Origin of the sequence: Alkalihalobacillus sp. NPDC127517 (assembly GCF_050276055.1) — a bacterium.
Taxonomy (GTDB): domain Bacteria; phylum Bacillota; class Bacilli; order Bacillales; family Bacillaceae_D; genus Alkalicoccobacillus.
The window spans coordinates 1-56,283 of record NZ_JBNNQX010000006.1 but is presented as its reverse complement, the minus strand read 5'-3'; the positions used below and the strand labels follow the sequence as shown (position 1 = coordinate 56,283).

Annotated in this window: 63 protein-coding genes, 1 pseudogene, 1 riboswitch and 1 other annotated feature (1 of these 66 only partly in view); of the genes and pseudogenes, 50 read left to right on the top strand and 14 right to left on the bottom strand. The window is 40.1% G+C overall.

The window, feature by feature from the left end; genetic code table 11:
- Nucleotides 1-120 carry the end of a hypothetical protein gene (locus ACQKKO_RS09280; RefSeq protein WP_498646476.1) on the top strand. 144 nt of this gene lie to the left of the window's left edge, so only the last 120 of its 264 coding nucleotides appear in the window; the start codon falls outside the window, past its left edge; the stop codon is at nt 118-120.
- A 127-nt stretch (nt 121-247) separates the two neighbouring features.
- Here the strand turns inward: ACQKKO_RS09280 and ACQKKO_RS09275 are convergent, their stop codons facing one another.
- Entirely contained in the window at nt 248-430 is a 183-nt protein-coding gene (locus ACQKKO_RS09275; RefSeq protein WP_498646473.1) for a hypothetical protein, read from the bottom strand.
- 535 nt (nt 431-965) lie between these two features.
- Nucleotides 966-1,142 carry a hypothetical protein gene (locus ACQKKO_RS09270; RefSeq protein WP_498646471.1) on the bottom strand — a complete coding sequence of 59 codons (177 nt, stop codon included), beginning with the start codon at nt 1,140-1,142 and terminating at the stop codon, nt 966-968.
- A 489-nt stretch (nt 1,143-1,631) separates the two neighbouring features.
- On the opposite strand from ACQKKO_RS09270, the gene ACQKKO_RS09265 reads away from it, so the two are divergent.
- Nucleotides 1,632-1,823 carry a hypothetical protein gene (locus ACQKKO_RS09265; protein WP_498646469.1) on the top strand — a complete coding sequence of 64 codons (192 nt, stop codon included), beginning with the start codon at nt 1,632-1,634 and terminating at the stop codon, nt 1,821-1,823.
- 246 nt (nt 1,824-2,069) lie between these two features.
- Here ACQKKO_RS09265 and ACQKKO_RS09260 read toward each other — a convergent pair whose 3' ends face one another.
- Nucleotides 2,070-2,438, bottom strand: coding sequence for a YolD-like family protein (locus tag ACQKKO_RS09260; RefSeq protein ID WP_498646467.1), 369 nt, complete (start codon nt 2,436-2,438; stop codon nt 2,070-2,072).
- 298 nt (nt 2,439-2,736) lie between these two features.
- Between ACQKKO_RS09260 and ACQKKO_RS09255 the strand changes: the two genes are divergently transcribed.
- Together ACQKKO_RS09255 and ACQKKO_RS09250 are read left to right on the top strand one after the other, a co-directional pair.
- Nucleotides 2,737-3,153 carry a GNAT family N-acetyltransferase gene (locus ACQKKO_RS09255; RefSeq protein ID WP_498646465.1) on the top strand — a complete coding sequence of 139 codons (417 nt, stop codon included), beginning with the start codon at nt 2,737-2,739 and terminating at the stop codon, nt 3,151-3,153.
- Nucleotides 3,154-3,219: 66 nt separating this feature from the next.
- Complete coding sequence (locus tag ACQKKO_RS09250; protein WP_498646463.1) at nt 3,220-3,474, top strand: hypothetical protein; 255 nt, start codon at nt 3,220-3,222, stop codon at nt 3,472-3,474.
- Here ACQKKO_RS09250 and ACQKKO_RS09245 read toward each other — a convergent pair.
- Together ACQKKO_RS09245 and tlp are read right to left on the bottom strand one after the other, a co-directional pair.
- Complete coding sequence (locus ACQKKO_RS09245) at nt 3,471-3,647, bottom strand: hypothetical protein (protein WP_498646461.1); 177 nt, start codon at nt 3,645-3,647, stop codon at nt 3,471-3,473. The genes ACQKKO_RS09250 and ACQKKO_RS09245 overlap by 4 nt on opposite strands.
- Nucleotides 3,648-3,906: 259 nt before the next feature.
- Nucleotides 3,907-4,116 carry a small acid-soluble spore protein Tlp gene (gene tlp / locus ACQKKO_RS09240; protein ID WP_498646459.1) on the bottom strand — a complete coding sequence of 70 codons (210 nt, stop codon included), beginning with the start codon at nt 4,114-4,116 and terminating at the stop codon, nt 3,907-3,909.
- Nucleotides 4,117-4,266: 150 nt separating this feature from the next.
- Between tlp and ACQKKO_RS09235 the strand changes: the two genes are divergently transcribed.
- From ACQKKO_RS09235 to ribH, 10 genes are all read left to right on the top strand, one after another.
- Nucleotides 4,267-5,433, top strand: coding sequence for an amidase (locus ACQKKO_RS09235; RefSeq protein ID WP_498646457.1), 1,167 nt, complete (start codon nt 4,267-4,269; stop codon nt 5,431-5,433).
- A gap of 74 nt (nt 5,434-5,507) precedes the next feature.
- Nucleotides 5,508-5,789, top strand: coding sequence for a holin (locus ACQKKO_RS09230; RefSeq protein WP_498646455.1), 282 nt, complete (start codon nt 5,508-5,510; stop codon nt 5,787-5,789).
- A 45-nt stretch (nt 5,790-5,834) separates the two neighbouring features.
- Nucleotides 5,835-6,557, top strand: coding sequence for a class I SAM-dependent methyltransferase (locus ACQKKO_RS09225; RefSeq protein WP_498646453.1), 723 nt, complete (start codon nt 5,835-5,837; stop codon nt 6,555-6,557).
- A 145-nt stretch (nt 6,558-6,702) separates the two neighbouring features.
- On the top strand, nt 6,703-7,818 hold the full coding sequence (gene mmgD, locus ACQKKO_RS09220; protein WP_498646451.1) for a citrate synthase: 1,116 nt from the start codon (nt 6,703-6,705) through the stop codon (nt 7,816-7,818).
- A gap of 18 nt (nt 7,819-7,836) precedes the next feature.
- On the top strand, nt 7,837-9,276 hold the full coding sequence (locus ACQKKO_RS09215) for a bifunctional 2-methylcitrate dehydratase/aconitate hydratase (protein ID WP_498646449.1): 1,440 nt from the start codon (nt 7,837-7,839) through the stop codon (nt 9,274-9,276).
- A 17-nt stretch (nt 9,277-9,293) separates the two neighbouring features.
- Nucleotides 9,294-10,202 (top strand): methylisocitrate lyase, encoded by a 909-nt coding sequence (gene prpB / locus ACQKKO_RS09210; RefSeq protein ID WP_498646447.1) that lies wholly within the window; start codon nt 9,294-9,296, stop codon nt 10,200-10,202.
- 78 nt (nt 10,203-10,280) lie between these two features.
- Nucleotides 10,281-10,425, top strand: a riboswitch (FMN riboswitch).
- Nucleotides 10,426-10,604: 179 nt separating this feature from the next.
- Nucleotides 10,605-11,687, top strand: a complete 1,083-nt coding sequence (gene ribD / locus ACQKKO_RS09205; RefSeq protein WP_498646445.1) for a bifunctional diaminohydroxyphosphoribosylaminopyrimidine deaminase/5-amino-6-(5-phosphoribosylamino)uracil reductase RibD — start codon at nt 10,605-10,607, stop codon at nt 11,685-11,687.
- A 1-nt stretch (nt 11,688) separates the two neighbouring features.
- Nucleotides 11,689-12,330 (top strand): riboflavin synthase, encoded by a 642-nt coding sequence (ribE, locus tag ACQKKO_RS09200; RefSeq protein WP_498646444.1) that lies wholly within the window; start codon nt 11,689-11,691, stop codon nt 12,328-12,330.
- A 24-nt stretch (nt 12,331-12,354) separates the two neighbouring features.
- Nucleotides 12,355-13,560: a bifunctional 3,4-dihydroxy-2-butanone-4-phosphate synthase/GTP cyclohydrolase II gene (locus ACQKKO_RS09195; protein ID WP_498646442.1), complete on the top strand. Its 1,206-nt coding sequence runs from the start codon at nt 12,355-12,357 to the stop codon at nt 13,558-13,560.
- A 22-nt stretch (nt 13,561-13,582) separates the two neighbouring features.
- Nucleotides 13,583-14,053 (top strand): 6,7-dimethyl-8-ribityllumazine synthase, encoded by a 471-nt coding sequence (gene ribH / locus ACQKKO_RS09190; RefSeq protein ID WP_498646440.1) that lies wholly within the window; start codon nt 13,583-13,585, stop codon nt 14,051-14,053.
- 25 nt (nt 14,054-14,078) lie between these two features.
- On the opposite strand, the gene ACQKKO_RS09185 is transcribed toward ribH, so the two are convergent.
- Entirely contained in the window at nt 14,079-14,621 is a 543-nt protein-coding gene (locus ACQKKO_RS09185) for a DUF309 domain-containing protein (RefSeq protein ID WP_498646439.1), read from the bottom strand.
- A 132-nt stretch (nt 14,622-14,753) separates the two neighbouring features.
- On the opposite strand from ACQKKO_RS09185, the gene ACQKKO_RS09180 reads away from it, so the two are divergent.
- From ACQKKO_RS09180 to ACQKKO_RS09170, 3 genes are all read left to right on the top strand, one after another.
- Complete coding sequence (locus tag ACQKKO_RS09180) at nt 14,754-15,518, top strand: segregation/condensation protein A (RefSeq protein WP_498646437.1); 765 nt, start codon at nt 14,754-14,756, stop codon at nt 15,516-15,518.
- Nucleotides 15,515-16,099, top strand: coding sequence for an SMC-Scp complex subunit ScpB (gene scpB / locus ACQKKO_RS09175; RefSeq protein ID WP_498646435.1), 585 nt, complete (start codon nt 15,515-15,517; stop codon nt 16,097-16,099). Before ACQKKO_RS09180 ends, scpB begins: the two co-directional genes overlap by 4 nt.
- A 204-nt stretch (nt 16,100-16,303) precedes the next feature.
- Nucleotides 16,304-17,182, top strand: coding sequence for a superoxide dismutase (locus ACQKKO_RS09170; protein ID WP_498646433.1), 879 nt, complete (start codon nt 16,304-16,306; stop codon nt 17,180-17,182).
- 253 nt (nt 17,183-17,435) lie between these two features.
- Here the strand turns inward: ACQKKO_RS09170 and ACQKKO_RS09165 are convergent.
- Nucleotides 17,436-18,394: pseudogene (locus tag ACQKKO_RS09165) on the bottom strand (DMT family transporter).
- Between the two features lie 84 nt (nt 18,395-18,478).
- On the opposite strand from ACQKKO_RS09165, the gene ACQKKO_RS09160 reads away from it, so the two are divergent.
- Nucleotides 18,479-19,048: a helix-turn-helix domain-containing protein gene (locus ACQKKO_RS09160; RefSeq protein WP_498646431.1), complete on the top strand. Its 570-nt coding sequence runs from the start codon at nt 18,479-18,481 to the stop codon at nt 19,046-19,048.
- Between the two features lie 67 nt (nt 19,049-19,115).
- Here the strand turns inward: ACQKKO_RS09160 and cls are convergent, their stop codons facing one another.
- The 4 genes from cls to ACQKKO_RS09140 form a co-directional block, all read right to left on the bottom strand.
- Entirely contained in the window at nt 19,116-20,576 is a 1,461-nt protein-coding gene (gene cls, locus ACQKKO_RS09155; protein ID WP_498646429.1) for a cardiolipin synthase, read from the bottom strand.
- A 30-nt stretch (nt 20,577-20,606) separates the two neighbouring features.
- Nucleotides 20,607-22,268 (bottom strand): ABC1 kinase family protein, encoded by a 1,662-nt coding sequence (locus ACQKKO_RS09150; RefSeq protein ID WP_498646427.1) that lies wholly within the window; start codon nt 22,266-22,268, stop codon nt 20,607-20,609.
- A 99-nt stretch (nt 22,269-22,367) separates the two neighbouring features.
- A complete protein-coding gene (locus ACQKKO_RS09145) occupies nt 22,368-22,670 on the bottom strand; it encodes a phasin family protein (protein ID WP_498646425.1) in 303 nt (100 codons plus the stop codon).
- Between the two features lie 108 nt (nt 22,671-22,778).
- Entirely contained in the window at nt 22,779-23,477 is a 699-nt protein-coding gene (locus ACQKKO_RS09140; RefSeq protein WP_498646423.1) for a DUF421 domain-containing protein, read from the bottom strand.
- A gap of 154 nt (nt 23,478-23,631) precedes the next feature.
- On the opposite strand from ACQKKO_RS09140, the gene ACQKKO_RS09135 reads away from it, so the two are divergent.
- Genes ACQKKO_RS09135 through spoVAE form a run of 4 tightly spaced genes read left to right on the top strand, consistent with a single transcriptional unit; the run spans nt 23,632 to nt 25,902 of the window.
- Entirely contained in the window at nt 23,632-24,063 is a 432-nt protein-coding gene (locus tag ACQKKO_RS09135; RefSeq protein ID WP_498646421.1) for a hypothetical protein, read from the top strand.
- Between the two features lie 7 nt (nt 24,064-24,070).
- Nucleotides 24,071-24,538, top strand: coding sequence for a stage V sporulation protein AC (gene spoVAC / locus ACQKKO_RS09130; RefSeq protein WP_498646419.1), 468 nt, complete (start codon nt 24,071-24,073; stop codon nt 24,536-24,538).
- On the top strand, nt 24,539-25,555 hold the full coding sequence (gene spoVAD, locus ACQKKO_RS09125) for a stage V sporulation protein AD (protein WP_498646417.1): 1,017 nt from the start codon (nt 24,539-24,541) through the stop codon (nt 25,553-25,555).
- Nucleotides 25,552-25,902: a stage V sporulation protein AE gene (gene spoVAE / locus ACQKKO_RS09120; RefSeq protein WP_498646415.1), complete on the top strand. Its 351-nt coding sequence runs from the start codon at nt 25,552-25,554 to the stop codon at nt 25,900-25,902. The genes spoVAD and spoVAE overlap by 4 nt, the downstream gene beginning before the upstream one ends.
- On the opposite strand, the gene ACQKKO_RS09115 is transcribed toward spoVAE, so the two are convergent.
- Nucleotides 25,899-26,630, bottom strand: a complete 732-nt coding sequence (locus tag ACQKKO_RS09115; protein WP_498646413.1) for a DUF421 domain-containing protein — start codon at nt 26,628-26,630, stop codon at nt 25,899-25,901. The two genes, spoVAE and ACQKKO_RS09115, sit on opposite strands and share 4 nt — an antisense overlap.
- 140 nt (nt 26,631-26,770) lie before the next feature.
- On the opposite strand from ACQKKO_RS09115, the gene ACQKKO_RS09110 reads away from it, so the two are divergent.
- From ACQKKO_RS09110 to ACQKKO_RS09045, 14 genes are all read left to right on the top strand, one after another.
- Nucleotides 26,771-27,907 carry a D-alanyl-D-alanine carboxypeptidase family protein gene (locus ACQKKO_RS09110; RefSeq protein WP_498646411.1) on the top strand — a complete coding sequence of 379 codons (1,137 nt, stop codon included), beginning with the start codon at nt 26,771-26,773 and terminating at the stop codon, nt 27,905-27,907.
- Nucleotides 27,900-28,496, top strand: a complete 597-nt coding sequence (locus ACQKKO_RS09105; protein ID WP_498646409.1) for a nucleoside recognition domain-containing protein — start codon at nt 27,900-27,902, stop codon at nt 28,494-28,496. The genes ACQKKO_RS09110 and ACQKKO_RS09105 overlap by 8 nt, the downstream gene beginning before the upstream one ends.
- Entirely contained in the window at nt 28,493-29,029 is a 537-nt protein-coding gene (locus ACQKKO_RS09100) for a spore maturation protein (protein ID WP_498646407.1), read from the top strand. Before ACQKKO_RS09105 ends, ACQKKO_RS09100 begins: the two co-directional genes overlap by 4 nt.
- A gap of 327 nt (nt 29,030-29,356) precedes the next feature.
- Nucleotides 29,357-30,085 (top strand): pseudouridine synthase, encoded by a 729-nt coding sequence (locus tag ACQKKO_RS09095; RefSeq protein WP_498646405.1) that lies wholly within the window; start codon nt 29,357-29,359, stop codon nt 30,083-30,085.
- 119 nt (nt 30,086-30,204) lie between these two features.
- Nucleotides 30,205-30,732 carry a thiol-disulfide oxidoreductase ResA gene (gene resA / locus ACQKKO_RS09090; protein WP_498646403.1) on the top strand — a complete coding sequence of 176 codons (528 nt, stop codon included), beginning with the start codon at nt 30,205-30,207 and terminating at the stop codon, nt 30,730-30,732.
- A 14-nt stretch (nt 30,733-30,746) separates the two neighbouring features.
- Nucleotides 30,747-32,396, top strand: a complete 1,650-nt coding sequence (gene resB / locus ACQKKO_RS09085) for a cytochrome c biogenesis protein ResB (RefSeq protein ID WP_498646401.1) — start codon at nt 30,747-30,749, stop codon at nt 32,394-32,396.
- Nucleotides 32,396-33,583 carry a c-type cytochrome biogenesis protein CcsB gene (gene ccsB / locus ACQKKO_RS09080; protein ID WP_498646399.1) on the top strand — a complete coding sequence of 396 codons (1,188 nt, stop codon included), beginning with the start codon at nt 32,396-32,398 and terminating at the stop codon, nt 33,581-33,583. Before resB ends, ccsB begins: the two co-directional genes overlap by 1 nt.
- An 85-nt stretch (nt 33,584-33,668) precedes the next feature.
- Complete coding sequence (locus ACQKKO_RS09075) at nt 33,669-34,388, top strand: response regulator transcription factor (RefSeq protein WP_498646397.1); 720 nt, start codon at nt 33,669-33,671, stop codon at nt 34,386-34,388.
- Nucleotides 34,388-36,169 (top strand): ATP-binding protein, encoded by a 1,782-nt coding sequence (locus tag ACQKKO_RS09070; RefSeq protein WP_498646395.1) that lies wholly within the window; start codon nt 34,388-34,390, stop codon nt 36,167-36,169. The genes ACQKKO_RS09075 and ACQKKO_RS09070 overlap by 1 nt, the downstream gene beginning before the upstream one ends.
- Nucleotides 36,170-36,213: 44 nt before the next feature.
- Nucleotides 36,214-37,161, top strand: a complete 948-nt coding sequence (locus ACQKKO_RS09065) for an ABC transporter substrate-binding protein (protein WP_498646393.1) — start codon at nt 36,214-36,216, stop codon at nt 37,159-37,161.
- 67 nt (nt 37,162-37,228) lie between these two features.
- Nucleotides 37,229-37,804: a cob(I)yrinic acid a,c-diamide adenosyltransferase gene (locus ACQKKO_RS09060; protein WP_498646391.1), complete on the top strand. Its 576-nt coding sequence runs from the start codon at nt 37,229-37,231 to the stop codon at nt 37,802-37,804.
- Nucleotides 37,805-37,863: 59 nt separating this feature from the next.
- Nucleotides 37,864-38,793 carry a VanW family protein gene (locus tag ACQKKO_RS09055; protein WP_498646389.1) on the top strand — a complete coding sequence of 310 codons (930 nt, stop codon included), beginning with the start codon at nt 37,864-37,866 and terminating at the stop codon, nt 38,791-38,793.
- Between the two features lie 233 nt (nt 38,794-39,026).
- Nucleotides 39,027-39,413 carry a hypothetical protein gene (locus ACQKKO_RS09050; protein WP_498646387.1) on the top strand — a complete coding sequence of 129 codons (387 nt, stop codon included), beginning with the start codon at nt 39,027-39,029 and terminating at the stop codon, nt 39,411-39,413.
- 91 nt (nt 39,414-39,504) lie between these two features.
- Nucleotides 39,505-40,275: a TerC family protein gene (locus tag ACQKKO_RS09045; RefSeq protein WP_498646386.1), complete on the top strand. Its 771-nt coding sequence runs from the start codon at nt 39,505-39,507 to the stop codon at nt 40,273-40,275.
- 18 nt (nt 40,276-40,293) lie between these two features.
- On the opposite strand, the gene serA is transcribed toward ACQKKO_RS09045, so the two are convergent.
- Nucleotides 40,294-41,916, bottom strand: coding sequence for a phosphoglycerate dehydrogenase (serA, locus tag ACQKKO_RS09040; protein WP_498646384.1), 1,623 nt, complete (start codon nt 41,914-41,916; stop codon nt 40,294-40,296).
- A gap of 96 nt (nt 41,917-42,012) precedes the next feature.
- Nucleotides 42,013-42,234 (bottom strand) — a binding site (T-box leader).
- 117 nt (nt 42,235-42,351) lie between these two features.
- Here serA and ACQKKO_RS09035 point away from each other — a divergent pair.
- The gene (locus ACQKKO_RS09035) at nt 42,352-43,410 is read left to right on the top strand and encodes a M14 family metallopeptidase (protein WP_498646382.1); all 1,059 of its coding nucleotides are present in this window, start codon (nt 42,352-42,354) and stop codon (nt 43,408-43,410) included.
- A gap of 36 nt (nt 43,411-43,446) precedes the next feature.
- On the opposite strand, the gene ACQKKO_RS09030 is transcribed toward ACQKKO_RS09035, so the two are convergent.
- Complete coding sequence (locus ACQKKO_RS09030; RefSeq protein WP_498646380.1) at nt 43,447-43,695, bottom strand: ferredoxin; 249 nt, start codon at nt 43,693-43,695, stop codon at nt 43,447-43,449.
- 239 nt (nt 43,696-43,934) lie between these two features.
- On the opposite strand from ACQKKO_RS09030, the gene ACQKKO_RS09025 reads away from it, so the two are divergent.
- The 13 genes from ACQKKO_RS09025 (at nt 43,935) to ACQKKO_RS08965 (ending at nt 56,055) form a co-directional block, all read left to right on the top strand.
- Nucleotides 43,935-44,999, top strand: coding sequence for a YpbB family protein (locus tag ACQKKO_RS09025; protein WP_498646378.1), 1,065 nt, complete (start codon nt 43,935-43,937; stop codon nt 44,997-44,999).
- Nucleotides 44,974-46,491 (top strand): RecQ family ATP-dependent DNA helicase, encoded by a 1,518-nt coding sequence (locus ACQKKO_RS09020; protein WP_498646376.1) that lies wholly within the window; start codon nt 44,974-44,976, stop codon nt 46,489-46,491. The genes ACQKKO_RS09025 and ACQKKO_RS09020 overlap by 26 nt, the downstream gene beginning before the upstream one ends.
- Nucleotides 46,488-47,081 carry a CPBP family intramembrane glutamic endopeptidase gene (locus ACQKKO_RS09015; protein WP_498646374.1) on the top strand — a complete coding sequence of 198 codons (594 nt, stop codon included), beginning with the start codon at nt 46,488-46,490 and terminating at the stop codon, nt 47,079-47,081. Before ACQKKO_RS09020 ends, ACQKKO_RS09015 begins: the two co-directional genes overlap by 4 nt.
- Nucleotides 47,081-47,275, top strand: coding sequence for a hypothetical protein (locus ACQKKO_RS09010; RefSeq protein ID WP_498646372.1), 195 nt, complete (start codon nt 47,081-47,083; stop codon nt 47,273-47,275). Before ACQKKO_RS09015 ends, ACQKKO_RS09010 begins: the two co-directional genes overlap by 1 nt.
- A 53-nt stretch (nt 47,276-47,328) precedes the next feature.
- On the top strand, nt 47,329-47,757 hold the full coding sequence (locus tag ACQKKO_RS09005; RefSeq protein ID WP_498646370.1) for a DUF2663 family protein: 429 nt from the start codon (nt 47,329-47,331) through the stop codon (nt 47,755-47,757).
- Nucleotides 47,758-48,022: 265 nt separating this feature from the next.
- Complete coding sequence (locus tag ACQKKO_RS09000) at nt 48,023-49,192, top strand: M20 family metallopeptidase (RefSeq protein WP_498646368.1); 1,170 nt, start codon at nt 48,023-48,025, stop codon at nt 49,190-49,192.
- Nucleotides 49,193-49,267: 75 nt separating this feature from the next.
- The gene (locus ACQKKO_RS08995) at nt 49,268-50,068 is read left to right on the top strand and encodes a metallophosphoesterase (protein WP_498646366.1); all 801 of its coding nucleotides are present in this window, start codon (nt 49,268-49,270) and stop codon (nt 50,066-50,068) included.
- A 40-nt stretch (nt 50,069-50,108) separates the two neighbouring features.
- Nucleotides 50,109-51,005, top strand: coding sequence for a MerR family transcriptional regulator (locus tag ACQKKO_RS08990; RefSeq protein ID WP_498646364.1), 897 nt, complete (start codon nt 50,109-50,111; stop codon nt 51,003-51,005).
- Nucleotides 51,006-51,122: 117 nt separating this feature from the next.
- Entirely contained in the window at nt 51,123-51,722 is a 600-nt protein-coding gene (locus ACQKKO_RS08985; protein ID WP_498646362.1) for a genetic competence negative regulator, read from the top strand.
- 117 nt (nt 51,723-51,839) lie between these two features.
- Nucleotides 51,840-52,556 (top strand): response regulator transcription factor, encoded by a 717-nt coding sequence (locus ACQKKO_RS08980; RefSeq protein WP_498646360.1) that lies wholly within the window; start codon nt 51,840-51,842, stop codon nt 52,554-52,556.
- Nucleotides 52,540-53,997: a sensor histidine kinase gene (locus ACQKKO_RS08975; RefSeq protein WP_498646358.1), complete on the top strand. Its 1,458-nt coding sequence runs from the start codon at nt 52,540-52,542 to the stop codon at nt 53,995-53,997. Before ACQKKO_RS08980 ends, ACQKKO_RS08975 begins: the two co-directional genes overlap by 17 nt.
- Nucleotides 53,994-55,043, top strand: a complete 1,050-nt coding sequence (locus ACQKKO_RS08970) for a hypothetical protein (RefSeq protein WP_498646356.1) — start codon at nt 53,994-53,996, stop codon at nt 55,041-55,043. The genes ACQKKO_RS08975 and ACQKKO_RS08970 overlap by 4 nt, the downstream gene beginning before the upstream one ends.
- 91 nt (nt 55,044-55,134) lie before the next feature.
- Nucleotides 55,135-56,055 carry a D-alanine--D-alanine ligase gene (locus tag ACQKKO_RS08965; RefSeq protein WP_498646354.1) on the top strand — a complete coding sequence of 307 codons (921 nt, stop codon included), beginning with the start codon at nt 55,135-55,137 and terminating at the stop codon, nt 56,053-56,055.
- Nucleotides 56,056-56,283 lie beyond the last annotated feature (228 nt).

Below are 56,283 nucleotides of genomic sequence, written 5' to 3'. Positions count from 1 at the left end.
CAAGCAAAGCTCATTCAAGATGAGTTAGGAATAAGAACAAGATGGACGGTAGTACGCGGAGAGTATCTTGCAGTAGATGTGAATTTAATGATTAGAAAAGAAATTAAGAATCTAAAATAACATTGTTCGAAGTTCAATACATAAAAAGAGGGCTACCTACATGGCAGCTCTCATTTTGCATGTTGTCAAGATATGAAAGTAATGATGACTAGTGCAAAAGTTTCTATGAACAAAATGGACCTAGACATTAATCAGAGTAGCGATTATTTTCATTCATCTGCTTCTTTTTCTCTGCAGTTGCTTTACTCATGAAAGCGAGCCCGAGAAATATGTATACAGTTTTCAGTATTGAATCGGAGTCAGATAAGATCATGATTCCTCCAGTTAACAGAAATGCAGTGCCAGCAAGATAATATAAATTAGCTTTCATTAAGTTCACCTCTTTAATTTATACGCTGGAAATTGCAATGAGTTTCACTTAATTAATTAGAAAAAGCCTTCATAGAAGGCTTAACTATTTTCTAATTCAGTGATTCGATGATTTAAATCCTGGATAACCTTATTTCTTTTGATAAGGCTATTATAATTTAGTAAAGAAATACTAACTGCGCCTGTAGCAACAGAAAAAGCAAAGATTGCAAGAGTGTCGATATGTAGTCACCTCGATATGTAATAGATTTACAGGTCAACAGTAACACAATTTCAATTCCAATTAAAAAGTAAATATTCAAGCTGCCGTCTATATGGAGAATACTTTATGTCTATGAGGTAATTAGGGCAAGTTAGCTAAGTATATAATTCCTGAGATAACCTATTTACACATGCCTAGGTTGTAAATTTAGATTCAATACAGCTCACACTATGGATAATGAAAAGAGTGGCTACTTTGGCCCAAGTTGCGAGTCTAACAGAGAGCTTAGATAATTACGATTGATTTGAGCCTCTCCCGACTTAAATAGGGAATACTAGACACGGAATGCTTTAAATAAAATTATGCGCAAAATAAATATCCCTAAAAAGCCAGCGGTGAATAACTCTATATTCGGTTCAATTCCGAAAAGTGGAACGATGAAATATAAAGCGAGTCCACCAATAAAAGCTATGACTACAGCAAGAAGCCATCTGGCATTAAACATGTGCATGGATCGACCCTCCATTTTTTGATCTATAAGCTGTTAAAGGGGAATCTATAGATGGCTCCTCAATACAAGTTTAAATAATGTTGTAAACAACACAAATCCTATGGATGACTATTGGGAGAGTGTCGCGAAGGATAGAGATTAAATTACCCTCGCCGTCAAAAAGAAGCCTTAAGAGTACGCTTAAAAACCAAAAGGCTGTAACCGTAATTAAAGCGTCAATAAACAAATTCTTATGTAGCATAAAGACACTCTTGTTAGCATCCTGTACCCTGAGAGGATCTTACAAAACATTGCATGAGAAATGCTCTGTACACTAAGAAAATTAACGTGAGTACCAAGAACTGTCTTCATAGCAAGAAAAAAGAACCGGGTATCAAGAACATTTTAGAATTTAATAAGAAGAGAGGTACGTTTGCAAGAGGAAAAGGATCATAATCAAGCTCAGAGGATGTTCCATCAAGAGCGAGAGGCTGATAGCAAGGAGAAAAGATGAAATATCAAGATTGCGCAGCTGATAGTAAGGAGTTAGGAAGCAACATCAAGAGAGATTCGCCGCACATCAAGAACTATGACCTGACCACCAAGAAGGAGCTGCTTAGTAAGAGAAAAATGCCGCGAATCAAGGACTTCGCACATTTTAGTAAGAAGAACGAGGCGTTAGCAAGAAGAATGGAAGTTTAACCAAGCCCAGAGCGTGTTCCATTAAGAAGGAGGGGCTGATAGCCAGGGGAACGGAGGGAAAACCAAGAAGCAACCGCTGTTAGCAAGCAGTGTGGATCGCATAGCAAGAAGAATGCGGTGCGCAGCAAGTAGTTCAACACTTTTACCAAGAAAAATCCTCTCAACTAGAAGAATCGATCTTCACTATGAGGTTCAAACCTAAAAAGGAGTACATAACACGCATTACTTTAAATCAATTATTAGATTTTAAACCAACTCCACCGACCGCAAACAGTCCACTGCTATGTACATCAAGTCACCATTCTCAAGCTCCAGGTTTACTTGTTTCTGATCCTTACTCACCTGAGCAATAATACCTGTCACTTCATGATGAGCCCACTGCTCCCAATAGGTAACTTTAACCCACTTCGTATATTGTAAAGAATCCATGACTACCTGCCCAATTCGCTCAAGCTCATCTGGATCAAGCTCATGTTTCTCCACGCGATAGTCTCGTTCATTTGATTGTCGGATTCGTTCCTTATGTTCAGGAAGCATCATTCGACTGCCTTCCCACGTTAAGTTTCCTCGACGTAAAAATGTTTTATATTCCTCTAGCTCTTCGAAAGATGGCATGATACACACTCCCACATTGGTTCGCTGTTCTTATTATATGCGAATATATGTTCGGTATTCAATGAAAAATAAAAACCAATTTTATCCTCTGTTTTTCTTTTAATTTCCTTTGAAGTATTTACCTTTTTAGACTATTTCGTTTATAATAGAGTTGCATGGAATACATAGAAAGTGATCATATACATATCATTCATTTTTTTTAGTCAAACTAGGAGGGTATTTCTTGTTACTTTTTTATTGATTCGTCCACTGCCTATACGTCTAATAATTCATTAAAAATGACGAGGAGTGTTGATGAATGATTCAATTTATTTATGATACAAATGGAGTTACACCTAGCATGGTAGAAGGTTTTTTTGTGGATTGGCCAAGTCATCCAGGTTCGGCTGCGCACATTCAGCTTCTGCAGCAAAGCAGCCACATTGTTTTGGCAGTAGACGTGGATGCGAACCAGGTGGTAGGGTTTATTACAGCGATTAGTGATGGAGTTCTGTCTGCTTATATCCCGTTACTAGAGGTACTACCTGCTTATAAAAGCAGAGGTATCGGTAACGAATTAGTCGAGCGAATGAAAAAGCAGCTCAGTCATCTTTACATGGTTGATCTTGGCTGTGATGATGACCTCGTTCCTTATTATGAGAAGCACGGCATGATCAAAACAAATGCGATGGTCCTGCGTAATTACGGAGCTCAAGCAGGACATTTCACATCATAAAAAAGAAAGAGCGCTCAAGTCTACTTGTGCGCTCTTCCCTTTTAAAAGTAATATGGAGGGTTCAAATTGTTAAAGAAATTTGCACGATGGTGGCCGCTTTTTGCTGTCATCAGTTTAATTTTAATAATCATGCATTTTGCGATAGAAGTTCCATATGTAAGAGGGATTTCAAGAATCTTAATCGCATTTACGTACGGACTCATTCTTTTAAATACGTATTATACGAATGAAATTAAGTTTGCTCGCTGGCGCTACGTACTTGGCATTCTTTTCATTCTTGTATTATTTATCACTGGATTAATCAGCCTATTCTCCGATTAAGATTCTTTCTTTAACTCATCTCTCTCTTGTTTCCGATCTAGTATACCTGAAACGATAAAGCATAATGCCGCACCAAAAGTTGGAATAGAAAATAATGAATTAGAATCGGAGAAAACAGTGAACAAACCACTAATTATAAGTAAGGCAGATCCGATAACGTAAAAATAAATCATTTTATCCCTCCTTACGACCTTACATATTTTCTCAACGCTCTAATCGCCAAAAATCCACCATAGATGAGCGCAACCAAAAAAACAAAACCGAGAATCTGGAAAAAGATTGAGCCAAACGGGATATCAATTCTTGTATATTCCATCATCAGTCTCCTCATCAACAAATTATTAGTAAGATTATACCATATTTTTGTCTGATAAACGTATATTTTTACATTAAAACAAGCCCTCCGTAAAAGAAGGGCCTACGAGTTATCAGTTATGATTCGTCTTTAATTTCGTTACGCAAGCTTTCGATACTTGTTTCTCTGCGTCTGTTTTTGTTGATAATATCTTGTCGGTCATGCTCGTCTAATTGGTGATCATGAGCGGCCATGTAGTCTTCTGTATCATGAATTTTCTGTTCCGTATTGGTGATAATTTCTCCAATACGCTTTGCGTTATCTGCACGATTATCTGGGTTTGCCATGTGTCATTCCTCCTTTTTGAGTGTTTAGTATGCCTCAACCACTCAAAAAGTATGAGGATGTATGGTAGGTATTCTAACAAACACGAACATTCTCAACCGGCTTTCAGGTAACTTAGGCGATATAGATAAAAGGATATGGGGAGGATTTTCATGAGTAAAACGAATGCGTATGTTGATCCATCTGTTTGTGTTCAACCAACTTCAACGGGTCTATTAGATTCGTTCACATTTGCGGTAAAGGATGTTTTTTCCATTAAGGGTGTGACCTCTAGCGCTGGAAACCCTGATTGGCTCCGTACACATAAGCCGTCTACAAGTCATGCTCCTACAATTAAAAGACTTTTACAAGCTGGTGCTACGCTTTTGGGCACTACTCATACAGACGAGCTGATGTATAGTTTAAATGGGGAAAATGCTCATTATGGTACGCCGCTAAACCCACGTAAACCAGGTCATATTCCTGGAGGCTCATCAAGTGGTTCGGCATCTGCAGCGGCTGCAGGTGATGTTGATTTTGCGATTGGAACGGATACGGGAGGTTCTGTTCGGATTCCGTCTGCATACTGCGGGCTATATGGGTTCAGACCTACGCATGGCGCTGTTTCAATTGATGGCGTCATCCCGCTTGCTAAACGTTTTGATACGGTCGGGTGGATGGCTCAAGAGATTCAAACAATGGTGACAGTCGGGGACGTTCTGCTCCAAGAAAAAGGTGGAGCTTCAGAATCCTTTACTTCAATCCTGCTTCCAAATGAAGCGTGGGCTTTGGTTGAAGAAGAAAGTGTGGAAGCTTTGCAAGGTGCTCTGCACACGTTGAAAAAGAAACTAGAGCGCTCAGAGACGCGTTCCATTACAAAAAATGGCTTAAATGAGTGGAAGGAAACGTTTCGTATTGCTCAAGCCTATGAAGCGTGGCAGGCGCACGGTGAATGGATTACAGAAACAAATCCAGCATTTGGTCCAGGAATTTCTGAGAGATTTACGATGGCAAAATTAATCACAAATGAACAATTTGAAAAAGCGGTGCAAGAACAAGAAATCATAAAAAACCAAATGAATGCACTCATAAAACCAAACACGATACTCGCCATACCGACTGTGCCAGGTTCTGCACATTTGGTTAACCTTGCACCAGAACAGATTGAACAACGTCGGAACAGCACGCTGCAATTGAGCTGTATTGCAGGTTTAGCGGGATTACCCCAATTAACAATTCCCATTGAATCCAAAAATGGTCCGATTGGCTTGTCACTGATTGCAGGGGCCAATCAAGATTTGAAGCTACTTTCGTTCGGTCAAAGGTTCTTTCAAACATAATTAATGCCAGCCAATATAGAAGCCGTCTCCTTTCTCCTTTTTTCGCATGTACTGTTAAAAAGGAGGGTTTCCAAGTGGAGATTATTCTTATGCTGGCTACGATTATTAGTCCGATTGTGTTGGCTTTGATTGAACTCATTAAACGAACTGTTCAAATTCCAAAACGATTTATTCCATTACTAGCTGTGGCGGTTGGATTACTTGTCGGAGCATTGTCTTACCCTTTCTCGGATCTCGCACTTTCTATGAGATTGTGGGCAGGAACACTTGCAGGCTTGTCAGCCACAGGGTTATTTGAGATCAGTAAAAGTCGTGAAGGCTTATTACTCACAAAAAAAGATGAAAATAACGAGTAAACAACGAGATTTCTCTCGTTGTTTACTCTTAATAAAGGAGTACATATGATTCCACTTGTATATGATCAATTAAATCAAAGCACGCTTGATACGATGTTTTTTTGTACACTTTTAAAAAAAACGAATGCAAGAGTTATAGCAGATCTCGGTTGTGGAACAGGCCGGATCACAGAACAGTTTGTTAAAGAAGGGTATCACGTAACAGCCATTGATCCGAACCAGGAGGCACTGGATTTAGCGATCCAAAAAGAGATCCAAGGTAGTGTGGAATGGATTCTCGGAAGTAGTGCAGATCTTAAAGACAATACATATGATGCAGTCGTTATGACCGCAAACGTGGCACAAGTATTTTTAACGAGTGATAGTTGGAAGCAAATGCTCTCGGATGTCCATAGAGCATTAAAACCAGGAGGACATTTCATATTTGATGTAAGAAATCCGCTTGAAAAGGTTTGGAAGGAATGGCAGCAGGATTTCAGTTCGGACTATGCAAAACATCCAGAGACAGGTGAGGCGCTAGAAATTCTTACGGACTATGAAGGATTTGAAGGGGATGTGTTTACATTTTTTGAATCAGTAAAAAAAGTTTCTTCGGGTGAAATCTTGCAAAGAGAACGATTACAGCTACGATTTCAACCTAAAGAAGAGATGGATCTTTCATTAAGACAAACAGGATTTAATGAAGTCTTTACGTATGGAGATTGGCAGCTTGCCGCAGCCACTTCTCAGTCAAAAACATTTATCTATCTGTATGCAAAAAATAAATGAACAAACGAAGCGATTATTCAGTCGCTTCTTTTAGTATTGAGCTGACACCACACCTATGGTAAAGTATGGGTAGAAAGAAATGAAAGCGCTCTATAAAATGGATACGCACTAAATTCTGGGTTTTGACAACGTGAGGAGGAACATTATGCCGGCCGAACCATTGTTCAAAGCAGGACTGCAGGACGTAATTGCGCTTGATACAGCTATTTCTTATCTTGATACAGATCAAGAACAAATCTTAATTAAAGGCTTTGATTTAATTGAATTAACTCAACACATTGGCTATGTAGAGATGATTCATTTGCTTTTTGAACATCAGCTTCCAGATACCGATCAAGTTAAGACTTTAGAACAAAGGCTGAAGGAACAATGTAACATTCCAACTTCACTTTGGACCATCCTCCAAGAGCTACCTCAAGAAACCCATCCTATGGATGCACAACGTACGGCACTTTCCGTATTAGCCGGATTTGATCCATCGCTTCATGATTACTCGCCTCAAGCGAACACAAAACGTGCGTATCGACTTCTCGCCACACTTCCTATGATTACTGCAAACGCGTATCACCTGTTAAATGGAAAGTCAACAATCGTAACAGATTCAAGCTTATCGTACAGCGCTAACTTTTTATACTTACTCACCCGTCGCGTCCCTTCAAAGCTTGAGGCGCGTATATTTGACCTGTCCTTATTGCTTTACTCTGAGCATGAGCTGCCAAACTCGACTTTTACAGCAAGAGTCATCGCCTCAACATTGTCTGATATGTACGGTGCCTTAACAGGTGCTGTTGCTTCGTTAAAAGGTCCCTTACACGGGGGAGCGAATGAAGAGGTAATGAAGCTTTTACTAGAAGTGAACTCACCGGAGGCGTTTGAAGATTTACTGAAAGAAAAGCTTCGTCAAAAAGAAAAGATCATGGGGTTTGGACATCGAGTCTACGCTAAAAAGATGGACCCTCGTGCATTGATAATGAAGCGAGCACTGATTGATTTGAGTGATCAACGCGGGGATGATCGCTTTTTACGGATTTGTGAGGCGGGAGAGGAGCTTATGGAACGAGAAAAAGGGTTATACCCGAATTTAGACTATTATGCTGCTCCCGTTTATTACATGTTAGGTATCCCAATTGATTTATACACACCCATTTTTTTCTGCTCAAGAACGGTAGGTTTATGTGCCCATATTATCGAACAACATCAGAATAATCGTTTATTTAGACCTCGTGTGCAGTATAACGGCACACCGTATCAATCGATCTAACTCCAAGGAGGTTCTTGTATGACGATACTCAATCAGACAGAGCAAACCGATATACTTCTTGAGAAAATAGCTGAGTATGCGTGCTCCAAACGAACATTTAGTGAAGAAGCGTATACAACCGCACGATATGTATTAGCTGATACATTGGGCTGTGGCATTTTGGCATTGAGGTACCCTGAATGTGTGAAGCTCCTCGGACCGGTTGTTCCAGGGACCATTGTTCCAGGCGGTTCAAGAGTCCCAGGCACACCGTATGTGCTTGATCCTGTTCGGGCTGCATTTAATATCGGAACAATGATTAGGTGGCTTGATTATAACGATACATGGTTAGCTGCAGAATGGGGGCATCCTTCTGATAATGTAGGTGGCATTCTCGCAGTTAGTGACTACATAAGCCAGGCTTGTGTAGCAGAAGGGAAGAAGCCTTTGCGGGTAAAAGACTTGCTTGATTACATGATTAAAGCACATGAAATTCAGGGTGTACTTGCACTTGAGAATAGCTTAAACCGAGTTGGGTTAGATCATGTCTTGTTTGTAAAAGTGGCTACAACTGCTGTAACATGCGCTATGATGGGCGGAACAAAGCAAGAAGTCATTAACGCTGTCTCACATGCGTGGATTGATAATTCAAGTCTCAGAACATACCGTCATACGCCGAACACGGGATCTAGGAAATCTTGGGCAGCAGGTGATGCAACGAGCAGAGGGGTCTTTCTTGCGATGACTGCTCTAAAAGGGGAAATGGGTTATCAAACAGCTCTAAGTGCACCAGGTTGGGGGTTTCAAGATGTACTTTTTAAAGGCAAAGAGCTAGTACTTACAAGAGAGCTTGATGACTATGTGATGAAGAATATATTATTCAAAGTGTCGTTCCCTGCGGAATTTCACGCGCAAACAGCAGCTGAATGTGCGATTGAATTGCACCCTGATGTAGTCGGTCGATTTGATGAGATTGATACCATTACGATTCAGACACACGAGTCAGCCATACGAATTATTGATAAAAAAGGACCACTGACTAATCCGGCTGACAGGGATCATTGCTTGCAGTACATTACGGCCATAGCCTTATTAAAAGGATCAATCACTGCAGACGATTATGAACAAAGGCAAGCTGATGATAAGAGGGTAGACGAACTTAGAAGCAGGATGCATGTTGTTGAAAGTAAGGATTATACATTGGATTATTTAAATCCCGACAAACGTTCTATCGCGAATGCCGTGCAAGTAATTTTTAAGGATGGAACTGAAACTGAACAAGTTGAACGAGAATATCCTCTTGGTCATCGCTTTCGGAGAGAGGAAGCGATTCCACATATTGAACGAAAATTTGAACAGAATCTTCAGGTGCACTTTGCTCCAAAGCAATATGAGGGCATTCTAGAGGCGTTCTCCACGCAATCAAATGTGGAAAAATTAACGGTTCCGTCTCTTATACAACTGTTTATACCGTCTTAACGAGAGGAATGTGACATATGGCTTGGATTGTTGATCAACCGCGTACACAAAAAGAACTAGCTGAAGAGTTTGCGAGTCTTGTTACAGCAAATTCGATTCTTCAAATTCCAGGTGCACACGATCCGATGGCAGGACTCATGGCAAAGGAATCTGGTTTTCATTCTTTATACTTATCTGGCGCTGCCTACACAGCAAGCCGCGGATTACCTGATCTTGGGTTCATTACGTCAAATGAGGTTGCAGAGCGGGCTCGAGATATTATACGTGCAACGAATCTGCCATTGCTTGTGGACATTGACACTGGATTTGGAGGCGTGTTAAACGTTGCTAGAACAGCAGCAGAAATGGTTGAAGCAAAAGTAGCAGCTGTGCAAATTGAAGATCAACAGCTGCCTAAGAAATGCGGGCATCTTAATGGGAAGCGACTCGTTTCAACGGAAGAAATGGTTCAAAAGATTAGAGCCATTAAGAAAGTCGCGCCGACTCTTTACGTTGTAGCTAGAACGGATGCTAGGGGTGTAGAAGGAAAGCAAGAGGCAAGGGAGCGAAGTCTCGCGTATATGGAAGCTGGGGCAGATGCCATTTTTCCAGAAGCATTAGAAGGGGCTGAAGAATTTAAGTGGTTCGCAAAGCAACTGAATGCTCCGCTACTCGCGAATATGACTGAGTTTGGAAAAACTCCTTATTATACAGCAGATGAATTTAGCATATGGGGATTTAATATGGTGATCTATCCAGTAACTTCAATGCGTGTGGCTGCAAAAGCATATGAAGTGGTGTTCTCCGAGATCAAAAAACAAGGCACACAAAAAGAAAGTCTTGAGCATATGCAAAAACGAAGTGAGTTATACGCGACCATTTCTTATGACCAATTTGAAGAGCTTGATCAGCAAATTGCAAAAACAATTCTTTCAAAAGATCAGTAGAATGACATATCATTAATCTTGAGTGGTTTACTTGCATTTTTAGAATGCTAGTGCTATTATTCAAAACAACTTCATATCTTTTTGCTTCGGGGCCGGGTGAAAATCCCGACCGGCGGTGATGAGGCGTTAGTCTCTTAGTCCGTGACCCGTTACACCTAGTGTAACGGTGGATCTGGTGAAACTCCAGAGCCGACAGTGAAAGTCTGGATGGGAGAAGGAAAAAGCAAACGAGCGGATTTTTGAACACAAAAAAGTGTGGAGAAACCGCTTGTTCGAGCAGCACATTTTTAACAAACATCGTTAAATATGTTTATTTGCTGTACGATTCTATGCTTATTCATTCAAACCTTGAAGCGATGCCTTCAAGGTTTTTTCTTATTTTATGAACGAGGTGTTATGTAGATGGATCAAGAATTTATGAAACTTGCTTTAACCTTAGCCGAATCGGCCAAAGGGCAGACTTCGCCCAATCCAATGGTTGGTGCAGTCGTGGTAGCAGATGGACGAATTGTCGGAACAGGCGCACACCTGAAGGCCGGAGAAGCACATGCGGAGGTTCACGCCTTAAATATGGCACAAGAGAAAGCAAAGGATGCAACGATCTATGTCACACTTGAGCCATGTAGTCATTACGGCCGAACCCCTCCTTGTGCAAAGCGCATTATTGAATCTGGTATTAAACGTGTGGTAGTAGCATGTGTTGACTCAAATCCCGAAGTAGGTGGAAAAGGAGTCAAGATGCTGGAGGATGCAGGCATCGAGGTTGAAGTCGGGGTCTGTGAGGAGGAAGCTCTTGATTTAAATCGTGCCTTTTTTCACTTTATTAAGACACATCTCCCTTATGTCACACTAAAATCGGCTTCAACCTTAGATGGGAAAACGGCAACGGTATCAGGTGAAAGCAAGTGGATCACCGGCACAGAAGCTCGGATGGACGGACATCGATTAAGGCATGAAAATGATGCGATTTTAGTTGGGGTTGGAACGGTGCTTGCAGATAACCCATCACTTACCACACGAATTGAAGAAACCGTTAGTCGTCATCCTGTGCGAGTCGTATTGGATTCAAAGCTACGCACACCAGCTGACGCACGGATCGTAACGGATCAACTGACTGAAACGTTCATCTTTACATTGAACACAGCCTCTGAGGAACGTGAGAAGCAGCTGAGTAGTCAAGATGTGAAAGTGATACGCCTTGAAACACTAACAATTGGTGAAGTGCTTCTTGAACTTGGCAAACGTGATATTCAAACGATTTTAATTGAGGGTGGCGCAGAAATGCATGGCAGCTTTATTAAAGAAGGCTATGTAAACGAAATGGTTCAATATTTCGCGCCAAAGCTTGTTGGAGGAACGCACGCTTCTCCTGTAGTAGGTGGAGAAGGAATAGCCAATTTAAATGAAGCACTACAGTTGACAATTCAATCCGTTACGCAGCTTGGAGATGACATAAAGATTTCATCTAGAGTGAGGAGAGACTAATATGTTTACTGGAATTATTGAGGAAGTTGGAACGATTAAAGCTATGAATGAAACAGGCGAAGCAATTGTGATGACCATTGCAGCTAAAGAAGTTCTAACAGATGTATATGAAGGGGATAGCATTGCTGTAAACGGCGTTTGTTTAACGGTTACCTCTTTCTCTGATCACGAGTTTGTGGTGGACGTTATGCCCGAGACGGTTCGGGCATCGAGTCTTCAAGCATTAAAAACAAACTCCAAAGTTAACCTGGAACGAGCGATGCATGCAAACGGACGCTTTGGTGGACACTTTGTATCAGGTCATGTTGATGGGATTGGAACCATTGTCCGGAAAACGGGTGAGCAAAATGCGATTTATTATACCATTCAAGTTTCTAAGGAATTAAGACGGTACATGATACATAAAGGTTCCGTCACAGTCGATGGCACGAGCTTAACAATTTTCGGCGTGGATGAAACAAGCTTTACGATCTCCATTATTCCTCACACCGTTGAACAAACAATTATTGGAAATAAAGAAGTGGGTGACATCGTGAATATCGAATGCGACCTTGTTGGTAAATACATTGAGCAATTTTTAGAGAACCCTCGGCAAGGCAATATCACCTCTGGATTCTTAAAAGAACACGGATTTACATCATAGGAACAGAGGGAAGGAAGTGGACGTATGGAGAAATCACCGTTTGATCTGATAGAAGAAGCGCTTACAGAATTAAAGCAAGGAAAGGTCATCATTGTTTGTGACGATGAAGATCGAGAGAATGAAGGGGATTTTGTAGCAATCGCTGATCAGGCAACAACTGAGGTTATTAATTTTATGGCTGTTCATGGACGTGGATTGATTTGTGCACCTGTAAGCTCAGAGATTGCATCTCATCTTCAGTTAAGCCCGATGGTACAAAATAGTACGGATCCTCATGAAACGGCCTTTACGGTATCAATTGATCATCAAACGAGTACAACAGGTATATCGGCACATGAGCGCTCAGATACCGTTCGGGCTCTGGCAGATGCTACAACTGAGTCAGGTGACTTTAAACGACCAGGTCATATTTTTCCGCTAATTGCTAAAGACGGTGGTGTTCTCAGAAGAGTTGGTCACACAGAAGCGGCCGTTGATCTTGCGAGACTTTCCGGTTCAAGACCAGCTGGCGTCATTTGTGAGATTATGAACGAAGACGGTTCAATGGCGAGAGTCCCTGAGCTTCGTAAACTAGCTGACGAGCATCAATTAAAAATGATTACGATTAAAGATCTTGTTCGCTACCGCCACCAAAAAGAATCACTCATAACCAGAGAGATTGAAACAGTCCTTCCAACAGCATACGGTGAATTTAAAATTGTGGGATTCTCCGATACGTTAGAAGGAAAAGAAAGTGTCGCATTAGTAAAAGGAGACATTACAACAGAAGCCCCCGTTCTAGTGCGAGTCCATTCTGAGTGTTTGACGGGTGATGTATTTGGATCTCACCGGTGTGACTGTGGTCCTCAATTACATGCTGCTCTTAAGCAGATTGAAGAAGAGGGCCGAGGGGTGTTATTGTATTTGCGGCAGGAAGGTAGAGGAATCGGCTTATTAAATAAACTTCGTGCATACAAGCTTCAAGAAGAAGGCTATGATACAGTGGAAGCGAATGAAAAGCTGGGTTTCCCAGCAGACCTTAGAGAATACGGAATTGGTGCTCAAATTCTACGGGATCTGGGTGTTCGTAAAATGAGGCTGTTAACCAATAACCCTCGTAAAATTACGGGCCTTTCTGGCTATGATTTAGAAGTTGTTGAACGTGTGCCAATTCAGCTTCCACATGTTCAAGAAAACAAGAAATACTTGAAAACCAAATCAGATAAATTAGGTCATCTATTAAAATTTTAAACAGAGGATAGGAGAGAGTATAATGGGAACGATTTATGAAGGTAAGTTAACAGGAGAAGGATTAAAGATTGGGATTGTTGTAGCGAGGTTTAACGAATTCATTACAAGTAAGCTGCTATCTGGTGCAGAGGACGTATTAAGAAGGCACGGCGTCAATGAAGCCGATGTTGAAGTAGCGTGGGTACCAGGAGCATTTGAAATTCCATTCGCGGCTAAAAAGCTTGCTGACACTGGCAAATACGATGCCATCTTAACACTGGGTACGGTTATTAGAGGATCGACTCCACACTTCGATTATGTTTGTAATGAAGCTGCTAAAGGCGTAGGATCACTGGCTTTATCTACGGGTATCCCAGTCATCTTCGGCGTATTAACGACAAACACGATTGAGCAAGCTATTGAACGAGCAGGTACAAAAGCTGGAAACAAAGGGGCAGAAACGGCTATTGCTGCCATTGAGATGGCTAATCTAAGCCGAGCAATTGACGCTTAAAAAAGTTAAACCCACTGGATGATGATTAATTGTCCAGTGGGTTTTGTTTTGAGTCTCTTCGTTTTTTTAATTGAAGTGCACGTTCGGCAATGACTTCACTTCGATCTCTCCGCGAATGCTTATGAACAAGTTCTCCTCTATCAAGCATACTCGGTGCACACCAGACTAGCTTCTTATCTTCACAAGCGGAATAACACTCCTTAAGTAATTGAGGGTCATCGATGGGTAAATCCATATCTAAAAACGATGCAGATTGTTCAATTTGGATCAAACGTTCATTTATCAATTTTATAAGTTTCGGGGTATTTAAACCTAGCATGTTGAAAGCAAGCGGATCATTATCAATGATTCGCAATGAACTCGACAACATTCTCTTTGCGCCTGGAATATTTCCACGTCGCTCGTGATAAAGTCCGACGGCCAGTTGAATAAGAGCGACCCAATATTGATCTTCCTTTTGGCGAGGCGTAGTCTTCCAATGTTCTTCTAGTACTTCATGACATTCAAAATAATCTCGATCTGTATGAAAATAGATCAGAAATTCAAGATAGGCTTTAGGATATTGCATAATCAAACCTCCACGTTCAAACAACCTTAATGGATTCAATATACCAACTGTAGCTCTTAAATAGCAAGCGTTCCACCATAATCGTAAGTATGGTATACTCCAATTGAACGTATGCAAAAGGCCGTGATATAAATGAATTCCTATAGTGTAAAAGTTGATGCATTTGAAGGACCATTAGACCTTCTCCTGCATTTAATTAATCAAGAAGAAGTAGATATCTATGATATACCCGTTGCTCGGATTACCGATCAATATTTGCACTATATTCATACAATGAATGATCTTGAATTAGATATAGCAAGCGAATATTTAGTAATGGCGGCAACATTACTTGCGATAAAAAGCAAAATGCTCCTACCAAAGGAATCGACGGAGCTGTTTGAGGACGAATGGTCGATGGACGTGGAAGACGATCCGCGAGAAGAATTAATGTTTCAGTTAATTGAGTACCGTAAATACAAAGAAGCAGCTGAGACGCTTAAGGATAAAGAACAAGAGCGCAGCTTGATTCATACAAAACCACCAGAGGATCTTGATCCATACATAACAGAGCAGGAACGCAGAGATCTTGCGATACAAGGTGTTTCATTGTTTGATATGTTATCAGCGTATCAAAAATTAATGAAACGCAAAACATTTAGTACACCACAAACACGAACAATTAAAAGTCAAGAATATTCAATTGAAGAAAAGATGGATCAAGTCATGAACCTGATCTTCCAAACTCAGGGTCCCAAGCGATTTGAAGACTTATTTGAATCAGGTGAAAAAAGCCAGCTGGTCGTGACGTTTCTAGCGGTACTTGAGCTGATGAAGACAAACGTTATTCGCTGTGAACAGCACGATCACTTTTCGGATATTTTGATTTACCAGGCTGGCGGAGGGATTAATGCATGAAGAAAGAAGAGTTACATGCAGTGATAGAAGGACTGCTTTTTGTGACAGGAGATGAAGGGTTAACCTATCAGCAACTGTCAGACGTACTAGAACTAGAGGAAAGTGATATAAATGCAGCTGTTACAAGTTTAAAGCAATCATTTTCTGACTCGAATCGAGGGTTGCAGCTCATTGAAACAGCTGGTGTTCTAAAGCTTGCAACGCTTCCAGAACACACAACCTATTTTAAGAAGCTCGCTTCTTCGCCTATCCATTCAGGCTTATCACGGGCAGCACTTGAAACGCTCGCAATCGTTGCCTATAAACAACCAATTACTAGAGTTGAGATTGACGAAGTAAGAGGGGTAAAGTCAGAGAAATCACTTCAATCACTTGTTTCAAAGCTTCTAGTCACAGACGTGGGAAGGGTCTCTGGGACAGGACGGGCCATTCTATACGGTACAACAGATTATTTTTTAGACCATTTTGGACTAACAGATCTTTCAGAGCTTCCTCCTTTACCTGAAGGAAGCGACGAAGAATTTTCCGAAGATGAAGCCGACCTTTTCTTTCAGAAAATGAACGAAACAGAAGGCGAATAAGAGACTTGCTATGGCAAAACTGAATGTTTATTTAAAAAGACGAATGATTCAACCATCGAATCATTCGTTTTTTGTATTTCGTATTATTAGCGGAGGGAAAATATAAGACTCTAGTGTTAGTTTTGTCTAAGCAATTAAAATCCTAATCACAATTTAGGCATTCACACATACAATAATCCAAACGAAAAACTAGGGGGCATTGTTTTGAGTGAATACATTCAGACCATTGTAAATTGGGCTCAGCATTTGGAACAGATATGGCTTGAGAACAGAGTGTCATTCAAACGCAATCAAGTTAATACGGATTCATTTGAACAAGCGATCTTTCGTTTGCGAGAGGGACTGACCTATCGTTCTCATGATGAAGCCTTTATTGTAACGTTAGCTGATGAAGCGTATAGACAATGGCAGCTTCTCCAAAATTTTAGTCAGCAAAACGGTGTAGTTGAAGAGAATCCTGTTCCGATCGGTGGACATACACTCCCGCCTCTGCCTTATGAAGCGGGTGCATTAGAACCTTATATTGACACAGAAACGATGCGCATTCACCATGACATTCTGCATAAGAAATATGTAGATGATTTAAACAAAGCAGAGTTGGAGCTTCAGCAGGCGAGAAGAACAGGTAACTTTGATTTAGTGAAGCATTGGGAGAGAGAGCTTGCGTTTAACGGGGCAGGTCATTATTTACACACCCTGTTTTGGATGGTTATGTCTCCAGATGGCGGCGGAGCGCCAATGGGGGAGCTTGCAAGTCAAATTCAAAAGGACTTTGGCAACTTTCAGCAGTTTAAGGCTCATTTCTCTGCCGCGGCTGAAAAAGTAGAAGGAGGGGGCTGGGCGATTCTTGTTTGGAGTCCAAGGGCTCACCGATTGGAAATTCTACAAGCAGAGAAGCATCAAAACCTTTCTCAGCAAGACCAAGTGCCGCTGCTCGTGTTGGATGTATGGGAACACTCGTATTATTTAAAATACAAAAATGTTCGTAAGGATTACATCGAGCAATGGTGGAATGTTGTGAACTGGAAAGAGGTTTCCAAACGATTCGCCGAAGCAAAGAAACTACGCTGGCAGCCCTATTAAGCCCCCGAAAAAAGAACCTGAGAAAAAACTAAAAATGAATGAAAAAATGGCGAATGATTCTACGATTGAATCATTCGCCATTCGTATTATTGCACAACAAGCGAAAGGAGAACCTAAACTCCTGCGGTAAAAAAATGGTGAGACACTGTAGCTGCGCCTTTTCCGCAGAAAGTGAGGGATTCTCCTGTAGCGGGTATTATACTATGTTCGTGTTTTGCTATCTACATTCATGTAATGTCCCGACCTTTTTTTACTATGAAGCTTTCTGCATTAGCGTGATCTTTTTGGTATTCTTATATGTGAGAAATGTGTGTAGGAGTAAGCCAGCAATAATGATCATAATACCAATTAACGCAATCCCTTTAGGTGGGGCAATTGATAAGAGAAGCATTTCTCCAACAATAACAAAAAGAATTTGCATGGATTGAGTGGCCTCCACAGAAGCAAGACGAGCTTGATCATGTCTTACTTGGTTTGTAGCGTAAAACAATAGTGTAGTGGCGATTACTCCTGAGCTTAACCCAACAATGCTTGATTGCGTGACTTGAGATGTTGATGGCAAGCCTTTTTGAAAGAGGGCAATGCAAGCAATGATGAACCAAAATGGCAAACTTGCAAGAGTCATTCCAAGAACGCGCTCAATCGTTTCAAGTCGGCCGCCACAAACCTCCATCATTTTACGGTTACCAAGTGGGAAGGCGAAAGCAGCGATCACAACTGGACCTATACCGAGTACAATTTCGGTTGTTGATAGCGAGCGTGCATTAGGAATTTGAATTAGTACTACACCAAGTAAGATAAAGAATGAAACAGCTAACGTTGATAATGGAATGGTTGATCGTTTTGTGATAGATCCTTGCTTCGTTAAGAATAATGGAGCAAGCAATGCGCCACACACGATTGTCAGCTGCCAGGTTCCAGCGAGCAGCCAGCCTGGTCCATATGAGGCTGCAAACGTAATAGGTACATAAAATAAAACAAATCCAAAAAACTCCAGATGAGCCACTGAATTGGCTGTTTTCTCATTTCATGAAGTAGAAGCATTAGTTTACGGCGAAACAGCACAAGGATTAAAAGAAACGGTATCATGGAAAAGAAGCGTAGAGAAGAGGACCACATCCAGCTTCCACCATCCAGCTCCATTGAACGGTTTAGAATGAATGTAACCGCAAAGAATGCAGAAGCAAGTAAGCCAATTAATAATTCTTTCATAATAGCCTCTTTTCATATACTATAATATAGATTTTATATATTATAGTATCATAAGTGTAAAAAGAAAAGGAGTGTTAAAACCCTTTGAATCGAAATGATGATGAGAAACAGTTTGCAAGCCAAATCGGAAGTACATTACGAAAGGTACGAACAGAGAAGCGTTTAAGTATTCAAGAATTAGCCGACCGCTCTTACGTGAGCGCGTTAACGCTTGGCAAAATTGAGCGGGGTGAGGCGAATCCTTCCTTAGCAGTCATCTGGAAGATCGCAAATGCTTTAAGCATCCCAATATCAGCTCTTCTAAAGGAAGCTGAGGATGTACTGATTTCGCGCAGTCATACTGGGAACAAAGTGTACAGTGTAGATGGGGTGTGTCTTCTTGAACCGATGTTTGATGATCGAGTGTATGGACCAGTAGAAGTTCATCGAGCGTTTTTAAAACCTCACAGTACGTATCGGCCTGGCAAACATCAGGAAGGTGTGGTTGAGTATGTAACGGTGATGAAGGGAGAAGTAACTGTCTGGATTGAAGAGCAACCAACTGACTTATCCGTGTATGATGCCGTTAAGTTTGAGGCAGACGTTGAGCATGCGTATGAAAATCGTTCAAGCGAAGAAGCTGTTCTACATTTTGTTATGACGTATTCAGCATGACAAGGCAGGCGAGTTGAATAGAAAAAAGGACGAGCATTCGATGGGAATGTCCGTCCAGATGAGCCAATTATAAAATAGGCGAAAGAAGTCTTGAAATCGATTCTTTGAAACGAATCCATTTTGGTCTTTGTTCATAAATCTCAAGCGTATAAAGCTTGGATAGCTTCAAATCTTCATCAAACTTTGCCAAAAGCTCTTCGGCCAACTCTCTCTCATAAATAAATGCGTTAACCTCAAAGTTTAGCTTAAAGCTTCTCATATCGATATTCGCCGTACCAACCGAGCTAATTTTGCGATCTACAATTAACGTTTTCGCATGAATAAAGCCGTTTTCGTAAGTATAAACCTTCGCACCTACCTTTAACAATTCACCTACGTGAGAAAGTGTCGCCCAGTAAACAAACATATGATCAGGTTTGTTTGGAATAATGATTTGAACATTAATCCCACTTAAGCAAGCAACCTTTAATGCATCAAGTAAGGTTTGATCAGGTATAAAATACGGGGTCTGAATATAAATGGAGTCTTCAGCCTTCATGATCATTTTTAGATAGCCACTTTTAATCTGTTCCCATTCTGAATCTGGTCCACTTGATACCATTTGAATTGGAGTGGATCCAGTTGTTTCAATCGTAGGGAAGTAACGATCCTCGTAGGAAATATGATAATTTTTGGCAGCCTGATTCCAATCAAGTATGAAGCGAGTCTGAATTGAATGAACGGCAGGGCCTTTTAATCGTAAATGTGTATCGCGCCAATAGCCGAACTTTTTACTTTTTCCAAGGTATTCGTCGCCTACATTAAATCCACCCACATATCCAAGTGATCCATCAATGTTAATCAATTTGCGATGGTTCCGGTAATTAAGGCGAAGATTAACGGGCGAAAGCTTTGAAGGGAAAAACACTCCGATTTCTCCACCCGCTTTTTCAAGCTCAGTTAGGTGCTTTCGTTTCAAACTCCGCGATCCTAAATCATCATATAAAAAACGAACTTTAACACCTTCATGAGCTCTAGCTGTGAGAGCTTGAATGATTTTCTTACCAATCTCATCGTTCCGAAATATATAATATTGCATGTGAATAAACGACTTTGCGTTTTGGATATCTAGAAGTAATTGCTCAAATTTCTCATGACCATCCGTAAATAGCTTAACCTCATTATTCTTGGTTAATACGGCGTCGTTATTAATTAGCATCATGTAGATGAGGTCTCGACTCTCGTCAACCACAGGTTCATTAAAGGCAAAAGCAGGATCCTTAATATGTTCTTTTTGCTCTTCAATGACGCTTTCAGTTCCTATCTTTTGGATGCCTTCCCACTCAAACATCTTTCTCCGTGATAAGGTTTGCCCAATTAATAAATAAATGATAAAGCCTAAAAACGGAATAAAGTAGAGAACAAGTAACCATGCCCATGTTGATGTGGCATCTTTTCGTTCGATAAAGATGAGCACAGTGGCGAGGAGGAGATTCACAATAAATAAAATAATTGCGAGTGTGTTAATAATGTCGAATTCAATTGTCATATATATACCTGCCAACTTTGTATTTTCTTGCTAAAAACGTCCCGATCGAATGATCGAAAAGATGATCCATAGGAACATTAAGATTGCTATCACAAATCCAATTTCAATAGCCGGAAGCTGTAATAGGATAGTCGGCTCGCTCGTTAAAGAAGCCCCAACAATAATTCCTACCATAATGACGCTAAAGGACATCAATACAATGGCAAATGACACTTTGTTGCTTACCTTATCAATCTTATTAATTAAGCGATCCACCTCAGGAACAGATATTTCTACTTTGATTTTCCCGTGTTGAACTGATTTTGATAAAGCTCGTAGCTCTCTTGGAAGATCTCGAACAAGATCAAGGGAATCAATCACTTCATCTTTAAGTAGAGATGTTAAACGCCGAGGATCATATCTCTCCTTAATTAACGTTTTCCCAAAAGGTTCAATTAAGTCCATGATCCGTAGCTCTGGATCCAAGTTTGACACAATTCGCTCAACTGATAATAGTGATTTCCCTAAAATCGTGAGATCAGATGGAATCTTACAATTGTGTTTGTTGGCAACGGTAAACAGATCCTGCACGGCCTCTCCAAGGCTGATTTCACTGATCGGCACATCATAGTATCTAAGGCGCAGTGCGTCTAAGTCGTCCTTTAACAATACTTGGTTGACTTCATCGTGTACAATCTTCATATTCTTTAATGCTTTTAATACTTTATCTGTATGTCTGCTTTTTAGACCAATGACTAATAACGCTAAATTTTGTCGCATTTCCATCGATAATCTGCCAACCATCCCGAAATCAATCAGTGCAATGGTACCGTCTTTTTTAACAAACACGTTTCCTGGATGAGGGTCACCATGAAAGAAACCATAAACAAAAATTTGTTGGAACAACCCTTTTGCGAAGTTCTCAGCCACTTTACTTAAGTTATAACCAGCTTCTTCTGTAATAGAGGTAATCTTTTCTCCTTCAACAAAACCAATGGTCAAGATTCGTTTGCTTGAAAACTCATTAAAGATGTCAGGCACTTCTACAAATGGGTCATCTTCGGATTGACGAAGAATTCGTTCTGTATTCTGAGCTTCTTCCCGGTAATTCATTTCCAGCTTTAAGGCTTCTGAAAATTCATGGAACACATCTAATAGGTTAAATTGCTTAACCCAGATTAATCGCTCTTCAGCTAAACTAAGTAAATCCTCAAGTATAGCTAAATCTGTTAATACGATCTTTTCAATATTGGGACGTCTTACTTTAACGACAACTTGCTCACCAGATGGGAGGAGAGCCTTATGTACTTGACCAATTGACGCTGCTGCAATGGGCTTCTCTTCAAAATCGTGGAAGATCTCATGTAGAGGTGCATGTAAATCTTCCTCTATAATGGATTTTACTTCCTGGAAGGAGAAGGGGGGGACATGGTCTTGTAGTCTACTTAGTTCGCTAATTAAATAGTCCGGAAAAATGTCAGAACGAGTACTTGCTACTTGTCCGAGCTTAATAAATGTAGGTCCTAGCTCTTCTAAAAGTAAGCGAAGTCGTTCTGCAGTGGAACGATAGTAATTAGGGTCTTTCTTTTTTTTCGGTGTTCTCACAAAGTCTAACAGACCAAGATCACGAACTAAGTGACCGAATCCATAATGAAAAAGGGCAGTAAGAATATCTTGATATCGTTGAATATAGCGAATGCGTTTTTTAATCAATGCATGGTCACCTCCAGCTCTATAAAAAGAGACAAAAAACGCAAAGCGGCGGATCTTTAAAAAGAACCGCCTTTTTTGTTTCTGGTCTGACTGTCTGTTTTACTGTTTTGAAATGGATTGTTCTAATTCTCTAATTCTGCGCTCTAACGCTTCCACTTCTTCTTTTGTTGCGATATTCATAGAGCGGAGCATCTGTTGAACACGCTCTTGAACAATGCCATCAATTTGTTTTTGAGTTTGACTTCCTTTTTCAATTAAATCATCAACAAGATTCTCTGATTCAGATCGTTTAATCTCGCCCTTTTTGACTAAATCATCTACCGCTTTTTCAATCTGTTCTTTACTCGCTACGGCAGCACCTAAACCAAGTGAATACACATTATTCAATATACTTCTGACCATGAACACATTCCTCCTGGTTAATCTCAAAATCATGACGAGATTTTCTGTTATCTAATCCTAATACTACCTTACTTTCTCGAAAATGAAAATCTAAAGCCTTGTGAACGTTTAGGAAGATGATTCTTCAAAAGCTTGAAGATATAAGGCGTCGCCTTCAATCCATTCCCCATATAAGATCTCTTCACACTTTTTATATCCTTGTCTATGGATTTCTTTTTGAAGCCACGTTTCCGTAAGGTTTGCTGTCTCGAGGTTTTTCTTTGAAATTTCTCCATCGAGAATTACTAATAGGGGGAGTGGAACTGAAGAAGGCTTAATATTTAGCTCTTGGTTTTTAGGTGTGTCAAATGCATGCTTCTTCAAAACAGTAATGGTTCCATCAGTCTCCAGCACTCCATGCTCCACTTCATTAATGGAGAAGGAACCTTTATCTCTTAACAGATGCTGAAGCTGATTAAGATCTAATTTATTTTTCTTTAAGGCTTTAAAATCAACCTTCCCTTTATAGATAACAATGGACGGACTGCCTTCTAATATTGAACGGGATCTCCTTATTTTCTGCGTTGTGATTTCAATCAGATAAATCAACGTTCCCCAGATTGCGATGGCAACAAGCACCCTAAAAATACTTACCTCATCATCATAGATGGCATTTCCGACAAGCTCCCCAACCACTAAGGCTGAGACAAAATCAAATGGAGAAAGCTGGGACAACTGGTTTTTCCCAAGAATCTTTGTAAGTAATAACAGCGCAAAAAAACCAACAATTAATTCAACCGTAAGTGAACCATAAGTAGAATTAAGCATATAACAATTCCTTTCATTGTAGCTTGTTCCTTAGCTTGAGCTTAAAAATGATAGTTATCCGAACAAAAAACATTCGTTTGTTGTTATAAAATAGAGCGCTCTTTCAAATGCTAAGTGAAAAGCATCGACGCAAATTAGGTAAAGGATGGGTGTTATGTTTAAGAAATTCATACTTGTAATGATTATATGTTTCCTTCTTCTTACGGCTTGTGGAGGGGCAAAAGATATAAAGTCACTCTCAGATGATGAACTAAATCCAGTGGTAAGCCAAAGTAACATCATTCAAGCGAAAGAGCTTGTGCTACAAATGGAAGAAGTGGTTGATGTGAAAGGGATTCAATACGAACACCTATTATTTCTTGATCCGAAAGTAAAGCAATTTGATCGATTAAAGCTAAAACATATTCGTCAAGAAGCGTTTAAACGAGTAAAAGATGAGTTTCCTGAATCAAAAGTACACATTACAACGGATCAAAAAATTTACATGGAGCTAGAAAAGCTGGAGCAGCAAGTAGCAAATGAAAAAATAGATGCAAAGCAATTAAAAAAGAAAGTAGAAAAACTAGAAGAAGATATGAAGGGATAAGGTGTACATGGCGTCTAAAAAACAATTAAATCCAGAACAAAAGCAGTACCAGCAGCTGGCTAAAAAACATGAAAAAAAACGACCTGTACTGATGAATTGTATACGGGCGTTTTTGGTAGGTGGGCTCATTTGTGTGATTGGACAAGGGATTTCTATTTTCTTTTATACTTTTTTTGACTTTACTGAGAAAACAGCAGGTAACCCTACGGTCGCTGTTCTCATTTTAATATCGACATTACTAACCGGATTCGGCGTCTATGATCGGTTTGCGCAATTTTCAGGAGCTGGAACGGCTGTGCCAGTTACAGGTTTTGCTAATTCAGTTGCATCTGCAGCGATAGAGCATCGCACCGAAGGCTATGTACTCGGTGTAGGTGGGAATATGTTTAAACTTGCTGGCTCAGTTATTGTTTTTGGGACAGTTGCGGCATTTTTCGTGGCCATCATTAAAACCATCATCCAAGGAGGGTTTTAAATGTTAGTAGGTAAACAGAGCTGGGTGTTTGAGAGCAGACCAATTATTCGTTCAACTGGCACAATCGGCGGACCTTTTGAAGCAAATGGTCGTTTAGCGGATGAGTTTGATATTCTGCATGATAATCTCTGGATGGGACAGGGTTCATACGAGAAAGCACAAACCGTTTTAATTGAACAAGCATGTGAGAAGGCGATTGAGAAAGGTGGACTGACAAAGCATCAGATACAGTTTATGTTATCAGGGGATCTGGTTAATCAGTTAACACCTTCGACATTTGCAGGAAGAAGCCTTAAAATCCCTTACCTTGGATTGTTTGGTGCATGTTCAACCTCAATGGAAGGTCTTGCAATGGCTGCATACCTTATTCAGACAAAAGGAGCTAATCATGCTATTGCCGTCGCTTCTAGTCACAACGCAGCTACAGAAAAGCAATTTCGTTATCCTACTGAATATGGTGGACAAAAACCACCAACAGCGCAATGGACTGTAACAGCAGCTGGTGCAGCGGTTGTTTCTCATGAAGGAAATGGTCCGCGTGTAACATCGGCTACTATCGGACGAATTATTGATATGGGATTATCTGATCCGTTTAATATGGGTGGAGCGATGGCACCGGCTGCTGTTGATACACTTGAAGCACATTTTCGTGATACGGGATCTAGTCCAGAAGATTACGATTTAATTGTGAGTGGGGATCTTGGAGAAATTGGACTCGCTATTGCAAAAGAATTGTGTGAACAAAGAGGGATTGTGTTAAAAGAAAATCAATTTAAAGACTGCGGCCTCATGATTTATAAAGAAGATCAACCTGTACTTGCTGGAGCGAGTGGACCTGGTTGCTCCGCTGTTGTTACATACGGTCATTTATTAAACCGAATGAAAAAAGGGGAGCTAAACCGGATTCTTGTCATTGCAACAGGTGCTCTTTTATCGCCACTTTCGTTTCAACAAAAGGAATCCATACCTTGTATTGCTCATGCAGTGTCAATAGAAGCTGAGGGGGTGAGAGCTTGATCTTTTTATGGGCTTTCCTCGTTGGAGGATTCATTTGTGTCATTGGACAACTTTTAATGGATGTAGGAGGGCTCACACCAGCTCACACCATGTCAACACTCGTTGTAAGTGGTGCCATCCTAAACGGTATTGGTGTCTACGATCGACTCATTGATTTTGCAGGAGCAGGTGTAACAGTTCCGATTACAAGTTTTGGGAATTCGCTTGTTCAAGGAGCGATGGATGAAGTTGCGCGTAATGGAATTATCGGTGTATTAACAGGTATTTTTGAGGTGACGAGTGCCGGAATCTCTGCAGCCATTATCTTTGGTTTCTTAGCTTCACTTATCTTTAAACCAAAAGGCTAATGCTGAATGGATTCATATTTAACATCGTGATTCGTGTAGGCAAGCTGAATTTCGCCAATTGAATTAATGGTACAAAGAAAAATAGAATCGTATGAGTGAATACCCTTCTGGTTTAGCTTTTCCAGGAGGGTTTCTTGATTTAATTTAAGCCTTTTTAATACTTCTTGTTGAATTTCCCCTTCGATAATAACTGGATAGGCAATTCCACCAGGTGTTTTCTGAATCCCTAGATCCTCAATTGAGGGTGGCTGCTTGTCTGCTTTTTTATATACACTAAGCTCCCCACTCGCTTCAATGATACCAAGTTCAATTTCATCTAGGTCAAAGACACCTTTACTCCGTGCCATTTCTAAAATGTTATCCAAAGAGTAACGAATACTTTTTATGTTTTGCACTAGAATTTTCCCATTTCGTACAACCACTGTCGGTTCGAATGAAATCCATTTTCCAAAGGTACGATTTCGAATAGCGAGTTTTGAGACAATCACTTGAAGCAAACAGATGCAAATAATAGCAAAGGCTGTTGGAAGATGTTTAACGTTAGGATCGGCAATGTCTGCACCGACAACAGAAGCTAGAGAAATAATGATTAGAAAATCAAAGATGGGAAGTTCTCCAATTGAACGTTTTCCCATGTACATCGTCATGACTAGTAGCAGAGGAAAGATGGTCACAATACGTAAGATAATAAAGCCTAAATTTTTAAGTTCTTCAACCAACCATATCACTCTTTCATTTTTTAGCTAGTCTGCTCACATCTCTTTTTTTCTAAACCTGATAACCCGTCATAAAAAAGGTTGTCCGGCATAGATATATTGGTAAGAAGTCAGGGGACAACCCTTGAACACAGGAACGAGGCGAGTAGCAGATGATGAAAAAGATTAGTCTATTAGTACTATCTGTATTGCTGTTAACGATGGGATGGACAACTTCGTTTGTAAAAGCAGAAGCGAACATCGGGGTCTCTGCGCAAGCTGCTATCTTAATGGAACAGTCAACAGGCAGAGTGTTATACGGAAAAAATGAACATGAACCGATGCGGATAGCAAGTATAACTAAGATCATGACAGCTATTCTCGCTATTGAGTCCGGTAAACTGAATGAGACTGTTACCGTTTCTGATCGTGCATTTGGAACAGAAGGGTCTTCGTTATACCTGCAAGCTGGCGAGAAGGTTTTACTTGAAGACTTAGTGTATGGATTAATGATGAGAAGTGGAAATGACGCAGCAATGGCTATTGCTGAACATGTAGGAGGAAGCGTAGAGGGCTTTGTTCTACTAATGAATCAAAAAGCAGAAGAGATTGGAATGGAGCATACGATATTTCAAAACCCACATGGCTTAGATGACCTAGAGAATCACCGATCTAGCGCATATGATATGGCTCTTCTTACACAGTATGCGATGACTAATGATACGTACAAAACGATTTCAGGTACGAGTGATTACCGCACAAAAGAAGGAACGACTCGAGTGTTTCATAACAAAAACAAGCTACTTACTCAGCTTTATAAATATTCAACTGGTGGGAAAACCGGGTATACGAAGTTGGCTCATCGTACGCTTGTTTCAACGGCAACTAAAAATGATCTTGATTTGATTGTTGTTACACTTGATGCGCCAAGTGATTGGGATGATCATATGAATCTATTTAATTGGGCATTTGACCAGGTGAAGCTTCAAGAGGTTGTTCAGGAGGGACCAATTTCCATCGTTCAGGACGAGTACTATAAAGGAAGAATCTATTCGAAACAATCGTACTTTTATCCGATTAAGAAAAATGAATGGAACAAACTGAATCAGGAAGTCACACTCGTCACACCTCCCGTGACCGAAGAAAAGCTGAACGAGCCCGTTGGGAAACTAACAGTGAAGATGGATCAAGAAGTGCTAACGAGTATCCCTCTATATTATGATCCTCCAACTGAAGAAGAGCAGCGCTCCTTTTGGAGTCGATTGTTTGGAGTGATTCAAGTAGTAGTGGGGGTCCAAGCAAATGATTAATAAAATTTGGATGTCTATGTTTGTTATTGGCGTTCTTTTTGCAGCTTGGAATGGAACAATGGATCAAGTGAATGCAGCGATTTTTTCTGGTGCAAAGGAGGGCGTTGCCATTTGTCTAGGATTAATTAGTGTCCTCGCTTTTTGGTTAGGGTTAATGAAGATTGCAGAAGTGTCCGGGCTTCTCGCAACATTCGCTAAAATGCTACGTCCGCTTGCTACAAAGATTTTTCCAGAAGTTCCTGCTAACCACCCGGCTATGGGATATATCTTGAGCAACATAACGGCAAATATGTTTGGACTCGGAAATGCCGCTACACCCATGGGTATTAAAGCAATGGAACAATTAAAGCAGCTTAACGATAATCGAGATTCAGCAAGTCGGTCAATGGTGACGCTCCTTGCATTAAATACTGCGTGTATCACGTTTATCCCTACAACAGTCATATCAATCCGGATGAGCTACGGTTCTGCTTCTCCAACGGACATCGTTGGTCCAACGATTATGGCCTCAGCTTGTGCATTTATCGGAGCGATTATCATTGATCGCATCTTTTATTTAAGAAAGATGAGAAAGCAGCGAACGATATGAGTTGGTTAACGGAATTATCCATTTGGTTTATCCCTTTCCTAATTGGCGGCATTTTAATATATGGAACCATTAAAAAAGTTCCAACCTATGAGACATTTGTTGAAGGCGCTAAGGAAGGGTTTGGCATGTCAATTTCAATTATTCCTTATTTAGTAGGGATGATGGTTGCGATCTCTGTTTTTAGAGCATCCGGTGCTCTTGACTTTATCATGAACGCCATGTCACCTGTTTTTCATTTGATTGGTGTGCCAGGTGAAGTCGTGCCGCTTGCGTTACTGCGTCCCGTTTCAGGAACTGGGGCTCTTGCTTTAATGAGTGATTTAATTGCCACTCACGGTCCAGACTCATTTATCGGGCGTCTGGCAGCCACGATGCAAGGTAGCACAGACACAACCTTTTATATTTTAACTGTTTATTTTGGTGCAGTTGGTGTAAAAAAGATGGGGGACGCTCTGAAAGTTGGCCTGCTTGCTGATTTGGTCGGCATCGTAGCTTCGATTGTTATTATCACTATTTTGTTCCATGGCGTATGAGTTTGTGTATAGAGACAGGGACAAAACTAAAATGAATTCGAAAATGGCGAATGGTTCTTCAATCGAATCGTTCGCCATTTGTATTTTGGCAAAAGTAGCGGGTGAGAACCGGAGACTCGCATGGAAAGCGAGGAATTCTCCTATAGGGAATACATTACTATCTTCATGTATGTTTTTATCATTCATTTACTATTTTCTCTTAAGTTCATTTTGCATCTAATGATGATCTTTAGATGTCATATACATATGCCTTATCCATGTTAATTTTTTGTCTAATCTTGTGTAATGACGCTTCTGAGGGTATGATGGTACGTGAGGTGAATGATAATGGAACGGTTACAAAAAGTGATTGCCCACGCAGGCGTTGCATCCAGACGAAAAGCAGAGGAGTTAATCCTGCAAGGACGGGTGTCAGTGAACGGAAAACCCGTGACTGAATTAGGGGTAAAAGTACAAGCAAATCGAGACAAAATTGAAGTGGACGGTGTTCCTATTGATAAAGAAGAACCTGTTTATTTTCTTTTATATAAACCAAGTGGCGTCATTTCAAGTGTAAGTGATGATCGCGACCGAAAAGTGGTCACAGATTATGTTCAAGTGGAACAGCGTGTCTTTCCTGTAGGGCGATTAGATTATGAAACTTCTGGTTTAATTCTGTTAACAAACGATGGAGAATTTGCAAATCTTCTTATGCATCCACGCCACACGATTAACAAAGTGTACGTGGCTAAGATAGAAGGCATTCCAACAAAAGAAAGCTTAAAACGACTTGAAAAAGGGATTATGCTAGAAGATGGCAAGACAGCACCAGCTCAAGTTAAGCTAATGACAGCGGATAAGAAAAAAAATACAGCGATTGTGAGACTTAGTATTCATGAAGGTCGCAATCGTCAAGTTCGTCGCATGTTTGAAGCAATTGGACATGGAGTACAGAAGTTAAAACGTGAGGAATACAGCTTTCTGACCTTAAAAGGGATGAACCCAGGTGACGTGCGTCCTCTTAAACCAATTGAGGTTAAACATCTTCGTGAGCTTGCTGTCACGAAACCGTCATAAAACAAAAAGACAAGCAGTACCGGATAACGATATACTAGAAACAGGCTGGGATCAGCCTGTTTTTAACTCATTCTTACACGCATTGGGTGTGAACGTTGTAAGTTTAGGAGGTAGTTACTTTGAAAAGAAAACGGTTAATTATGAGATCGTCTATCTTACTCGCCATTGTTATAGTAGTCAGTATAACCCTATATTTTAGCTTAGGAAAAGATCATAGTATTGCCCAGGCTGGAAATACAACAATCGACTTCTCCTTAAAGGATTTAGATGATGAAACCCATCAGCTTTCAGACTATGAAGGAAAAGGGGTCATGTTAAACTTCTGGGGAACTTACTGTCCGCCGTGTGAACGTGAGATGCCTTATATGGAATCTCAGTATCAAGAATACAAGGACAAGGGCGTTGAGATTCTAGCAGTCAATGTAAATGAAGCGCCACTTGCAGTGAACACGTTTGTGAATCGCTATGACCTTAGTTTTCCTATATTGCTAGATAAAAATATGCAAGTCTCAGAAGCGTATGGCATTCGTCCGCTTCCAACAACAATTCTAATTAATGAAAGCGGTATGATTACTAAGGTTCATCAAGGTGAAATGAATGAGGCAATGATTAATGAGTTTTTAGATTCAATTGTGCCTAACGAGTAAGCGAGGTGTAAAAAGTGAGTAACGTACAGTGTGAATGTGGTCAAACCAACTCTGAAGGTACACTGATTTGTCAAAATTGCGGAAAACCTCTTGAAAAATTAGAGGCTGAAGCACCATTGCTTAATATGCGTTATGAAGGAGCAGCTCGTCGTTCAAAAACGTACACGAGCACGATTATTGATAAAATCTGGATGTTTTTTTCTTCGGTTAAGGTTGGAATTTGGATATTAGTGGTCCTTCTATTCGCTTCAGCACTCGGAAGTATCTTTCCGCAGGAGGTTTTTATCCCTGCCGACCAAAATGCGTCAATATATTATAAGGAAGAGTATGGATTCTTAGGTCAGCTCTATTATGATGTAGGCTTTCACAACTTATATGGCTCATGGTGGTACATGCTGCTTTTAGCATCACTCGGAGTGTCGCTGATTATTGCCAGCTTGGATCGTGTTGTTCCTCTTTATAAGTCCCTATCAAAGCAGAGAATTACACGACATCCGATGTTTTTAAAGAAGCAGCGACTTTTTTCGAAAACTGAAGCAAGTAATATGGATCAAGAGCAAATGAATAGCCTGATGAAGTCCAATTTATCAAAGAAGCATTACAAAATCAGAGAAGAAAATGGCAACCTACTTGCCGAGAAAAACCGTTTTGCCAGATGGGGGCCTTATGTAAACCATGTAGGGATCATTATCTTCTTAATTGGTTGTATGCTACGTTACTTTCCAGGTATGTATGTAGATGAGTCGATGTGGGTTCGCGAAGGAGAAGAAGCAAGAGTTCCGGGAACGGATTCTACTTTATTTGTACATAATGAACGGTTTTTTGTTGAGTATTACGATGAATCAGATCCAACCTTTCAAGAAGCACTTGAGCGAACGGGTGATCCAGTCGTTAAAACGTTTCAAACCGATGCGATTTTGTTAGCTACAGAAGAAACAGGAGTCATCGGTGAAACATCAGAGAAAAAAGAAGTTGCAAGACAAGAGATACGTGTAAATGAACCCTTATCATATGAAGGTCTTTCTTTATATCAGACACAGTATAAGTTAAATGAACTTAATGAATTATCCTTTACGTTAGAAAACAAAGAAACAGGCGAAACCTTTGGTCGAATGGATATCGATTTATTTGATCCTGAAGAAGTGTATGAACTTGAAGAAGGATACAAAGTAGAGGTGTTGGGTTATTTCCCTGATTATTTTATGAATGATCAAAACCAGCCTTCCACTCGTTCGCGTGTTCCTGATAATCCTTATTTTTTCTTTAAAATGTATACACCTGAAACACCTGAGGGTGAAGTTAGCTTTGTAGGAATACAAGATAACCGTGAACCACTTGGTGAGGCAGCATATAAAATGACGTTCGTTGATGTTGTAATGAAAAATGTCAGCATCTTGACCGTTCGAAAGGATTATACGATTCCATTCCTCATGGTAGGTGGAGCGATCTTTATGATTGGTTTAGTCCAAGGTGCATATTGGACACATCGTCGAATTTGGTTACAAAAGGTTGACAATGAGTGGTGGATCGCTGGACACACAAATAAGAGCTGGCTTGCTCTGCAACGTGATATCGATATGGTTGCAGAAGGAACGGGTTTAAACGCGACAGTTGATCAATCAGAAGATAAACAGAAAAAGAAAGAAGCTCAGGAGGGTTCATAATGGCTGCAGCAAGTGGAACACTTATGCTTATTGCGTTTTTTCTTTACTTGGCTTCAACGATTGCATTTGCAGTTGCTGTTACAGGAAAGAAATGGAGAAACAAGCAAGGAGAAATGAAGGGGAATCGCTGGGGGACATTTGGCTTTATCTTTAGTATACTTGCTGCCGTTTGTTCATTAAGCTATTTTATCCTAAGGTGGTCTGTTGCTGGACATCCACCTGTTAGTAATATGTTTGAGTATATGACCTTTCTAGGGATTGCGATGGGGCTTGCATTTATTCTAATCTATAGTTTGTATCGCAACAATGTTATTGGAATGTTTACTATGCCAACAGTTATGCTATTAATTGCATATGCTTCTCTTTTCCCAAGAGAAGTCGCACCGCTTATTCCGGCGCTACAAAGCAACTGGTTAAAAATTCATGTAATTACAACGGCCCTTGGTCAAGGAATCTTATCTATTGGATTTGCTGCGGGTCTCGTGTATTTAATCAGAACGTTGGATTACTCAAAGCCAGGACTAAAAACTGCTGCTCTTGAATGGATTATGTATGCAATCACAAGTTTAGTAGGATACATTGGGATTGGCTATTTATTTAGATTATTTAATTATGAAGCTGTTTTTCAATACATAAATGAATTAGATGCAGAAGCGCAAATGACGTATACCTTACCTGCACTTGTTGGACCAAACGAAGGGGAAATGCTAACGGATGGGCGGATGCAGCCTTTGTTCCATGTATGGGCTGATATCAGAAGTGATGATTTAAATACAGTGATCTGGTCGTTTATTGCGGGGATCGTCATTTATATTCTGTTACGTCTAGTTTTACGAAAGAGAATTGGACATGCCATTCAACCACTATTAAAATCAGTGAATCCAGAGCAAGTGGATGAAGTTAGTTACCGAGCTATTGCGATTGGTTTTCCGGTATTTGCATTAGGTGGGCTAGTGTTTGCAATGATCTGGGCACAAATTGCATGGACAAGATTCTGGGGTTGGGATCCAAAAGAAGTATGGGCGCTCATCACATTTCTATTTTATGCGGTCTATCTACATTTACGTTTATCAAACGGATGGCACGGAGAAAAGTCAGCGTGGTTATGTGTAATTGGGTTTGCCATCATAATGTTTAACCTTGTTTTTGTTAATTTGGTCATTGCTGGTCTGCATTCCTATGCATAAGATCACTTCAAGTGACTGAAATATTGAAGACATGGTACACTACAAGTATCAGAGCTTATAAGTACTTGAAGGAGGCCCTTGCCTTATGGATCAACAAGAAGCAAGAATATTGGTTGTAGATGACGAGGAAAGAATTCGCCGTTTACTACGCATGTATTTAGAGAGAGAAAATTATTCAATAGAAGAAGCGACTAATGGCCAAAAAGCGTTAGAAATGGCCCTAGAGACCGAATATGATTTAATCCTACTGGATGTCATGATGCCTGAAATGGACGGCGTTGAGATGTGTCAGGAACTAAGGAAAACGAAAGCAACTCCGGTCATGATGTTAACGGCTAAAGGAGAAGAAGGGAACCGCGTACAAGGCTTTGAGGTTGGCGCGGATGACTATATTGTTAAACCTTTTAGCCCAAGGGAAGTTGTGTTAAGAGTAAAAGCTTTACTAAGACGCTCATCCACAACTAAGTTTTTACAAACAGATGTTCAAGCAAAAGATTTACTCGTGTTTAACCAATTAACCATTGACAACGACGCTCATCGAGTGAGTGTCGATGGTCAAGATATTGGGTTAACACCAAAGGAATATGAGCTTTTATTTTACTTAGCTCAATCACCGGACAAGGTCTTCTCACGTGAGCAACTGTTAAAAGATGTATGGAATTATGAGTTCTTTGGTGACCTGCGAACAGTTGATACACACGTTAAAAGATTAAGAGAAAAGTTAAACCGAGTATCAGAAGAAACGGCATCTATGATTGCAACTGTATGGGGAGTCGGCTATAAGTTTGAGGCAGCGAGGTCCTAATGCTTTGGCAAAGTGTAGTTGGTAAGCTATGGTTTACCATTTTACTGTTAGTATCAGCAGTACTCGCGATCTTAATGGTTTTATTGCTCCAGTCCTTGGAGCAATTTAATCTTAAAGAGGCGGAAACGCAGCTTCAAAAACATACGACGATGGTTGCATCTATATACGAAGAACAAGGGAACGAGCCGAACGGGCGAGAAATGATTCGTCAGTATGGAGAGAATTTTAATATTAACATTGCCATTTTTGAAGATGGCCAAAAAAGCTGGGGATCAGAGAATCATTTAGATGTTACCTTACCTGCGTCTTTTTTCTTAAGTGACGAAGAGCTTTCAACCGTAATTGAATTTAATCAAGTGGTTGTTAAAGAAGGTGATTTCTCTGGATCCGCATCTAATCAAGATGAAATTATGGTTGTAGGAGTTCCACTGGCTGGTCAATCGGGCGGTGGTGTTTTTATGTATCAAACGCTATCTGCTTTTGAACAAACGTCAAATGAAACAAGAAGATTAGTGTACTTATCCGCAGGAATTGCCATTGTTCTAACAACAATCTTTGCTTTTTTCCTTTCATCAAGAGTCACTGCCCCTTTACGTAAAATGCGGCAGGCGGCGCTAGAAGTAGCAGAAGGAAACTTTCAAACGAAGGTTCCTATCCTTACTCATGATGAAATTGGTCAGTTAGCCATTGCTTTCAACCGGATGAGAAGAGAGCTTAACCGTAATATTGCTGCCCTCAATCAAGAAAAAGAGCAGCTTGCCCGAATTTTAAGTAGTATGGCGGATGGTGTTATGACTTTTAACCGTAAAGGAGAAGTCGTAGTTATGAATCCACCTGCTGAGCGATTCTTTGAGGATTGGCGTTATGAAAAGGAAGATCAGCCTCTAGTAGCATCAAATCTACCTGAGGAAATGAGTCAGCTTTACTTAAACGTTTTAGGTGAAGAAGAAGAGGAACTGATTGAACTTGTGGTGCAGGGCAGAAGCTGGGCCATTTTGATGGCTCCGTTATATGATCAAAAGGATGTACGGGGAGCTGTTGCAGTTATCCGAGATATGACGGAAGAGAGACAGCATGACAAATTAAGAAAAGATTTTATTGCCAATGTTTCACACGAGTTGAGAACGCCTATTTCCCTCCTTCAAGGATATAGTGAAGCGATTGTAGATGATCTTGCGGGTACTGTTGAGGATCAAAAAGAGCTTGCAAAAATCATTTATGATGAATCCTTACGTATGGGAAGGCTAGTTAATGAACTGCTTGATCTAGCACGGATGGAAGCAGGTCATACAGAGCTTAATAAGGATTTAATAAATATAAAAGACTTTTGTGATCGAGTGATACGGAAGTTCCAGGGCTATGCGAAAGATGATGGTATAACTCTTACTACGCATATTGAAGGAGAGCTGCCTGAGTTTCTAATGGATCCTGATCGGATGGAGCAGGTATTAACCAACCTTCTGCATAATGCTATTAGACATACAGAAGAAGGTGGAACGGTAGCCTTAAATGTTCGACTATTTGAGAACTCGGTTGAACTAGATGTGACGGACACGGGAAGTGGAATTCCGGAAGAAGATCTACCGTTTGTATTTGAGCGGTTTTATAAAGGTGACAAATCAAGAACGAGAGGTCGTTCTGGTACAGGGCTTGGGCTAGCCATTGCAAAAAATATCATTTCAGCTCATAAGGGAGAAGTAACGGTTCACAGTCGAATGAACAAAGGTACTACATTTTCTATCGTTCTTCCACGAAAACCTGACCATCCTAGCGAAAAATAAAGAAAAATCTTGTTCCATACGAAACAAGTGGAGGGTGTTAAACGTTGAATGACAGGTTTCTGATTGCAGCTCTTGTTCTTGGCATGACTTTGGTTGCGGGTTGTACGAATCAAATAGAGGAAAATCCCACGGAGAACACAATGGAGGAATCAGAGGATACGTTTGAAACAAGCTATCCTTTAGAGCGTAAAGATGCGTTAGGACGCGACGTTGTTATTGAAGAAGAACCACAGTCTATCGTCTCTCTTATTCCCAGTAATACAGAGATTATCTATGCATTAGATGCTGAAGAAGGACTAGTAGGTCGCTCGGAATTTGATGATTATCCAACTGAAGTGCAAGATGTTGAAAGTATTGGTGGTATGGAATTTGATGTAGAGAAAATCATTGAGCTTGAACCGGATTTGATTCTTGCGCATCAATCAGGTGCAGCGCAAGCAGAGCATGCATTTGAACAATTAGATCAAGCAGGGTATCCTGTTTTTATTGTAGATGACGCCCAAACGGTTGAGGCAGTCTATGATACCATTGAACAGATTGGTGAGCTGCTTAATAAGCAGGCAAATGCAGAAGACGTAGTGGAGAATATGGCTAATCAGTTTCAAGAATTAGCAGAAATTACACAGAAACAGCAGGATGATCAACGCTCCGTTTGGATTGAAATTTCATCTCAACCCATATTTGTTGCTGGTACCCAGACTTTTCTTGACGAATTATTGAGTGTAGGACATGCCAAAAACGCAGCAGACGATCAGGAGGGGTGGGTAGAGTTAAGTGAAGAAATCGGGATTACCTATAACCCCGATGTCATTATCTCTACATATGATGGATCTGAGTCCATTAAAGAACGACCAGCCTGGGACCGGGTAAAAGCAGTGGAAGAAAATCGAGTGTTTGATATCGACGCAAATCTTGTCAGTCGTCCAGGCCCACGTTTAGCAGAAGGAGCTTGGGACCTTGCAGAGCTTGTGTATCCAGAGGATTTTGAATAAATAGTAGCGAAGAGGCCGGGACATAACAATTCCCAGCCTCTTTTCAAATGAAAGGAGTAGCATTTATATGAAAATCTATACAAAACAAGGTGACAAAGGCGAAACATCCATTATCGGAGGAAAACTGCCTAAGCATGATAGCCAAATAGAATTACTTGGAACACTTGATGAATTAAACAGCTTTGTGGGGATGGCTCGTGCCGAGTTAGCATATCCAGAACTTGAACATGAGCTGCTAAAAATTCAACATGAACTCTTTGACTGTGGGAGTGATCTATCATACATACAACTGGAACATACTTATGAAAAGAAGCTAACTGATATAGAAACAGTCTGGCTTGAAAAACGAATGGACTTCTGGATGGGTGAGACTCCACCGATCAAGCGATTTATATTGCCTGGTGGGACAAAAGCAGCTGCTACTTTACATGTTTGTCGAACGATGGCTCGCAAAGCAGAGAGGCAATTAACAAGATGTCTTGATGAGAAGGGCGCTGCCAACCCAACAATTCAACAATATTTAAACCGCTTATCGGATTATTTTTTTGTTGTGGCGAGAGTAGCGAACGCCTTTCACTCAACCTCTGATATTGAATATATTCGAGGAACCGATGTGTTTCGGTTTTTTGAGAAAGAAGACTAGTAATATGTGTCATATGATTGTTCCCCTCGCATAGGTATACATTTGGGGGGAGAAATCATATGAGAACATGGTCTATTCTGTTTGGTGTGAGTGTAGCGTCATTCAGTTTGCTTATCGCTTGTCAAGCTGAACCGCCGCACACTGAATCAAAACAGCTTCCTTTAAAAGAGGAATCCAATCGTTTACACAAAGAACGGATTGTATGGGATGAACTGGAATTAATTGATCATGAAGAGAATACGAGGACTGTTTCATTAGCTGATTTTGGCTTCTCAAGCACTGATTTGACGAGTAATCTTAATGAAGAAGCAATTATTGAATTTGCAAGTGAATTAGCATCCACGATAGATACACCTATGAAAAATCCTACCATTGATGAGTTTGGAACCATTACTGAAGGGCAGAATCGAGTCATCTTATCTGAAGAGGAGCTCATTGAGAGCATTCAGACTCTTTCCCCACGCAAGAAAAGCTTACAGCTCCCTATTTATGAAACCGAACCAAGTGTGACAAGTGAACAGCTTGAAGGAATTGATGAATACGAAGTGGCGAGCTTTCGTACATACTTTGATTCAAGCGTAGAGGGTAGAACAAATAATATACAGATCTCAGCTGATGCTATTAATCAGTATGTACTTGGTCCAGGTGATCAGTTTTCATTTAATAAGGTAGTTGGTGAACGAACAAAAGAACGAGGATATGAAGAAGCGATGGAAATCGTTAACAAAGAATTTGTCCTAGGAATAGGTGGAGGCATTTGCCAAACCTCATCAACTTTATTTAATGCTATTGATGCCGCAGGGTTAGAAGTTGTACATCGTTATACTCATTCCAGAGAAATTGGTTATGTCGCACCCGGCCGAGATGCGACGGTTTCTTGGGGAGGACCTGATTTTGTTTTTCAGAATTCCTTTGACCAGCCAGTGATGATCCAAGCAGAGGTTAACCAAGGAGAGCTTGTAGTAAGCGTAGTATCGAACGCACCTTAATGGAGAGAAGGGGTAACAAACATTATGGTTGATTATACAAGAAGAGTTTGTATTGCTTTAGTATTAGCGTTAGTCATCGGATTTTTATTTATCGGAGCTCAAACACTACAAAATCAAGACCAGACATTTCTTTTTAACATGAAAAATGATTCGTCCAAAGCTAGCGAGACAGCTAGCTTTTTCTTATGATAAAATAAAAGAAAAGTATGTGTTCATAGAAAGGTTTCTACTCCATGACAGACCCGCGCTTAAAAGCTGAATTGCTATCTTGGTTTAATCAACGAATGGATTTATCGAGTACACAAATCGATATTGTAGATGGTTTTGTATTCATGTTAAGAAAAGTAAATGCACAATCAAATCTACGTACAGTCAGTTCAAAAGAGTTTCACCCTCGCTTTTGGAGAGCCCATCATCGAGCATTTGGTTACCGGATTCGTACCAAAAGGGACGTAGAAGCGGCTAAACAAATGCATGAATTTTATCTCCGAATTGCTTTTCATGAAGAATTCCTCATGCATCATCACAATCGGATTATTCTCTCGATCAAAGGAAAAATGTATTTAACCTTATCAAAGGAAGAACAGCTGGAACAAATCCTAACCCATATCTGGTCATGAATACGAGTGAGTGAAACGCACACACTAATCCAATCAGATCACAACCGAACCTTATCTTTGTTTAGGTTGGACTCATTGGAGGTCATCATGAATGGATACCACAGTATGGCTTGAATATGCTTGGGTGTTACTTGTTCTTATCGGATTAGAAGGGATTTTGGCTGCTGATAATGCGGTCGTTTTAGCGATGGTTATTAGACATCTGCCTGATGATCAGCGGAAAAAAGCATTATTTTATGGCCTCGCAGGTGCGTTTGTTTTTCGTTTTGCATCGTTATTTCTTATCTCCTACTTAGTTGATGTGTGGCAAATCCAAGCGATTGGTGCAATTTATCTTTTATACTTAGCCCTGCACTATACCTGGAGAAAATATATACTCCATAAAACAAAATCAGCGAAATCGGTTAAAGCTCCAGCGAGTTTCTGGAAAACTGTATTAAAAGTTGAATTAGCTGATTTTGCCTTTGCTGTAGATTCTATCCTTGCTGCGGTGGCACTAGCAATGACACTACCTGAGACACCATTACCGAGGATTGGTCAAATGGACGGTGGTCAATTTTTTATTGTGTTACTTGGGGGAATTGTAGGAATTGTCATTATGAGATTTGCCGCAAGTAAGTTTGTTGGCTTACTTGAGAAAAGGCCAAATCTTGAAACGGGTGCGTACATCATTGTAGGATGGGTCGGAGTAAAGCTTGCCGTTTTTACATTAAGCCATCCTGATCTAGGCGTATTACCTGAACACTTTCCTGAATCAACGTCTTGGAAGCTTATTTTCTGGGGAGTCCTCATCCTTATCATTCTCATAAGTTGGGTTACTTCAGGTAAAAAAGGAATCAAACAAAAAGAAACCACGGTGTGAGCCGTGGTTTCTTCATGTTTAACATTCAATCGTTTCTGCAAATTGAATCTCATCAATCTCTTGTAGTTGATCGATGACAATCTGATCAACCAGCTTATCCACCGTTACAAGCATGATGGCTTGCCCACCTGCTTCTTGTCTACCCACTTGCATCGTTGCAATGTTGACATCGTGCTCGGCAAGAAGTTGACCCATCTTTCCGATTACACCTGGCTTATCATTATGCTGAATGTAGAGGATATGACCCTCTGGAATGAAATCAACAGAGAATCCATTCATATTGACGATACGTGCGCCGTATTCTTTTACATACGTTCCTTGAATGGAGAAAGAGCGTTCTTCTCCTTTCACAACTGCGTGAATGAGGTTAGAGTAACCAAATGTATCGGACACTTGCTTCTCTCCAAAGCTGATTCCGCGTTCTTTTGCAATGAACGAAGCATTCACGTCATTCACAGCAGCATCAACTCTAGGCTGAAGGAATCCGGCAATTAAGCTTCGTGTGGTAATGGTTGTTTCGAAATCCGCAACATTGCCACTATAATGAACATCGATCTCTTGTACAGGTGTGCGAAGAACCTGGGACAGGATGTTCCCCATTTTTTTCGTTAATTGATAATATGGTTTTACCTTTTCATAAACCTCTTTAGAGAGAGTAGGTAAGTTAATTGAATTTGTAGCAGGTGACCCTTGAAGAAAATGAAGTACTTCTTCAGATACTTGAGAAGCTACATTTAGTTGCGCTTCTTTTGTAGATGCTGCGATATGTGGTGTAGCTATGACATTGTCAAAGTCAAGAAGCTCTCGATCTGTAGCAGGTTCTTCCACAAATACATCTAATGCGGCACCAGCGACATGACCATTCGCTAAGTAATGCTTTAATGCTTGTTCATCTATAATTCCGCCACGTGCACAGTTGATAAGAAAAACACCAGGCTTTGTTTTTGCAATGTTTTTCATGCCTAAAAGCCCTTTTGTTTCTTTAGTTAGTGGAGTATGAACAGTAATAATATCAGCTACAGCTAACACTTCGTCAACAGAACCAAGCTCAACACCAAGCTTCTCAGCACGATCCTTAGTTAAAAATGGATCAAATACGACAAGCTTCATTTCAAATGCTTTAGCACGTTGGGCAATCTGTGAACCAATTCGACCGAAACCAATAATTCCGAGTGTTTTTAATCGAAGCTCGGACCCTTGATACTTGCTACGATTCCATTGACCCGCTTTAATAGAAGCGTTCGCTTGTGGAATGTTTCGTAACAGTGAGCTCATCATGGCAAAGGTATGCTCGGCTGTTGATATTGTATTTCCGTCTGGAGCATTCACAACTACGACTCCGTGTTTTGTTGCAGCATCAAGATCAACATTATCAACACCAACACCAGCTCTTGCAACGATTTTTAGGTTAGGCATTTTTGACAACAGTTCATCTGTTACTGTTGTAGCGCTGCGAATGAGTAATGCATCAAACACCGATAAGTCTTCAACATCATTTACATTTTGCTCGACACATGTAACGAGATCACTTTCAAGTAAAGGTTGAAGTCCTTCTTTACTCATTGCATCAGATACAAGAATCTGAAACACACCCGTTTTCTTCGCTTGTTCTTCTGTCTCTGCTACCATTTGATGTTCCATTCTCCAACCACTCCCTTTGAGTACTATATTACTTTGTCGCGGCACTGTGAAAGCGTTTATCTAAAAAAAAAACTCCACCCCTCACAACAAAATGTCGTGAGGGGCGAAGTCCGCGGTACCACCCTCATCATCTGAACACAAAAACGTTCAGCTCTCATAGAGATCTCAATAACGATAACGGGAAAAACCCGAATACACCTACTAAAAGGTTCAATGTATTAACTCGGAAGGGCTATCCAAAAAAGTTCTTACTGACTTTCACCAACCGTCAGCTCTCTAAAAAGAAACCTTTTTTTCATTCTTCCTCAGTGTTTTTATTCATATGATAATTTGAAAGTTCTAATTGTAAGATAATTTATCATAATGATTGAAACCTGTCAACAGACCATTTTAAAGATTCAATGGGATTAAATGATTAAAGAAGGAGGAGGATTTTTGAAGACATACATTGCTGCTAAAGGAGATACCGTTTCGCTAATTGCCTATAAACATCGTATCAGACCGTTTGATATTCTGTTACTTAATCAAGACATTCGATTTGAACAGGATTATGTTTATCCGGGGATGAACGTACAACTTCCAAATCATGCAATACCCCAGTCAGCCATTAGGGAAGATGATGATTTGTTTTGTGAGTTTGGATATGCACAGCTTGAAGAAAATCGACTTAAGCTTGAGGAATTGGGAGTAAAAGCTATAAGAATTGGCCATTCCGTAATGGGAAAGCCAATCTATGCATGGAGTATTGGAAGAGGTAAGAAATCGTGCTTTTACTCTGGAGGATGGCACGCTAATGAGTGGCATACCTCAAAGTTTTTAAGTCGATTTCTTCTAGAGCTAATTAAACATCTTAAACAAAATAAGCAATGGCACGGGTATTCATTAAAAGATTTATTTGACACGGTGCAGCTTCACATTGTGCCTATGGTAAATCCTGATGGAATTGATTTAGTCTTACAAGGGGTATACGATGGCCACCCCCATCAAAGCAATGTGCTTCAAATCAATCAAGGAATCAAGCGATTTAACCATTGGTCGGCAAACATTCGTGGTGTTGATTTAAACCATCAATGGCCGGCAGGTTGGGAAGTAGAAGCGAAGGGTAGCCCACAAAAACCATGGCCAAGACATTATGGTGGACCGCATCCATTATCTGAGCCAGAAGCAGATGCTGTTTATCAATTTGTTCAAAAAATAAATCCGGATTACGTGTTAGCCTTTCATTCACAAGGTCAGGTGATCTATTGGGGGTACCGTCAATTAGAATCAAAAGAGAGCAAAGAAATGGTAGAAAAGCTATGTCAAGTGAGCTCTTATTCAGCAGTGCATACCGCAGATAGCGATGCTGGCTTTAAAGATTGGTTTATTAAAAAAACAAACCGTTCAGGCTTTACAATTGAGGTAGGGACTGGAACAAATCCTCTTCCACCTCAGTCTTTCTCAGAGATATGGACCAATAATGTCGCACTCGCTTTAAAAGGACTTGAGCTATAAAAAAAGGCTTTCCTCTAAAAGAGGTAAGCCTTTTTTCTATTCGAACTTAAGTGCGTCGCCATCAAATGATTCATCAGCCACTTTGATTGAATCCGTTGGACAGCCTTCATGTGCATCGACCATGTCTTCTTCCAGTTCTTCTGGAATTGCAGCAGTTCCTGCATTGTCATCTAAGATCACAAATGCAATGCCTTCATCATCATAATCGTAAATATCTGGAGCTGCAGCACCACAAGCGCCACAAGCGATACAGGTATCTTTATCTACAATTGTATATTTAGCCATTTATGTATACCTCCATTCAAGCGAACTTTCCCATTAAGACAGTTTGTCGATCATAGGGAGTGCATTATCTTTACCTATTGTAAAGTGTACCCGATTTTTTTTCAACTGAATCGTACAATCATTTGGTAGAATCCTACGTAATAAGTTGAAATTAATTGAAAAGCAAGCTTGATCTCACAATGTCAGAGAGAATTTTGATACAATATGTAGAAGAAGATTGGATTGTAGGGGGAAAGAAGATGAAGGAAGAGCTACTTCTGATGATGTTATCGTCCTATAAGGGAGAGCGGACAATCTATGGGGCTCAACACATATTACAAGGAAAAAAGTCTGCACAGTCGATTCAGGACGGTCATTTCTTTTCGCTACTTCCTTATTTTCATTTATTCCCTCGAATAACGAGAAAAGAAGTACAACAACTAGCTATATCCCTTGAACAACAACAATTAATTACTTTAGATGATGATCATCGTGCGATTTTAACAGATATAGGTAAGGGTAAGGTAGAATCGTTTAAAAAAGAACATACCTTTCTCCGTCAGTTAGATGGCTGGAAATACATTAAGCTAACGGAAGCTTTTTGGTTAAGATTAACTCTCTATATTCAGACCTGTACTCAGCTTCAACTAAAACAAACAACATTCATTCCCATTACTTCAAATAGAGAAATTCAAACATGGGTGAAAGCCCATTTACAAATAAAAAAAGCGTGCCATCAAGAAAATCTAAATGCACTCTACAACGATCTTGTTCGGTTTCTTGAAACGTGTTCAGATCTTGAAGCTAGAATTTTTGTGGGTCAGCTCACTTCTCCTTCACAAATAGGGTTAACTCTTTTTCAATTAGCAGATCAGCTTCAGGTACATAAAGAGTATGCTTATGTTTTACATAGAGCAACGCTACATAAGCTGTTTCGTGCACTATTAAATGGTCAGTACCCTGCATTGCGTCCTTTTATGGGAGAGCTTAGAGAGCATCGTTTTTCAACTGAAACAGCGAATAAAACAGCTAACTTGTTAAAACAAGGGTTAACAATTGATGAGATTGTTGAAAAAAGAAGATTAAAAAGGAACACGATAGAAGATCATGTTGTAGAATTGGCTTTGTATGATCCATCCTTTTCTATTCGTCCATACATTAGCGAAGAGGACTATCAACAAATAATTACTGCGGCAGAAACACTAAACACATTAAAGCTAAAGCAATTAAGAGACTATGTAGGTCATTCAATTAGTTACTTTATGATTCGAATTGCATTAACAAGAAAGGACTCTTCGTATGAACCTGCACAAAGCGCTTTATAAATGGTTTGGATATACTGAATTTAGAAAGGGGCAAGAAGAAATCATTCAATCCCTATTAGAGGGGGGGGATGTTCTGGCAATGCTCCCAACTGGTACAGGTAAGTCCATCTGTTATCAATTGCCTGCTTTATTATCGGATGGTTTAACTCTCGTTATTTCGCCATTATTGTCCTTGATGCAGGATCAGGTTCAAGAATTAAGAAGTAACGGAATCAAGCGAGTGGCTGCATTAAATAGCATGACAGGATCTGATGAACGAGACGATATTTTTCATCAGCTTGAACTCTATAAATTGCTCTATTTATCACCTGAAATGCTGCAATCTGATTGGGTAGTCGCTAGGCTTAACCGAGTTAAGGTTTCTTATCTTGTTGTTGATGAAGCGCATTGTATTTCCCATTGGGGGAAGTCATTCCGAACAGATTACCGCAAGCTTGCACCTGTTCGTAAGAAATTAGGGAATCCACCGTGTCTTGCGATTACGGCTACAGCTACTAAATTAGTTCAAAACGATATCGTTCGTCAGTTGGAGCTTCACTCTGTCAAGACGTATCTATATAGTGTGGATCGCCCAACCATTGCTCAACATGTGCAGGAAGTTTCATCGAATCAATTGAAACTCGAACAGCTAAGCGAGTATATTGGATCTTTAACAGGACCAGGTATTGTTTATTTTCAAACACGAAAATGGGCTGAGTCAGCTTCTGACTATTTAAGGCAGCAAGGTCATAATGAAGTGAGCTATTACCATGGTGGAATGCTACACGAAGATCGTCTGCTAATTCAGCAACAGTTTATGTGTGGCAAGCTTCAGTTAATATGCTGTACAAGTGCTTTTGGTATGGGTGTAAACAAGTCTGATATTCGATATGTCATTCACTTTCAACCTCCACTTGACCTCGAATCTTATTTGCAAGAGATTGGACGAGCGGGGCGTGATGGGAAAAAGAGTGTATCGATTCTTTTGTACAGTCATGAAGACCTCATGCTTGCACATTCCATGATTCAGAAGGATACGCTAGACGAATTTCAGCTACGAACAATCTTATCAGAGGTATCAAAAGGCGGAACTATAAGTGAGCCTGAAGAAAGATCAATTTGTGCAGCGGTGCATTGTTCAGATACAGCGTATCAGATTGTGAAACATGAGTTGGAGAATCAAGGGTATGTGTACAAAAATGATTGGAGCTCTTTCTCAGTAGAAGAGGTTTATCCAGCGTTAAAAAGTAAGCTAGATGAACATGTAAGTGTGATGGAAGGGCGACTGCAATCAATGTGGAATTGGATTAAAACGGACGATTGCAAACGAGAAACCATTCTTCGGTATTTTAGTGAAATATTGGAGCGTAAACCTCGGTCTTGCTGTACGTCATGTGGATTAATCATTAAGAACTTTTATAAAAAAGAGCGTAACGATCAACAATCAAGTGTACAAGAGCAGGATTGGCGTGATCAGCTTAATCTTGTTTTCATGAAAGGTCAATCAAAATGAATAACAAAGAACGTCATTTGAATGGTTTAACGACACGCATTCTTTATTTAAATGCTTATCTTACACAGGTCGTTCTTCTAATCGTAGCAGGAGCATTAATCTGGGTTTTTAACATTCCTGTAGCACAAATGGTTCAGCTGCAGTCGGATCCTATTCTACCTTTAATCGGAATAGGCATAATTGTTGCAAGTATCGTCTTACTTCTTGAGTGGGTCCTAACAAAAATCGTTTCGAAAGAGGCACTTGATGACGGGGGCATAAATAAACTGATTTTTGGCAGGATGTCTCTGATCCATATCTTGTTTTTTTGCTTAATCGTAAGTGTGGTTGAGGAACTATTATTTCGAGCAGTTATTCAGACGCTTATTGGAATAGTTGGGGCGAGTGTGCTCTTTGCTGTTATTCATGTGCGTTACATAAAAAAACCGGTCTTGTTTGGAGTGATGGTCGCTGTTAGTTTTAGTTTGGGATTGCTCTTTCAATGGACAAACCATTTAGCCGCTCCAATCACTGCGCATTTTTTTATTAACTTTATTGCCGCATTATTGATTCGTTTCCCATTAAAGAGATTAAGAAGGAGTGAGAATTAATGAGTTCTGCAGAGAGAAAGAAGAGATCTGAACACATTGACGAACATAGGTCAGAAACACTGCCTCCTCGAGCCGAAAGGAGAGAGCAGCGACAGCGCCAGAAAAAAAGTGCGACTTTTCCATTAGCGACGGTATTACTTGTTGTATTTCTAGGGTTAGTTGGGCTGGCTATCTTTTTAGGAGGAGCAAGATAGTTCTAAAACGTAACATTCATTTATATAGTAGATAGAAAAAGGGAGCTACTTAAATGAAAGTTCAACTTAATCTTAAGGACAACCCTGTAGCTAAACAAATTTTGGATGAGTTAATCAATCGAAAGACAAAACTTGATCAGTTTGAGAAAAGAAAAAATAGAGCAAGTCTTATTGTGATCATATTAATTCTTGTATTCGCTGCATTTGGAGTGAAGTGGGGTGGTCATGGGATGTTAGGACTTCCTTTTTCCTTAAATGGATTTATTGGGATCTTCTTAGCCATGTTACTAGGTATCGGTTGTTTCCGTATGTTTCACTTTAATAAAAAAACAGACAAAGCGGATAAAGAATTTGAGGAATTACGAGAAGAATTTATCCAACGACAAGAAGAATTTTGGCAGGACGATCGGAATTGGAAAGAACGTCATAAGGTTTTTACTCAGCTTCAACATACACATGATATCAATGTATTCTACCGGTAATACGGTGGTTATGAGAAATGCTTTTGACAAAAACTTCATCTATCAGCTAAACTAGAAGTAGATAAGGTTAGGGAGTGATCAATCATGTCAATGAGTCAATTTTTGGCAGTCCTTGGGTTTGGTGGACTAGCTGTTTTACTTGCACTATTTATGGCAATTGGTTTACTGAAACTATCACAGAAATCAGATTAACCAGGTTGATACTCTTATGCAGGGTATCAGCTTTTTTTTAATCAGTTCTATACTTTGAAGGAGGTTTACATATATGAGTACATTATTTGATCGGTTAGAAACGTTATATCCTGAAATGGTGGATATTAGAAGGAAACTTCATGCTGAACCGGAGCTTTCTTTCCATGAAGTTAAAACACCTGCATTCATTGCCGACTATCTTGAAGATCTAGGTGTTGAAGTAAAGCGCAATGTAGGAGGACGCGGAGTTGTTGGTTATATTAAAGGTGGTCTGCCAGGTAAAACAGTCGCACTAAGAGCTGATTTTGACGCGCTTCCAATTCAAGAGGATACAGGATTGGACTTCTCTTCTAAAACTCCTGGTGTCATGCATGCTTGTGGACATGATGGACACACAGCTACTTTACTTGTTTGTGCAAAGGTGTTAATGGAACACCGTGATCAATTAAAGGGAACGATTGTTCTGATCCATCAATTTGCTGAAGAATTAGCTCCAGGTGGGGCAATTGCAATGATTAAAGATGGCTGCTTAGATGGCGTTGATGTTATTTATGGAACGCATCTGTGGAATCCGATTCCTGTAGGGGAAGTTGGGTATCTTGGTGGTCCTATTATGGCAGCAGCGGACCGTTTTGAAGTAACGATTCAAGGGAAAGGCGGACACGGGGCATCCCCACACGAAACGGTTGATGCGGTGGCTGTTGGTTCTTCAATCGTTCAGAACTTGCAACATATAGTTAGTAGACAAGTGGACCCATTAAAGTCTGCTGTTGTCACAACGGCTTCTTTCCAAGCTGGCGGACCATTTAATGTGATTGCTGATACAGCGGAGCTAATAGGGACAGTGAGAAGCTTTGAGGAAGAAGTACAAGATTTAGTGATTGAGAAGATGGAACAAATGATTAAAGGTACGTGTGAAGCTATGGGTGCAACGTATTCATTTAATTATGTGAAAGGTTATCCAGCTGTGATCAATGATTCAGGTGAAACTGAGCGATTTGCAGAGGTTGCTAAAGCGATCCATAATCCCGAAAAGGTTATAGAAACAGCACCAGTTATGGGTGGGGAAGACTTTGCATATTATTTACGTGAAGTGCCAGGCACATTCTTCTTTACTGGTTCAGGCAATCCTGAAATTGGAGCGGATTATCCACACCATCATCCCAAGTTCACATTTGATGAAAAAGCTATGCTAACCGCAGCAAAATGTTTGATCCAGGCGGCAATTACGTATCAAGAATAATCGTTCGTAAGCGGATGATTGGGCAAACAATCTTCTGTAGTGTATATTGGGTATGAAAGAAAAGAGGCGAGACTATTGAGATGGTTTCCTTTAATAGGGGTAGCCGGTTTACTTGCCATCCCACTTCTAAAAAAGATGCGCGCAACCGCGCGTGAACATCGTTTAATTAAACAAACTATTCATTTGGACCGCTTACCAGAAGCATTTGATAACAGTAAGCTGTTTTTTATATCAGACGTTCATCGACGGATTGTATCTCCTCACTTGCTTAAAGAGGTTGGGAAATGTGATCTAGTTATTATAGGAGGAGACTTACTTGAAAAGGGAGTCTCTTTAAATCAAGTGAAGGAAAATCTCCGAGCTATCACTTCATGTGGACCCACCTATTTTGTCTGGGGGAACAATGATGTTGAGGTAGATGAGCAGAAGTTCCGATCCTTGCTCCAAGAGTCCGGGGTAACTGAATTAATGAATGAAGGCGTTGTGCTTGAAAGAGAAAATCAACGCCTTTTTCTTGCAGGTGGAGTAGAGCCATTACGTAAAGGTTTGCATAAGGAATTAGTTGATCAGGCAACAGCATATTCATGTTCGTTTTTTGTCTGTCACTTTCCTGAGGCCTTTAAGGAATTATCCTCAAATCATCCATTTTCTTTTTTATTGAGTGGGCATACGCACGGTGGACAAATTCGTATATTTGGATTAGGTCCTGCTCCAAGAGGTTATATAAAGAAAGTGAATGAAGCTGTTCAATTAGTTAGTAATGGGTATGGTACAAGCAAATTGCCTTTACGCTTAGGCGCATTACCGGAGACTCATTTATTTACGTTGAAATCTGGACCGACTTCAATTGAACATCCAATTGTTTATAACGTCTGAGTCTATCACACAATGACTAAGAGCTTGGAGGGGTGTGAATATGACATCACGAGATGGGAAATATAATATAAAGGCAATCTCCACTAGATTAGGCATCCAACCAGGAACTCTACGGGCGTGGGAACGTAGGTATAAGGTCATTCAACCTACGCGAAATGCTGCTGGTCATAGGCTCTATTCGGAGCAACAGCTACATGTTCTGCACTGGCTAATTGAAAAAGTTAATCAAGGCTTTACAATTGGACAAGCTGTTGAATGGTTTGAAATGGATAAAAAACAAACGAACCAGGCGACTGTGGAAAAAGAAGATTTCACCTATCAATTAGCGTGTGAAATGAAGCAGGCTCTCTTACAATTTAACGAATACGAAGCGTCTCAGTTGTTAAATAAAGCATTTAGTCTCTATAGCATTGAGAAAGTGGCACAAGACATTTTAGGTGTCATTTATCAAGATGTAAAAGCCTTAAAAGAAACGAATCAAATTACAGCAGCTCATGAATTTGTAACGTCCTCATTTGTTGAGACAAAGATTAAACATTTGATGCTTACCTTCCCGATTGATGGTCGTTATCCGAGGGTTGTGACCTGGTTATATGGTGAAGAAAAGCATAACAGCTTACAATGGCTGCTTTTCGCATTATTTTTGAGGCAAAAAGGGATGGAAGTGATTAACTTAGGAGAAGGAATCTCTTTAGATGACGTCGAAACAATGATACGTGAAGTGAAACCGGGAATATGTGTGACTTTTTATCAAAGTCACGATCAAATCGAAAGTGTTTCTTCACTTAATCGTACACTAGAGAAATTGTTTCCTCGAATGGAGCTTGCAATAGGAGGAGAAAAGAGCTTACAGCATGTTTGTGCCGATTTTGTACCAATCGGGTCTAGCCAGGTAGAATGGGAAGAATGGCTCAATAATTGGTTAAGCTACCCTTAATATGTGAAAGAAGGGCTTCTGTATAAGCACCATATGACGCTTTTTAACATACCGTATGTTAGAAGAAACGGTTTTTGCGGGTATGAGGAATGGTTTCGTGATAAGGGAGGGACCAAGATGCGTCTAGAGCGATTAGCTGTTGATAAATTTAAAGTGTTTTTAACTTTTGATGATATGCAAGATCGAGGAATTACGAAAGAAGATTTATGGCAGGATGTTCCAAAAGTGCATGATCTTTTTCGAGATATGATGTTAGAAGCAGATGATGAGCTAGGGTTCAAAGTGGATGGTCCAATCGCTGTTGAGGTATTTGCCATGCCGGCGCAAGGAATGGTCTTTATTGTAAGTAAGGGTCAAGCAGATGACGATTTTGATGATGATGGATTTGAAGAAGGATTCATCGAAATGCAAGTGACGCTTGATGAGACGGACGAGATTTTTTATGAGCTTGATCACTTTGAGGCAGCAATCGGTCTGGCTTCTAGATTATATTCATTTGGTGTGAAAGGTGGGAGACTCTATTCCTTCCAGGATCGATATTTCATGAAATTCGATGAATATGATATTGAAGAAGTAAATGAATCAGCTCTTATAGCTTTGCTTGCTGAATTTGGGAATCCTTCTACCATTTCTTCGTTCAGAGTTAATGAGTACGGAAAGCAATTAATGGAAACAGATGCGGTTGAACAATTATATCATTACTTTATTAGGAAATAGTGAATGGCTCTAAGTCATTTACTATTTCTTTATTTTGGCTTTTTATTAGATAATTTTCAAAAAAATCAAGTCTATTGGTCTATAATTTGCTAAAATGGAAATGAGGTGAGCTTAAAATTGGAAAACTCTATATTAATTATAGAAGATGATCAAGAAATTGCGAAAATCATACAAGACTATCTAGAAAGAGAAGGATATGCAACCGTATGGCAGGATGCAGGGGATAAAGGATTAATATCATTTCATAAACAGCCCTTTTCTTTAGTATTAGTTGACTTAATGCTACCTGGAAAAAATGGATTCGAAGTTTGCCAGGAGATTCGAGAAACGAGTGAAGTCCCAATTATTGTAGTAAGTGCTAAGCAAAGTGATCTTGATAAAATACATAGCCTCGGTATAGGGGCAGACGATTATGTGACAAAACCTTTTAGTCCACTTGAACTTGTAGCGAGAATAAGAGCTCAAATTCGACGTCATCACAGCTACCAATCTAAACTTCTCCAACAAACTCAAAGAGAATTGAGTTTTCAAGAGGTAAGCATTGATCAAAGTGGTAGAACCGTCTCGCTGAATGGTGAGTATGTCCCACTCACAGCAAAAGAATATGAGCTGTTTATCTTTTTAGCGAAAAACCCTGGTCAAGTATTTACAAAGGAGCAACTTTACAGGCAGATATGGCACCAAGCAGACTATGAGGACATCAGAACTGTTACGGTCCATATAAAAAATATCCGTCACAAGTTAAAGGATGGAAAGAAGTTTCCTAAGTATGTTGAAACGGTGTGGGGAGTAGGCTACAAATTTATAGGTCATCAGCATGAGTATTCGTCTTAATTTATATTTCATCTTAATATTTACAGCCATTACGCCATTTCTCGTTACATTTTTGTTTTATGTTCAGCTTACAGGCTGGTATGAGGTAGAGAAATCTGATTCAGAGATGCGCGCGCTATTACGCGCCTCGGAAATCAGTGTGTTAATGAAAAATAACAGTGACAAAGTTCATCAAGGTGGTGCGCTCAAAAAAGCGATTGAGGATGAACTTGAAGCAGATGAATCGATTACCGTGTATTCATCAAATTTCAATCCATTGTTCACAACAAAGGAACAAGGTGTTTCTAGTCAAGGAAGAACATCAAATCAAGTTATGAGAGGCTTGTTTGAGCTAAAAACAACTATACGGGGTCATACATATAAAGAACCGATTTTTGGTAGCAACAACGGGTCCATCGTCGCATACTTTGTGCTTGAAACGGAGCGAACCGCGGTTCAAGAAAAGACGATCGAAACATATTGGATTGCTATTCTTGTGTTTTTATTCGCTGTACTAGGCACACTTACTTTAGTTCATTATTGGTTAAAGCGCCGAATGATCTCCCCTATTAATTATTTGCTTGGTGAGATGCGAGGGATTGGCGAAGGAAACTTAAATGAAGATGTTCAATTTGTAAAAAAACAAAAAGGTGAGATGGGGCAATTAATTTCAGGATTTGAGGACATGAACCATCGGCTAATCGAAGCAAAAAAGAACGAGGAAGAGGAAGTGGCTAATCAGCAGCGATTAATTGCTGCCATTTCTCACGATTTACGCACACCCCTCACGTCTATTAGAGCCTATGCTGAAGGAATGAATGTGCACCGGGATAAACAACAAGATTATGCAAAGGTCATTTTAACTAAAACAGCCTTTATGCAAAAATTGATTGATGATTTACTAGCATACTCTGCGATTCAAGCATCCAGTTTTACACTGGATTTGGCTGAGGTTGAAGCAGAAGAATTAGCTGAATTAATGGTTGACGGCTACGAGGAACAAGGCCGTTCTGTTACGTTTTCTCTGACTACAGCTGTCGAACAAGCAATGGTTCGTTGTGATGTGAACCGGCTGATTCAAGTGATGGACAACTTGGTAACAAATGCCATTCGTTATTCTGATACGGACGGGAAGATTTCAATATTGATTACAAACCAAAGCTCATACCTACCGACATTTGTTGCTTATCAACCAGATCGATTGTATTTTCTAGTGACAGACCGTGGTAGCGGGATACCAAAAGAAGAGCAAGAGCGAATTTTTTCGTCATTCTATCAAATTGAGCATGCAAGAAAACAAAATCATTCAACAGGTGTAGGCTTAGGCTTATCAATCTGTCAGGAGCTTGTTACTAAGCACGACGGTTCCATGCATGTGTATTCTAAAGGCACAGGAAGTACATTCTACTTTTCTATTCCATGCCTGTCAGACAGCCTGAAAAGAAAGGACGAAGAGGAATGATAAAACGTTTAATTCCAATTATTGCAGGGAGTGCTTTATTAACAGGGTGCTTCCAAGAAATGCAAGCGGAGGATATTATCTTTGAGACTTTTGAAAATAATGAAAATCAACAAGCTTATCATCTTGAACTTGCTTCAACAACAAATGGTGAAGAAAACCCTAATACATTAGTGGAATGGCGAGATGAGTTCGGAAATTATCGAACGGAGACATATGAAAATAATGCATTATCCTATGTTTCGGTTCGTTATGATGAGCAAACAATCCATAAAGACTATGAGGATGAAACGATTATATATTCGGATTTTTCATCAACAAATGTGAATCAATCACCATCTCCAAATGAAGCGATGCATGAGATCATTACATTTTATAGTGGTGAATTTGATATCAAACTAGAAGGCACAGAGGATGTGCTTGATCGAAAAACGTATCATTTATGTTTTGACATTAAGGAAGAGCATGACATTGACCTCATTGGAGAAATTGACTTATGGGTTGATTCGAAGACATGGGTTATCTTAAAAGATCGAATTAAAGATGGAGACGATGTGTATGAACGTGAGGCTACTCTCTTTGAAACTGTATCGACATTCCCTGATGACACATTTGTAATAGAAAACGAAGAAAATTTTCCAGAGGAAAACTTTATAGATCGTTTCGCGGCGGAAGCAGTCACGCTTACTGAAGCAAATGAAGCGTTTCCTATTCCGTTTTTAGTATTAGATAATGAGATGCAACTTGATTCAAGCTATATGGCAGAAGATTATATGTTTGATGATTATTATACAATGACACTTAATTATGTGGATGAACGCGGGACTCTGGAGCTATATATTGAGCATGAGTATGGGCTAGAGAAAGTTTTAGGTCTTGAAGAGGAAACAACAGTCCGCAATGAACACGCATTGCTAGTTGATGATCCAAGTCTTATAACAATAAACTGGATAGAAGATGAATTACAGTATTTAGCGACTTTTGATGGAGATTTTACAGCAGAAGAGGCGACTGAAATCGTCGAAAAGATGGATTTTTATCAACCTTAAAAGATAATAGTTGATTTTTTGCCTGACAAGTTTCACTATTAGGAATGGCGAATAGAGTAAAAAAGAACAGCTAGGCAGGAGAGTGGATGAAATGAAAGTTGCCGTTTTATATGGTGGAATATCAGCAGAACGTGAGGTATCGCTATCTTCTGGAAAAGGAATAATGGAAGCCCTGAAAAGTAAGGGTCATGAAGTGACAGGGATTGATTTTCATCCTGATCGACTACATGACGTGATTCAATTAGACGTAGATATCGTTTATATAGCCCTTCATGGTCGTTTTGGAGAAGACGGGAAGGTTCAAGCCTTATTAGATCTTTTAGGGATTCCATATGTAGGATCTGGGGTTCAAGGATCAGCTCTCGCTCTTGATAAGGCAAAATCAAAAATGTTCTTTGAAAAAGAAGGTACACGTGTCGCCAAAGAGCAAATTTTAATGAAGCATTCGTTTAACGCGTCAGCATTTGTCGCTGAGCTTGATTTTCCGATCGTTGTGAAGCCGAACTTGGAAGGCTCAACCATTGGTTTAACCATTGCCGAAGACGAGTCAATGTTAATGGCTGGCATTAAACAGGCATTTGAATTTGATGAAACGATTATGCTTGAGGAATTTATCGGTGGCACTGAAGTAACGGTTGCAGTTCTTGGTGAGAAAGGTGAAGAAAAAGCCCTGCCTGTTATCGAGATTGTGCCTAAAAATAAATATTATGACTATGAGGCAAAATATGCGGCTGGTGGTAGCGAACATATCATTCCTGCAAGACTTAGCGCTGAGCAAACTGCGTATGTGCAAAAGCATGCCGTTCGTGCTCATCAGACTCTTGGTTGTGAGGTTTATTCCCGAGTTGATTTTATTGTACCTAAAGATGAAACGCAGCTACCAGTTATTCTTGAAGTGAATACTCTACCTGGAATGACGCCTACAAGTTTATTTCCGGATGCCTGCAAAGAAGTTGATTTACCATATGAGGAAATGGTTGAAACCTTATTACAACTGTCTTTAAAGAAATAACGTACAATCGTTTTAAGCCTGCAAGAGTGTCATTCTTGCAGGCTTATTTGTGTGTGCGCCCAGCATGGGTGATAACTTGGTGGTGAAAGTCCACTACAGGCTTGGCAGTAGGAACTGTTAGCTGACGGCAAGGGTGTCCATCGCGAGGTGGAATCTGAAGGAAGCCCGAGGCAAACACTCGCACTGACGGACAGAAATCTCATATGAAGGCTGAAGTAGGGCGGATGA

What these genes read in the sequence shown, in the direction of transcription:
- ACQKKO_RS09275 (WP_498646473.1), bottom strand. Translation starts at nt 430, where the DNA reads ATGAAAGCTAATTTATATTATCTTGCTGGCACTGCATTTCTGTTAACT.
- ACQKKO_RS09270 (WP_498646471.1), bottom strand. Translation starts at nt 1,142, where the DNA reads ATGCACATGTTTAATGCCAGATGGCTTCTTGCTGTAGTCATAGCTTTT.
- ACQKKO_RS09265 (WP_498646469.1), top strand. Translation starts at nt 1,632, where the DNA reads ATGAAATATCAAGATTGCGCAGCTGATAGTAAGGAGTTAGGAAGCAAC.
- ACQKKO_RS09260 (WP_498646467.1), bottom strand. Translation starts at nt 2,438, where the DNA reads ATGCCATCTTTCGAAGAGCTAGAGGAATATAAAACATTTTTACGTCGA.
- ACQKKO_RS09255 (WP_498646465.1), top strand. Translation starts at nt 2,737, where the DNA reads ATGATTCAATTTATTTATGATACAAATGGAGTTACACCTAGCATGGTA.
- ACQKKO_RS09245 (WP_498646461.1), bottom strand. Translation starts at nt 3,647, where the DNA reads ATGATTTATTTTTACGTTATCGGATCTGCCTTACTTATAATTAGTGGT.
- tlp (WP_498646459.1), bottom strand. Translation starts at nt 4,116, where the DNA reads ATGGCAAACCCAGATAATCGTGCAGATAACGCAAAGCGTATTGGAGAA.
- ACQKKO_RS09235 (WP_498646457.1), top strand. Translation starts at nt 4,267, where the DNA reads ATGAGTAAAACGAATGCGTATGTTGATCCATCTGTTTGTGTTCAACCA.
- ACQKKO_RS09225 (WP_498646453.1), top strand. Translation starts at nt 5,835, where the DNA reads ATGATTCCACTTGTATATGATCAATTAAATCAAAGCACGCTTGATACG.
- mmgD (WP_498646451.1), top strand. Translation starts at nt 6,703, where the DNA reads ATGCCGGCCGAACCATTGTTCAAAGCAGGACTGCAGGACGTAATTGCG.
- ACQKKO_RS09215 (WP_498646449.1), top strand. Translation starts at nt 7,837, where the DNA reads ATGACGATACTCAATCAGACAGAGCAAACCGATATACTTCTTGAGAAA.
- prpB (WP_498646447.1), top strand. Translation starts at nt 9,294, where the DNA reads ATGGCTTGGATTGTTGATCAACCGCGTACACAAAAAGAACTAGCTGAA.
- ribD (WP_498646445.1), top strand. Translation starts at nt 10,605, where the DNA reads ATGGATCAAGAATTTATGAAACTTGCTTTAACCTTAGCCGAATCGGCC.
- ribE (WP_498646444.1), top strand. Translation starts at nt 11,689, where the DNA reads ATGTTTACTGGAATTATTGAGGAAGTTGGAACGATTAAAGCTATGAAT.
- ACQKKO_RS09195 (WP_498646442.1), top strand. Translation starts at nt 12,355, where the DNA reads ATGGAGAAATCACCGTTTGATCTGATAGAAGAAGCGCTTACAGAATTA.
- ribH (WP_498646440.1), top strand. Translation starts at nt 13,583, where the DNA reads ATGGGAACGATTTATGAAGGTAAGTTAACAGGAGAAGGATTAAAGATT.
- ACQKKO_RS09185 (WP_498646439.1), bottom strand. Translation starts at nt 14,621, where the DNA reads ATGCAATATCCTAAAGCCTATCTTGAATTTCTGATCTATTTTCATACA.
- ACQKKO_RS09180 (WP_498646437.1), top strand. Translation starts at nt 14,754, where the DNA reads ATGAATTCCTATAGTGTAAAAGTTGATGCATTTGAAGGACCATTAGAC.
- scpB (WP_498646435.1), top strand. Translation starts at nt 15,515, where the DNA reads ATGAAGAAAGAAGAGTTACATGCAGTGATAGAAGGACTGCTTTTTGTG.
- cls (WP_498646429.1), bottom strand. Translation starts at nt 20,576, where the DNA reads ATGACAATTGAATTCGACATTATTAACACACTCGCAATTATTTTATTT.
- ACQKKO_RS09145 (WP_498646425.1), bottom strand. Translation starts at nt 22,670, where the DNA reads ATGGTCAGAAGTATATTGAATAATGTGTATTCACTTGGTTTAGGTGCT.
- ACQKKO_RS09140 (WP_498646423.1), bottom strand. Translation starts at nt 23,477, where the DNA reads ATGCTTAATTCTACTTATGGTTCACTTACGGTTGAATTAATTGTTGGT.
- ACQKKO_RS09135 (WP_498646421.1), top strand. Translation starts at nt 23,632, where the DNA reads ATGTTTAAGAAATTCATACTTGTAATGATTATATGTTTCCTTCTTCTT.
- spoVAC (WP_498646419.1), top strand. Translation starts at nt 24,071, where the DNA reads ATGGCGTCTAAAAAACAATTAAATCCAGAACAAAAGCAGTACCAGCAG.
- spoVAD (WP_498646417.1), top strand. Translation starts at nt 24,539, where the DNA reads ATGTTAGTAGGTAAACAGAGCTGGGTGTTTGAGAGCAGACCAATTATT.
- ACQKKO_RS09110 (WP_498646411.1), top strand. Translation starts at nt 26,771, where the DNA reads ATGATGAAAAAGATTAGTCTATTAGTACTATCTGTATTGCTGTTAACG.
- ACQKKO_RS09105 (WP_498646409.1), top strand. Translation starts at nt 27,900, where the DNA reads ATGATTAATAAAATTTGGATGTCTATGTTTGTTATTGGCGTTCTTTTT.
- ACQKKO_RS09100 (WP_498646407.1), top strand. Translation starts at nt 28,493, where the DNA reads ATGAGTTGGTTAACGGAATTATCCATTTGGTTTATCCCTTTCCTAATT.
- ACQKKO_RS09095 (WP_498646405.1), top strand. Translation starts at nt 29,357, where the DNA reads ATGGAACGGTTACAAAAAGTGATTGCCCACGCAGGCGTTGCATCCAGA.
- ccsB (WP_498646399.1), top strand. Translation starts at nt 32,396, where the DNA reads ATGGCTGCAGCAAGTGGAACACTTATGCTTATTGCGTTTTTTCTTTAC.
- ACQKKO_RS09075 (WP_498646397.1), top strand. Translation starts at nt 33,669, where the DNA reads ATGGATCAACAAGAAGCAAGAATATTGGTTGTAGATGACGAGGAAAGA.
- ACQKKO_RS09070 (WP_498646395.1), top strand. Translation starts at nt 34,388, where the DNA reads ATGCTTTGGCAAAGTGTAGTTGGTAAGCTATGGTTTACCATTTTACTG.
- ACQKKO_RS09060 (WP_498646391.1), top strand. Translation starts at nt 37,229, where the DNA reads ATGAAAATCTATACAAAACAAGGTGACAAAGGCGAAACATCCATTATC.
- ACQKKO_RS09055 (WP_498646389.1), top strand. Translation starts at nt 37,864, where the DNA reads ATGAGAACATGGTCTATTCTGTTTGGTGTGAGTGTAGCGTCATTCAGT.
- ACQKKO_RS09050 (WP_498646387.1), top strand. Translation starts at nt 39,027, where the DNA reads ATGACAGACCCGCGCTTAAAAGCTGAATTGCTATCTTGGTTTAATCAA.
- ACQKKO_RS09045 (WP_498646386.1), top strand. Translation starts at nt 39,505, where the DNA reads ATGGATACCACAGTATGGCTTGAATATGCTTGGGTGTTACTTGTTCTT.
- serA (WP_498646384.1), bottom strand. Translation starts at nt 41,916, where the DNA reads ATGGAACATCAAATGGTAGCAGAGACAGAAGAACAAGCGAAGAAAACG.
- ACQKKO_RS09030 (WP_498646380.1), bottom strand. Translation starts at nt 43,695, where the DNA reads ATGGCTAAATATACAATTGTAGATAAAGATACCTGTATCGCTTGTGGC.
- ACQKKO_RS09025 (WP_498646378.1), top strand. Translation starts at nt 43,935, where the DNA reads ATGAAGGAAGAGCTACTTCTGATGATGTTATCGTCCTATAAGGGAGAG.
- ACQKKO_RS09020 (WP_498646376.1), top strand. Translation starts at nt 44,974, where the DNA reads ATGAACCTGCACAAAGCGCTTTATAAATGGTTTGGATATACTGAATTT.
- ACQKKO_RS09015 (WP_498646374.1), top strand. Translation starts at nt 46,488, where the DNA reads ATGAATAACAAAGAACGTCATTTGAATGGTTTAACGACACGCATTCTT.
- ACQKKO_RS09010 (WP_498646372.1), top strand. Translation starts at nt 47,081, where the DNA reads ATGAGTTCTGCAGAGAGAAAGAAGAGATCTGAACACATTGACGAACAT.
- ACQKKO_RS09005 (WP_498646370.1), top strand. Translation starts at nt 47,329, where the DNA reads ATGAAAGTTCAACTTAATCTTAAGGACAACCCTGTAGCTAAACAAATT.
- ACQKKO_RS09000 (WP_498646368.1), top strand. Translation starts at nt 48,023, where the DNA reads ATGAGTACATTATTTGATCGGTTAGAAACGTTATATCCTGAAATGGTG.
- ACQKKO_RS08990 (WP_498646364.1), top strand. Translation starts at nt 50,109, where the DNA reads ATGACATCACGAGATGGGAAATATAATATAAAGGCAATCTCCACTAGA.
- ACQKKO_RS08985 (WP_498646362.1), top strand. Translation starts at nt 51,123, where the DNA reads ATGCGTCTAGAGCGATTAGCTGTTGATAAATTTAAAGTGTTTTTAACT.
- ACQKKO_RS08975 (WP_498646358.1), top strand. Translation starts at nt 52,540, where the DNA reads ATGAGTATTCGTCTTAATTTATATTTCATCTTAATATTTACAGCCATT.
- ACQKKO_RS08970 (WP_498646356.1), top strand. Translation starts at nt 53,994, where the DNA reads ATGATAAAACGTTTAATTCCAATTATTGCAGGGAGTGCTTTATTAACA.
- ACQKKO_RS08965 (WP_498646354.1), top strand. Translation starts at nt 55,135, where the DNA reads ATGAAAGTTGCCGTTTTATATGGTGGAATATCAGCAGAACGTGAGGTA.